The sequence below is a fragment of the Nocardia sp. NPDC049707 genome (assembly GCF_040674855.1).
Lineage (GTDB): Bacteria > Actinomycetota > Actinomycetes > Mycobacteriales > Mycobacteriaceae > Nocardia.
In genome coordinates, this window is sequence record NZ_JBFANN010000050.1 from 1 (window position 1) to 50,608 (window position 50,608).

General features: G+C 65.7%; 40 protein-coding genes and 2 tRNA genes. 15 read left to right on the forward strand and 27 right to left on the reverse strand.

The features are described from left to right. The 3 genes from AB0J29_RS31330 to AB0J29_RS31340 all read right to left on the reverse strand — a co-directional run. Positions 1–3,416 (reverse strand): amino acid adenylation domain-containing protein (locus AB0J29_RS31330; protein WP_364794039.1); only part of this gene is annotated, 3,416 nt, incomplete at its 3' end. Positions 3,417–3,894: 478 nt separating this feature from the next. After that, positions 3,895–4,599 carry a PIG-L deacetylase family protein gene (locus tag AB0J29_RS31335; protein ID WP_364794105.1) on the reverse strand — a complete coding sequence of 235 codons (705 nt, stop codon included), beginning with the start codon at positions 4,597–4,599 and terminating at the stop codon, positions 3,895–3,897. Positions 4,600–4,718: 119 nt separating this feature from the next. Continuing rightward, on the reverse strand, positions 4,719–4,892 hold the full coding sequence (locus AB0J29_RS31340) for a hypothetical protein (protein WP_169811369.1): 174 nt from the start codon (positions 4,890–4,892) through the stop codon (positions 4,719–4,721). Between the two features lie 265 nt (positions 4,893–5,157). Here AB0J29_RS31340 and AB0J29_RS31345 point away from each other — a divergent pair, with 265 nt between their 5' ends. The 5 genes from AB0J29_RS31345 (at position 5,158) to AB0J29_RS31365 (ending at position 12,915) form a co-directional block, all read left to right on the forward strand. Then, positions 5,158–6,261, forward strand: coding sequence for a hypothetical protein (locus AB0J29_RS31345; RefSeq protein WP_364794041.1), 1,104 nt, complete (start codon positions 5,158–5,160; stop codon positions 6,259–6,261). Between the two features lie 631 nt (positions 6,262–6,892). Beyond that, positions 6,893–8,380 carry an NAD(P)/FAD-dependent oxidoreductase gene (locus tag AB0J29_RS31350; RefSeq protein WP_364794043.1) on the forward strand — a complete coding sequence of 496 codons (1,488 nt, stop codon included), beginning with the start codon at positions 6,893–6,895 and terminating at the stop codon, positions 8,378–8,380. Positions 8,381–8,419: 39 nt separating this feature from the next. After that, a complete protein-coding gene (locus tag AB0J29_RS31355) occupies positions 8,420–10,150 on the forward strand; it encodes a 3-deoxy-7-phosphoheptulonate synthase (protein WP_364794045.1) in 1,731 nt (576 codons plus the stop codon). 30 nt (positions 10,151–10,180) lie between these two features. Then, entirely contained in the window at positions 10,181–11,416 is a 1,236-nt protein-coding gene (locus AB0J29_RS31360; protein ID WP_364794047.1) for a cation:proton antiporter, read from the forward strand. 203 nt (positions 11,417–11,619) lie between these two features. Then, positions 11,620–12,915 carry a cytochrome P450 gene (locus AB0J29_RS31365; protein ID WP_364794049.1) on the forward strand — a complete coding sequence of 432 codons (1,296 nt, stop codon included), beginning with the start codon at positions 11,620–11,622 and terminating at the stop codon, positions 12,913–12,915. A gap of 69 nt (positions 12,916–12,984) precedes the next feature. On the opposite strand, the gene AB0J29_RS31370 is transcribed toward AB0J29_RS31365, so the two are convergent. Beyond that, positions 12,985–14,175 (reverse strand): cytochrome P450, encoded by a 1,191-nt coding sequence (locus AB0J29_RS31370; protein ID WP_364794107.1) that lies wholly within the window; start codon positions 14,173–14,175, stop codon positions 12,985–12,987. Between the two features lie 971 nt (positions 14,176–15,146). On the opposite strand from AB0J29_RS31370, the gene AB0J29_RS31375 reads away from it, so the two are divergent. Continuing rightward, positions 15,147–16,850, forward strand: a complete 1,704-nt coding sequence (locus tag AB0J29_RS31375) for a hypothetical protein (RefSeq protein ID WP_364794051.1) — start codon at positions 15,147–15,149, stop codon at positions 16,848–16,850. Between the two features lie 330 nt (positions 16,851–17,180). Here the strand turns inward: AB0J29_RS31375 and AB0J29_RS31380 are convergent, their stop codons facing one another. The 5 genes from AB0J29_RS31380 to pgsA form a co-directional block, all read right to left on the reverse strand. Further along, the gene (locus tag AB0J29_RS31380; RefSeq protein ID WP_364794053.1) at positions 17,181–18,071 is read right to left on the reverse strand and encodes a hypothetical protein; all 891 of its coding nucleotides are present in this window, start codon (positions 18,069–18,071) and stop codon (positions 17,181–17,183) included. A 148-nt stretch (positions 18,072–18,219) separates the two neighbouring features. Next, on the reverse strand, positions 18,220–19,056 hold the full coding sequence (pspA, locus tag AB0J29_RS31385; protein WP_364794055.1) for a phage shock protein PspA: 837 nt from the start codon (positions 19,054–19,056) through the stop codon (positions 18,220–18,222). Between the two features lie 202 nt (positions 19,057–19,258). Further along, complete coding sequence (locus tag AB0J29_RS31390; RefSeq protein ID WP_364794057.1) at positions 19,259–19,696, reverse strand: helix-turn-helix transcriptional regulator; 438 nt, start codon at positions 19,694–19,696, stop codon at positions 19,259–19,261. 167 nt (positions 19,697–19,863) lie between these two features. Further along, positions 19,864–20,358 (reverse strand): CinA family protein, encoded by a 495-nt coding sequence (locus tag AB0J29_RS31395; protein ID WP_364499072.1) that lies wholly within the window; start codon positions 20,356–20,358, stop codon positions 19,864–19,866. Next, positions 20,355–21,011, reverse strand: coding sequence for a CDP-diacylglycerol--glycerol-3-phosphate 3-phosphatidyltransferase (gene pgsA, locus AB0J29_RS31400; protein WP_364794059.1), 657 nt, complete (start codon positions 21,009–21,011; stop codon positions 20,355–20,357). Before pgsA ends, AB0J29_RS31395 begins: the two co-directional genes overlap by 4 nt. 239 nt (positions 21,012–21,250) lie before the next feature. On the opposite strand from pgsA, the gene AB0J29_RS31405 reads away from it, so the two are divergent. The 3 genes from AB0J29_RS31405 (at position 21,251) to AB0J29_RS31415 (ending at position 22,719) form a co-directional block, all read left to right on the forward strand. Then, complete coding sequence (locus tag AB0J29_RS31405; protein ID WP_364499065.1) at positions 21,251–21,733, forward strand: amino-acid N-acetyltransferase; 483 nt, start codon at positions 21,251–21,253, stop codon at positions 21,731–21,733. A 16-nt stretch (positions 21,734–21,749) separates the two neighbouring features. Further along, a complete protein-coding gene (locus AB0J29_RS31410) occupies positions 21,750–22,034 on the forward strand; it encodes a YciI family protein (RefSeq protein ID WP_364794061.1) in 285 nt (94 codons plus the stop codon). A gap of 133 nt (positions 22,035–22,167) precedes the next feature. Beyond that, positions 22,168–22,719, forward strand: coding sequence for a hypothetical protein (locus tag AB0J29_RS31415; protein WP_364794063.1), 552 nt, complete (start codon positions 22,168–22,170; stop codon positions 22,717–22,719). Here AB0J29_RS31415 and AB0J29_RS31420 read toward each other — a convergent pair. Further along, the gene (locus tag AB0J29_RS31420) at positions 22,716–23,717 is read right to left on the reverse strand and encodes a TerC family protein (RefSeq protein WP_364794065.1); all 1,002 of its coding nucleotides are present in this window, start codon (positions 23,715–23,717) and stop codon (positions 22,716–22,718) included. The two genes, AB0J29_RS31415 and AB0J29_RS31420, sit on opposite strands and share 4 nt — an antisense overlap. Before the next feature lie 132 nt (positions 23,718–23,849). Between AB0J29_RS31420 and AB0J29_RS31425 the strand changes: the two genes are divergently transcribed. The 3 genes from AB0J29_RS31425 to AB0J29_RS31435 all read left to right on the forward strand — a co-directional run bounded on the left by AB0J29_RS31425 (position 23,850) and on the right by AB0J29_RS31435 (position 25,342). After that, positions 23,850–24,689 carry a class I SAM-dependent methyltransferase gene (locus tag AB0J29_RS31425; RefSeq protein WP_364794068.1) on the forward strand — a complete coding sequence of 280 codons (840 nt, stop codon included), beginning with the start codon at positions 23,850–23,852 and terminating at the stop codon, positions 24,687–24,689. Positions 24,690–24,994: 305 nt separating this feature from the next. After that, a tRNA-Trp gene (locus tag AB0J29_RS31430) sits at positions 24,995–25,068 on the forward strand. A gap of 197 nt (positions 25,069–25,265) precedes the next feature. Beyond that, positions 25,266–25,342, forward strand: a tRNA-Leu gene (locus AB0J29_RS31435). A gap of 207 nt (positions 25,343–25,549) precedes the next feature. Here AB0J29_RS31435 and AB0J29_RS31440 read toward each other — a convergent pair. The 4 genes from AB0J29_RS31440 to dapA all read right to left on the reverse strand — a co-directional run bounded on the left by AB0J29_RS31440 (position 25,550) and on the right by dapA (position 32,210). After that, entirely contained in the window at positions 25,550–28,135 is a 2,586-nt protein-coding gene (locus AB0J29_RS31440; protein WP_364794070.1) for a DNA translocase FtsK, read from the reverse strand. Between the two features lie 226 nt (positions 28,136–28,361). Further along, positions 28,362–28,988 carry a TIGR03085 family metal-binding protein gene (locus AB0J29_RS31445; RefSeq protein ID WP_364794072.1) on the reverse strand — a complete coding sequence of 209 codons (627 nt, stop codon included), beginning with the start codon at positions 28,986–28,988 and terminating at the stop codon, positions 28,362–28,364. Positions 28,989–29,230: 242 nt separating this feature from the next. Beyond that, positions 29,231–31,219 carry a ribonuclease J gene (locus tag AB0J29_RS31450; RefSeq protein WP_364794074.1) on the reverse strand — a complete coding sequence of 663 codons (1,989 nt, stop codon included), beginning with the start codon at positions 31,217–31,219 and terminating at the stop codon, positions 29,231–29,233. A gap of 67 nt (positions 31,220–31,286) precedes the next feature. Next, positions 31,287–32,210, reverse strand: a complete 924-nt coding sequence (gene dapA, locus AB0J29_RS31455; RefSeq protein WP_364794076.1) for a 4-hydroxy-tetrahydrodipicolinate synthase — start codon at positions 32,208–32,210, stop codon at positions 31,287–31,289. 208 nt (positions 32,211–32,418) lie between these two features. Between dapA and AB0J29_RS31460 the strand changes: the two genes are divergently transcribed. Then, positions 32,419–32,868, forward strand: a complete 450-nt coding sequence (locus AB0J29_RS31460; RefSeq protein ID WP_364794078.1) for a toxin-antitoxin system HicB family antitoxin — start codon at positions 32,419–32,421, stop codon at positions 32,866–32,868. A gap of 53 nt (positions 32,869–32,921) precedes the next feature. Here the strand turns inward: AB0J29_RS31460 and AB0J29_RS31465 are convergent, their stop codons facing one another. The 8 genes from AB0J29_RS31465 to AB0J29_RS31500 all read right to left on the reverse strand — a co-directional run bounded on the left by AB0J29_RS31465 (position 32,922) and on the right by AB0J29_RS31500 (position 41,067). Continuing rightward, positions 32,922–34,121 carry a crosslink repair DNA glycosylase YcaQ family protein gene (locus tag AB0J29_RS31465; RefSeq protein WP_364794080.1) on the reverse strand — a complete coding sequence of 400 codons (1,200 nt, stop codon included), beginning with the start codon at positions 34,119–34,121 and terminating at the stop codon, positions 32,922–32,924. 346 nt (positions 34,122–34,467) lie between these two features. After that, positions 34,468–35,481 carry a hypothetical protein gene (locus tag AB0J29_RS31470; RefSeq protein ID WP_364794083.1) on the reverse strand — a complete coding sequence of 338 codons (1,014 nt, stop codon included), beginning with the start codon at positions 35,479–35,481 and terminating at the stop codon, positions 34,468–34,470. Further along, a complete protein-coding gene (locus AB0J29_RS31475) occupies positions 35,474–36,766 on the reverse strand; it encodes an ATP-binding protein (protein ID WP_364794085.1) in 1,293 nt (430 codons plus the stop codon). The genes AB0J29_RS31470 and AB0J29_RS31475 overlap by 8 nt, the downstream gene beginning before the upstream one ends. 132 nt (positions 36,767–36,898) lie before the next feature. Further along, positions 36,899–37,582: a response regulator transcription factor gene (locus tag AB0J29_RS31480; protein ID WP_364794109.1), complete on the reverse strand. Its 684-nt coding sequence runs from the start codon at positions 37,580–37,582 to the stop codon at positions 36,899–36,901. Between the two features lie 118 nt (positions 37,583–37,700). Beyond that, positions 37,701–38,153 carry an NAD(P)H-dependent oxidoreductase gene (locus AB0J29_RS31485; RefSeq protein ID WP_364794087.1) on the reverse strand — a complete coding sequence of 151 codons (453 nt, stop codon included), beginning with the start codon at positions 38,151–38,153 and terminating at the stop codon, positions 37,701–37,703. Between the two features lie 313 nt (positions 38,154–38,466). Next, complete coding sequence (locus tag AB0J29_RS31490; RefSeq protein ID WP_364794111.1) at positions 38,467–38,910, reverse strand: hypothetical protein; 444 nt, start codon at positions 38,908–38,910, stop codon at positions 38,467–38,469. A gap of 80 nt (positions 38,911–38,990) precedes the next feature. After that, positions 38,991–39,737, reverse strand: a complete 747-nt coding sequence (gene dapB / locus AB0J29_RS31495) for a 4-hydroxy-tetrahydrodipicolinate reductase (RefSeq protein WP_364794089.1) — start codon at positions 39,735–39,737, stop codon at positions 38,991–38,993. 223 nt (positions 39,738–39,960) lie between these two features. Next, entirely contained in the window at positions 39,961–41,067 is a 1,107-nt protein-coding gene (locus tag AB0J29_RS31500; RefSeq protein WP_364794092.1) for a zinc-binding dehydrogenase, read from the reverse strand. A gap of 170 nt (positions 41,068–41,237) precedes the next feature. Between AB0J29_RS31500 and AB0J29_RS31505 the strand changes: the two genes are divergently transcribed. Then, positions 41,238–41,633: a VOC family protein gene (locus AB0J29_RS31505; RefSeq protein ID WP_364794094.1), complete on the forward strand. Its 396-nt coding sequence runs from the start codon at positions 41,238–41,240 to the stop codon at positions 41,631–41,633. Positions 41,634–41,647: 14 nt separating this feature from the next. Here the strand turns inward: AB0J29_RS31505 and AB0J29_RS31510 are convergent, their stop codons facing one another. Further along, positions 41,648–43,126 carry a pentapeptide repeat-containing protein gene (locus AB0J29_RS31510; RefSeq protein WP_364794096.1) on the reverse strand — a complete coding sequence of 493 codons (1,479 nt, stop codon included), beginning with the start codon at positions 43,124–43,126 and terminating at the stop codon, positions 41,648–41,650. A 49-nt stretch (positions 43,127–43,175) separates the two neighbouring features. Then, a complete protein-coding gene (locus tag AB0J29_RS31515; protein WP_364794113.1) occupies positions 43,176–44,405 on the reverse strand; it encodes an MFS transporter in 1,230 nt (409 codons plus the stop codon). Between the two features lie 79 nt (positions 44,406–44,484). Here AB0J29_RS31515 and AB0J29_RS31520 point away from each other — a divergent pair, with 79 nt between their 5' ends. Beyond that, positions 44,485–44,814, forward strand: coding sequence for a helix-turn-helix domain-containing protein (locus AB0J29_RS31520; protein WP_364499023.1), 330 nt, complete (start codon positions 44,485–44,487; stop codon positions 44,812–44,814). 1 nt (position 44,815) lies between these two features. Here the strand turns inward: AB0J29_RS31520 and AB0J29_RS31525 are convergent, their stop codons facing one another. The 3 genes from AB0J29_RS31525 to AB0J29_RS31535 all read right to left on the reverse strand — a co-directional run bounded on the left by AB0J29_RS31525 (position 44,816) and on the right by AB0J29_RS31535 (position 50,011). Beyond that, entirely contained in the window at positions 44,816–46,285 is a 1,470-nt protein-coding gene (locus AB0J29_RS31525; protein ID WP_364794099.1) for a hypothetical protein, read from the reverse strand. 61 nt (positions 46,286–46,346) lie between these two features. Next, positions 46,347–47,657, reverse strand: a complete 1,311-nt coding sequence (locus AB0J29_RS31530) for a pitrilysin family protein (protein ID WP_364794101.1) — start codon at positions 47,655–47,657, stop codon at positions 46,347–46,349. Between the two features lie 80 nt (positions 47,658–47,737). Then, positions 47,738–50,011 (reverse strand): polyribonucleotide nucleotidyltransferase, encoded by a 2,274-nt coding sequence (locus AB0J29_RS31535; protein WP_364794103.1) that lies wholly within the window; start codon positions 50,009–50,011, stop codon positions 47,738–47,740. Positions 50,012–50,608 lie beyond the last annotated feature (597 nt).

Sequence of the window (50,608 nt, forward strand, 5' to 3'; positions counted from 1 at the left end):
AACTCGGCATAGGAAAGACTTGTCCCCTGGTAGCTGACCGCGACCGTGTCCGGCGTGCGCACCGCCTGCGCCTCGAACAGCGAAACCAGCGTCGCCGCAGGCACCGGAGACACGGTGCTATTCCACTGCTCGATCACCAGCGACCGCTCATGCTCGTCGAGCAGGTCGATATCACCGATAGCCCGATCCGGTTCGGCCACGACGGCTCGCAGCAACCGGTCGAATCGCCGCACGAACGCCGCCATCGTGTCGGCGTCGAAAAGATCAGTGGCGTAGACCAATTCGGCGGCAATGCCCGATGGTGCGACCGCATGGGCACCGTTGGTGGTGCTGATCGGGGTCACGGTGCTCTGCTCCGAAAGCACTAACTGCAGATCGAATTTGGCCATATCGATCGGCATCTCGACCGCGCTGACCGTGAGTCCGGGCAGTTCCAGGCTGTTCTGGCCGGTGTTCTGGAACGACAGCATCACCTGGAACAGCGGATGCCGCGCCGCGGACCGCACCGGATCCAGCAGCTCCACGAGCCGCTCGAAGGGCACGTCGGCATGGCCGAATGCCGCGATGTCGGCCGGTCGCACCACGCGCAGCAGGTCGTCGAAGGTGACGCCCGGATCAACCTCGGTGCGCAACACCAGGGTGTTGACGAACATACCGATCACGTTGTCCAGCGCGGCTTCACCGCGACCGGCGATCGGGGTGCCGATGGCGATATCGCGGGTGCCCGACAGCCGCGCCAGCAGGGTCGCCAGCGCGGCGTGCACCACCATGAACACCGTCGAATTGTGGCTGCGCGCCAAGCGGCTCAGCGCCATGTGCACCTGCGCGCCGATCTCGAACTCGACGGCGGCACCCCGGTTCGAGGCTACCGCGGGCCGCGGCCGGTCGGCTGGCAGATCCAATTGCTCAGGCAGCCCAGCCAATTCGCTGCGCCAGTACGCGATTTGTTGGGACAGCACGGATTCCGGATCGTCCTCGGCGCCCAGGCTTTCTCGCTGCCACAGCGCATAGTCCGCGTACTGCACCTCGAGCGGCGCCCATTCCGGCCGGGCTCCACGCAGGCGGTCCAGATAGGCGGCCATCACATCGCGGGTCAGCGGGCCCATCGAGAAACCGTCGCCGGCGATGTGATGGACCACGCACACCAGCACGTGATCGGTCTCGGCCAACCGCAGCAGTCGCACCCGGATCGGGGGTGCCGCGAGCACGTCGAATCCGGTGATGACCGCTTCCGCGACGAGTCCGAGAAGTTCCGCCTCGGTGGTCGCGATCACCGGAAGTTCTGGCACCGCACGGGGATCCGAGACGGGCAGCACCTGCTGGTAGCCCTCGCCGTCGAACTCTGGGTACACGGTGCGCAACACCTCGTGGCGCTCCACCAGATCCCGCACCGCGGCACGTAGCGCGTCCACGTCGAGCGGGCCGGTCAGCTGTACCGCGACCGGAATGTTGTTGACACCGCTGGCCTTGTCGAACTGGTTGAGGAACCACATCCGCTGCTGCGCATACGACAGCGGGATCCGCGCGGGCCGCGGCATCGGGCGCAGGGTCTGCCCGATGGCCGAACCGGCATGCTGCTCAACACGTTCCGCGAGCGCCGCGACCGTGGTTGCCTCGAACAGGAACTGTACCGGCACCCGGACTTCGAGCGCGGAGCCGATGCGGGCGGCCGCCCGCGCCGCGAGCAGCGAGTTACCACCCAGCTCGAAGAAGTCGTCGTCGGCACCGACGCGGCCCAAGTTGTCGCCGTCAACAGGCACCAGCAATGCCGCGAACGCGTCGGCGACGATCTGTTCGACCGGAGTCGCCGGCGCGCGGAATTCCTTAGCCGCGAACACCGGCTCGGGCAGTGCCGCGCGGTCGAGCTTGCCGACCGGGGTCAGCGGGATCTCGTCCAGCACCACGAAAGCGGCCGGAATCATGTACGCGGGCAGCGACTCGCCGAGGAATTCGGCGAGTGCCTCGGTATCCACCTCGGCCCCTGCCCTGGGCAGCACATAGGCCACCAGCGCGGTCGCGCCCGACGGCAGCGTCTTGCCGAGGGTCGCCGCGAAGTCGATATCCGAGTGGCCGGTGAGCGCGTTGTCGATCTCGCCGAGTTCGATGCGGAAACCGCGGATCTTCACCTGGAAGTCCGAACGACCCAGATACTCGATGACGCCGCCGTCCGTGCCGCCGGATTCGGTGCGCCGCACCAGATCCCCGGTTCGGTACAGCCGCGCGCCCGGACTGCCGATATCGGCGCCGAACGGGCTGGCCACGAACCGGTCCGCGGTCAGCCCCGGCCGCCCGAGATAGCCCTGTGCCAGCGCGGGACCCGACAGGTACAGTTCGCCGGTCACCCCGGCAGGCACCGGACGCAATCGCGAATCCAGAACGAACGCACCGATACCCGCGATGGCCGTGCCGATCGTGACGGGCTCGCCCGGCACCAGCGGCGGGGTACCGGTGGCGAGAATCGTCGCCTCGGTGGGTCCGTAACCGTTGTGGAACGCACGCTCGTCCGCCCAGCGGCCGACCAACTCCGGACCGAACTTGTCACCGGCCACCACGATAACCCGCAGCTCGTCCAGACCGTCCGGATCCACCGATTCCAGGGCGGCCGGGGTGATGAGCATGTGGGTGACGTGCTCGCGACGCAGCAGATCCGCGAGCTCGGTCCCGCCGAACACCGTAGGCGGCGCGATCACCAAGGTGGCGCCGGACGAAAAGGCCAGCAGGAGCTCGAGCACCGAAACATCGAAGTTGGGCGAGCACACATGCAGGACCCGCGACTCCGCCGTCACCGCGTACTGCTCGCGCTGCGCGGCAACCAATCCGGCCAGGCCACCGTGGGTGACCACGACGCCCTTGGGCTTCCCGGTAGATCCCGAGGTGTAGATGACGTATGCGGGGTGCTGTTCGTCCAGCCGGCGGACCCGGTCGGCATAGGAGATCGGATGGGCTGGGCGTTCGGCGATGCGCCCGGCGTGCGCCGGGTCGTCGAGTTCGATCCAGTCCACGGTCGTGCCGAGCACCGACCGGTGCGCCGTGGTGGTCAACCCGAGGACGGCACCGGAATCGGCGAGGATGTGCGCGATCCGGTCGGACGGGTATGCGGGATCGACGGGCACATACGCGGCACCGGTCTTCGCGATCGCCCATACCGCCAGCACGGATTCGATGCTGCGCGCGATACCTATCGCCACCACATCACCCGCGCCAACCCCGTGCGCGATGAGTTCGCGCGCCCACCGCGACGACATCTCGTCGAGTTCGCGATAGGTCAGCTGACGGTCATCGGACGGATCGCCCGACGGGTTGAACCGGATGGCGACGGCGTCAGCGGCGGACTCCACAGCGGCCGCGAGCAAATTTCCGAAGAGCAGACCGACTCGGCGACGACTACCCCGGGCGGAACGACGATCCCTTGCCATTTCCGGTACTACACCTCTCACCCATTACGCGCGTAAAGTCCGCTCCCTCATAATGGAACGCGCATACTTCACTACGGACGGCTGTGATCGCAAGCCAAGCGTTCGAGCTTACAGGAGCGAACCTGTCCCCTCCCCCCAAGAGCGGGAAAGTGACGGCATCCGCTCGAAGAAGCGCGACAGACTTCACTACGTGGCCTGTGACAGCCTAAGTGAAGGTCGACCACGACATCCCCACCCTCGGCCGCAACCCTCGAATTGGTATGCGCTCGCTATCAGAGCAATGGCACGCACGTGTCGAATCTCCGCGCTCCGAACGGCATCTCCGCGGTTCATCAGCACCCGCTGACGACTGCATTCGCACCATCAGTGCAGATAACCAGCTGATCACCAGCTACGCAATTCGATGGTTGGTTCGACACGCAACCCGGGCCGGTCGCCGCAGCCGAACATGATTTCCGCGACATTCCTGTAACGGCGATCAGCCGAAGTAGTACAGCTCGAAGCCGACGGCACGCGCGGCGGGGAATCCGGGCTTCGGGGCGGTCGCCATGTCGATGACCGCGCGCACCTGATCCGCAACCGGCTCGGGGTTGAGCACCTCGAGGTAGCGGCGATGCTCGGCCAGCGAGGCGGCAGCCTGCTCGATGGTGGCGGTGACGTCCACGGCATGGGTGGCACTCGGGCCGACCACCGCGGCCAGCCGGGGAGACCACGGAGTCTCGGTGAGTTCCGGAAATATCCACTCGTTGCCTGCATCGGAAATCGCGTCGAGGGCGGCCCGGCCGACCGCGCGATGGTCCGCGCTATTGGCGTAGCCGGGAGCCCAGGTGTCGCCGAAATTGCTCAGCACCACGAATTCCGGACGATGACGGCGAATCGCGGCGGCCAGGTCACGCCGCAGCGCCAGGGTTTCTTCGACGCGGCCATCCGGGTAGCCGAGGAATTCCACCTCGCGCACTCCGACCACCTTGGCGGCGGCGATCTCCTCGGCCTCGCGCAGCGGCCCCGCCTCGGCGGGCGGCAGGCCCGCGATCCCGGCCTCACCGGAGGTCACCAGGACGTAGCGAATGTCCTTGCCCTGCCCCGTCCAGCGCGCCACCGCGGCGGCCGCACCGTATTCGATATCGTCCGGATGCGCCACGATGACAAGCCCGCGCTGCCAATCCTCGGGAACCTGCTCCACCCGAGTCATTCAAGCAGACTCCGAACGCGGATGCGCCGTGCGCTGCCCGCGGCGGACGGCACACGGCCCACCTCTCGAAACCGCGGCGCCCGAAGTCCCGGCGGGCCCGCGGGTGGACGCTACAGCTTGCTCACGGTGGAGTTGTCCGAGCCCGCGACTGCCTTGTACAGCAGGTACAGCCCGAAGACAACCGCGCTGATCACCAGAATCGGGAACAGCCCCTTGATCAACGCACCGATGATGGCGAGCGCGATCCAGACGACCGCTACGACACCGATGATTTTCCACAACATGCCAGCCTCCAGAAGTTCTCGGGCGAACCGCCATCCGACGATCCGACTCCTCCATGCTGGCAGCCGGATGACGATAAAGCAGCAGCTCAGCACCGATATCCGGGGAAAATCAGGGTTCACCCTGACGTCTGGTCAGCCCCGGCTCCGCAGCCGCATTCCCGAATTCGCCAGCGCGACAACGGAAAACATCGAACGTGATCGATCACACTCCTGCCACACTGATGGCTGTCCGATTGTTTGTTTTCCGAACCTTAAGGGGCCACCCATGACTAGGTACGCACACTACGTCGGCAGTCTTCCAGCGGATCTGATGATGGGCGATGGCGCTGTCCTGCAATGGTTCAGCGACCGCACAGCGGGGTGGCCGGTCACCGCGCTCCCCTGCGATCTGGACCCCGACTGGATCATGGACTATCTGCGGGCTCGTAAGCAGCATTCGGATGTCTTCGAGGTCGTCCGGGCGGGCGGGTACGCCGATTACAGCGACTTCCCCAGCTATGGTCTGCGGTCCGGCGGCAAGCTCGAAGTGCGGCACGTGTCGATGGACCGCGCCGAGCGCATCGGTGCCGTGGTGGGCGCATTCGAGTCCTTGCAACGCGAACGGCCGCAGTTGGCCGAGACGAAAGTGCAGATAAGCCTGCCGAATCCGCTGGATCTGGCAATGTTCGTCTTCGCGGGCGGAGCCGTATCCGGCGGGCTGCCGGTCGGAAAGGCGCTGCGGCACTTCGATCTTGCGGTCGCCGCGCTGCGGCAGCTGCCGGTGTTCACCGAAGCGATGTTGCAGGAGGTATCGGAAGTAATCGATCGGTACGGCGACCGCATCGTCTGGCAGTTGGAGTCCCCCTTCGCTCTGTTGAGCATGGTCAAAGCGGCACAACTCGGTTCGCGGTGGGCGTTGGCCCCGCTGGTGGCTCGACAGCTCGCCGGCGTCCTCGGGCAGCTGCACGAGATCGGGGCGGAAACCATCGTGCACCTGTGCTACGGCGACTATCAGCACGAGAGCCTGTTGGCCCCACGTGGTCTGGCGCCTGCGGTGACGCTGCTCAATCGCACTGCGCGCCTGCTGGATCGGCAAGGGGCGCCACTGCCCCCGGTGCATATTCCGTGTGCGTACGGCTCCGACCCCGCACCACTGGAACCGCGCTTCTACGCTCCCCTGCGATCACTCGCCACCGACTGGCCGGTGATCGCGGGTGTGGTTTCCACCGATTCCGTCGAGAACAGCAACCGAGCGCGTGCGCTGTTCGAGGAGGCGTTGGGTCGCAATGCCTTCGGCATCGCGACCGCATGCGGGCTCGGCCGCTGCACCCCCGAGGTCGCCCGGCACGCCGCCGAGGCCACGGTTGCGGTCGCTCGGGCCGAAGAGTAGGCGCTCGATCGGCATAGCGATCAGATAACGCGGGTGCGCACTCGAAGAGTTCGCACCCGCGTTGCTGTTTCCCGGCTGGGCAAATCGACTCCACCGCAGTGGGATCCGCGCGCGCTGATCGCCACGTGGAGCTCGCCAACCGCAGAAGTCAACTTTGCGAACGCCTCACATGGACCTGATTCGGGCTTTACCCTGAATTTGCCGGAAAAGCGAGGTGATGCCGAACGACATCGACAGCCTTGCCTGTCACGCCCCAGGCGATTCCCACTGATCGCGGCGCCAGATCTCGACGAAAAGCCCTGCGCTGAAATCCATTCGTAGACACCGCGCCGCCGCATCCGACACCTGTCCCGGCGTGCTGTGCAGGGGCGGTTCGGTGAGCAGGTCCGATTCGGGGTATCAGCTACCCTCCGGCCACCGGTTGCCGAGTATTGGCAATCATCACGAAATCGCATATGGCGGTTGATAATTCGATAGTTGCCGCTACACTTTGACGAAGGCATCGCCACGGATGGCTAACTGATGGCGACGCTCGGTCCGGGTTGATCCACCACCGTGGAACCGGAGTTTGTTCGGTTGCTGATGTGGGCGCACAGTCCGCATTGGTATCCGCTGTTCCAAGGAGTGTGCTATGGCGAACGATCCGCATGTCCTCGTTGTCGGTGGCGGCCCAGCGGGGTCGACAACCGCGGCCCTGCTTGCCAGATCAGGAATACGCGTGACGCTTCTGGAACGAGATACGTTCCCGCGGTACCACATCGGTGAGTCGATGCTCGCATCGTGCCTGTCGACGCTGCGTCTTTCCGGCGCGTTCGACAAGGTCGCGGCGCACGGCTTCCAGATCAAGCGGGGCGGCTATTTCCAGTGGCAGGACGATAACTGGATATTGGACTGGTCCCAGCTGGTGGATGCGGAAGCCTGGTCCTACCAGGTCGAGCGAGACGCGTTCGATGACATTCTGCTGCGCAATGCCGCCGACCAGGGCGCGCAGGTGGTCGAGAACGCCAATGTCGAGAACGTCATCTTCGACGGTGACCGTCCGGTAGCCGTCGAATGGACCGGCCCTGGCGACACCGCCACTCGGACCACCGAATTCGATTTTCTCGTCGACGCCTCGGGACGACACGGCCTGTTGGCCAAGCGGCGCTTCAATATGCGTCGGCAGCATCCGGCCTTCCGCAATGTCGCGGTCTGGTCGTATTGGCAAGGCGCACATCTACACCCGGACAGCCCGGAAGGCGCGATCAATGTCGTGTCCACCCCCGAGGGTGGCTGGTTCTGGCATATCCCCCTGTCCAACGGCCGATTCAGCGTCGGCTATGTGGTTTCCGCACGCAAGGCCGGCGAGCGGTTACGCGAGCAGGGGCGAGACGCGTACTACCTCAATACGATTCGCGACAGCAAGGCCATGAGCGAATTGCTCGCGGGCGCGGAGCAGGTCGCCGAGGTCAAGGCCGAGCAGGACTACTCCTATGTGTCGGATCGGTTCTGCGGTCCGGGCTATGCCCTCGTCGGTGACTCGGCGGCGTTCCTCGATCCGCTGCTGTCCACCGGCGTGCATCTGGCGACGTACGGCGGTCTCGTCGCCGCGGCCGCGATCGCGACCACCCTGCGTGGTGAAATGAGCGAGACCGACGCACTGGCCTTCTACGAGCAAACTGCCCGGCGGGCCTACTCACGGTTCCTCGTGTTGGTCTCGCGTATGTACGAACAGTACATCGGTTCCGACGAATACTTCTCGCACGCGGACAAACTCACCGAGGCGCACGACGGCGATACCCCAGAGGTGTCGTTCACCCGGATCATGGCGGGGCTCACCGACGTGGACGAATCCTCGGGAGAGCAAGGGCGGACCCCGACCGACACCATCGCCGCCGAACTCACCGAGACCGAAAAACTGCACGCGGACTCGGCCAACCTCGAGTACATGGGTCATCTGGATATGTCGGTCGTTTGGGACCACTGGCGTGATCCGCTGGCGGATACGGTGCTGGACAATGTGCGGATCACCACCGAACCGGTACTCGGCCTGACCACGCGGCCCCGTGATGCCGCCGAAATCGAGGCCATAGCGCGTCCCGTGCTACCCCCGAGGGCGACCGACGTCACCGCGCTCTAGTCCAGCCTTCGTGAAATCCACAGCGCGGAACCGGTCGATATGACGATCACGCGCTCCGACCCCGAACCGCCGGGCGATTCCCCGCTCGGTGGTTCGGGCTACCGGACCGCCACCCAGCAGATCGCGCGATTCGGCCATCCGGTTACCCGGATGCTGCTGGCCAGCCATGGCTTCACCCAGCCGAGACTCGAGGCCATACTCGGCACCGATCTCCAGGTGCGGGTGCTGCGCCAGGACGAACTCGCGGCCGAACAACTCCCCGCCACCGTCGCCGACGCATTGCGGTTGGCCGGTCCCGACCGCGTCATCGTTCGTCGCTCATGTCTGATCAATGCCGACATGGTGACCGCATCGGTCAACTATGTCGTCGCCGTGAGCGGCCCGGCCGCTGCGACCGGCGCCGACGACGTGCACATGCCGATCGGGCGCGGCTTGATTTCGCGGGGTGTATCCCAGCGGCGACATGTGCTTCGGGCGGGCGTCACACGATGGCTCGATGGTCGCCTCTGCGCGGCCAAGGCGTACGTCATCATGCTCGGAGATCATCGGCCGCTGTGCTATATCCGCGAGATCTTCAATCCCAGTGTCGTTCCACCGGAGCATGCCCCCATCTCGGATGAGGAGCTGAGCTGGGCCGATGAGCCGGATTACACCCGATCGCAACCCGCGCACCCCGCGACAGCACGCCGGGGCACCCGCGATACCGAATCGCCGCGCACCGGCGGACAGTGTGCGCGAACGCTGCCGGTGCTGGTCCAGCCGCCCGAATGCGAAGCGCTCACCGCCGATCTGGCCGCCGCAGCGCGCGGGCAGACATTCGTGGTGCATTTCGGCGCCCACAGCTCCCCTGCCCTCGAAGTCGCGACCCTGCAGGACCGCCGTGCGCTGGCAATCTGTGCCGCCGCCGTCCTGAACCACGGATTCGACATGCCGATCGTGACCATCGGCCAGTTGGGTTATGACGGAGAAACATGCAGGGCCCCAGCTGATTGCGACACTTCTATTGGAGAGCGGCGGCCGCCGGAAAACCGCAGAGTCGCGGCACAGCTCGAAAATTGGCGCGTCTCGAACCCAGCCATCGCACTCTGCGCGGACATGCTGCGCGACGCCGCGGACCACTACCCGGCGTCAGTGGCACGCGAGCTGCTGGTCGAGGTCGCCGCGATGCTCCCCATCGCGGCAAACGCACCGACAGCCTCCCGTGAACTGTACAGTTCCATTGCGCCCCTTTATATCTCGTCCGCCGTCAGGTCCTGCGAGCCGGATCCGACTCGACGCTGGACCACGACACCGCAGGAGTGGGACCGTTCGACCCAGCTGCTGTGGATCGGCGGCCGAAACCATGAATTCACTTCCCGGCACCTGTCTTTCGCTGCCACGGTCCGCAACCCGCTGGCGGTAACCCTCGGCCCTACCGCAACGCCGGATTATGTCGAGTTCCTGTGCCGATATTTGAATCCTCAACGTCGACCCGGTCGGCTCACCCTGGTCCCGGCGCTATCCGGGACCCGTACCGCCGCCGCACTTCCCGCGTTGTTCGAGGCAGCAGCCCGATGCGGTACCCCGGTGTGCTGGGTGTGTGATCCGATGCATGCCGATGATCCCGCCGCCGCGATCCGCGGCTTCGTCAGTGCCTGCCGAACCACCGGCACCGCGCCGGCCGGCCTGCACCTCGACTGCGAACCCCGCAGCCGCCTCGACACCCGACTCGATACCCGACGGGCACTGCACTGTGTCATCACGACACTGAGCGCGATGTGGGCCAGCTGATCACGCTCGTCGATCGCGAGGGAGAAGTAAGTGCACAGTAGTCAAATCGTCGTGTTCCTCATGGATCTCGTCCTCATCATCGCAGCGGCTCGGATCCTGGGGTGGCTGGCCGAGCGCCTCGGCCAGCCCGCGGTCATCGGCGAGATCACCGCCGGGATACTCGCGGGCCCGACCGTACTGGGGCCACACCTGTCGGCCATGCTGTTTCCGCATGAGATCCGCTCGTACCTGAGCTTGCTCGCCAATGTGGGTGTCGCCGTATTCATGTTCGTCGCCGGGCTCGAACTCGACCGCAGCGTGTTCGCGGGCAGCCGACGGTCGATACCGGCGGTATCGGTCGCCGCCTACGCCGTGCCGTTCGTCCTGGGCTGCGGCATAGCCGCGACCGCGCTCACGCGCCACCGTACCGGTGACCTACCGAGCTTCACGCTGTTCATCGGCTGCGCGCTTGCGGTAACCGCCTTTCCGGTATTGGCCCGGATCCTGCACGATCGCGGGCTGACGCGCACCGGAATCGGTCAGCTCAGCCTCGCCTGTGCGGCACTGGTCGACATCTTTGCCTGGACGGCACTCGCCGTCGTGCTGGCCGTCGCGCACCCAGGAACGGGCAGCCAGTGGCGACTGGCGCTGCTGGTGCCCGTGGTGGCGGTGACGTGGTGGATCGTGCGTCCGGCATTGGCGCGGATAGCCGCAGCGGGCACCGAGCAGACGATGATCGTGGTCGGCGTCGGCGGCGCGCTGCTGCTCGGCGCGATAACCGAATGGATCGGACTGCATCTGATATTCGGTGCGTTCGCCTTCGGTGTGGTGTTCCCGCGCGCACGACGCGAGGCGGTCGAATCCGGCGCCCGGATTCTGAGCTTGGTACTGCTGCCCGGATTCTTCGTCGTGGCGGGACTCGCAGTCGATCTCGGGGCAATCGACCGGGCCGCCGTCGGCGAGTTGCTGGTGATCATGGTGGTCGCCATCGCTGGGAAGCTCGCAAGCGTCTATGTGGCCGGGCGCCTGACCGGTCTGCCATCGCGATCGGCGGTGGCATTGGCGGCATTGCTGAACACCCGCGGCTTGACCGAACTCGTCATACTCAACGTCGGGCTCAGCACGGGTCTGATTGGGCCACAACTGTATTCGGTGCTCGTGGTGATGGCCTTGGTGACAACGGCGATGACGGCACCGATGTTGCGACTGATCGGTGTCGACGCGACGCCACGGGTCGATCCGGCCGCCCCCGACACCCGCGTGCCCATCGGCGGTCCGGTTGAATAGTTGTGGACACGCTCGAACCAACCGGTTTCCCAGGCATAACCGTCGGCCCATTGATATGTTGCTTGCTTAGGCGATTCGCCAGGTGGGTCCTAGGAAGGATGTGTCGTTTCGATCGCTCGACGACGCACCTCTGACCATGCTCGAGGAACCTGTCCGCGCCCACTGATCCAGTCTTTGTCGAATTCTGTTCCACCGTTTGGAGTATGTCTTTGACCACACCACATCCCCCAGCATCCGCCCCGCACACCAGCACGACCGGAGTTTGCCCCGTTCAGCACGGATCATCGAGCGCTACCGCCGACCGGATTCCGCTGTATACACCGGAGTTCGTCGCCGACCCGCACCACGCCTATGACGAAATGCGGCGCAAGTACGGCACGCTGGTTCCGATCGAGCTCGCCCCCGGAGTGCCCGCCACCCTCGTGCTCGGCTACGCGACCGCGGTGCGAATCCTCAACGACCCCAAGCACTTTCCCGCCGACCCGCGCACCTGGCAGAAGACCATCCCAGAGAACTGCCCGGTGCTACCGATGATGGCCTGGTTTCCGGCCGCACGGTACAACGATGGACCTGTCCACACCCGATATCGGGATGCCTCCGTTGCGAGTATCGACGGAATCGATGTGCACGGACTGCCGTCGATCATCGAGCAGATCGCCATCCCACTGATCAACACCTTCTGCAAGGCCGGGACCGCGAATCTGGTTACCCAGTACGCATTTCCGCTCGTCCTCGGCGTCCTCAACCACATCGTGGGCTGCCCGCCCGAAATCGGGCAGCGCGTCGCGAACGGCATGGCCGCGCGCTTCGACACGATCCGCAGCGCCCAGGGCATGGCGATGCTCAAAGAGGCGCTGCTCGAGCTGATCCAGCTCAAACGCGACCATCCCGGCGATGACGTCACCTCACGGCTGGCACACCACCCGGCCGCCCTCGACGATATAGAAATCTTCGCCCAGCTGATGAGCTTCTATGGCGCCGGATTCGAAGCACAGCGCAACCTGATCACGAATGCACTGCTGATGATGATCACCGACGACCGGTTCAAGTACGCGGATGTGCTCGGCCGAAACCTGTCGACGATCACCGCGATCGACGAGGTTCTGTTCAACGACCCGCCCATGGCGAACTTCTGCACAACCTACCCGCGCCAGCCGATCATGGTCGACGATATCTGGTTGCCCGCGGACCAACCGGTCGTCATCAGCCTCACCGGCTGCAATAACGACCCGGAGATCCGCGGCACCGAGAACGCCGGCGGAACACGTCTGGGCAATCGCTCACACCTGGCGTGGAGCGCCGGGCCGCACGCCTGCCCGGCCAAAGGCGTTGCGTACCTGACTGTTCAGTACGCCATAGATGAGCTGTTCGACGCACTTCCCGATATCCAGCTCGGGATACCCGAGGATCAGCTGCTCTGGCGGCCGGGGCCTTTCCACCGTGCGATGACGGCCTTCCCGGTCGTCTTCACCCCGGCCGCGCCGATGAACATCATGTAGGTGTCGGCCGCCGCCACGGCGAGGGCCGAGATCGTCGATCTCGGCCCTCGCCGTGGCAGGACGCACATCTCAGGGCGGCGGAAACTCCGGGAACGGAGCGGACTTCGGGAAGACGACCGGCAGCGCGGTCAACGCGCGGTGGAACGGACCAGTGCGCCAACCGAGTTCGGCGGCCGAACCGGCCAACTCGATCTCGGGCAAGGCATCGAGAAGTTGGTCGATCGCGTCTTGGGCGATCAGATAGGCGGCGTCTTGAGCCGGGCACATGTGCGGTCCGGCACCGAAGGCCAGGTGTGAACGATTGCCATCGCGCTCGACGCCGTCGACGGCATTGACAGTGGGATCGCTGTTGCACGCCGCCATGCTGATGACGACCGGCTGGTGGGCGGGCAACCACACGCCACTGAGCAGGATCGGTTGGCGCGGGTAGGAAATGCAGTAGTTCGCCAACGGCGGGTCGGTGAACAGCACCTCATCGAGCGCATCGCGGATCGACAGACTACCGCTGTGCATGCCTGCGGCGAACCGGTCGTCGGTCAACATCAGCCGCAAGGCGTTGCCGATGAGGTGGACCAGCGGCTCGACACCGACCGCGTAATACGTCATCAACTGCTGGATCACCTCCTCATCGGTCAGACCGCTCGGGTGACGCATCAATCGAGTCGTGATGTCGTCACCGGGCTCCTCCCGCTTGCGATCGATGTGCAACCGCAGTGCCTCGTGCAGCATGTGGTCGCCCGCACCGATCTCGGCCCCGGCATCGAACATGGCGGCCATCGCCGCCGCGACCCGCGCGCCGATATCGGAGTCGACGCCCAGCATGGTGTTCACCGCGGTGAACACCAGGGGAAAGACGTAGCGTTGCAACACATCAGCGTGCCCGTCTGCACAAAACTTGTTGATCAGCGGGATCGCGATCTGCTCGATCACCTCGTGCATGCCGAGCAAATCGACGTTATTGATTGCCGCGCTGGTCGGCTCGCGATAGCGCTTGTGTTCCTGCCCATCGGTGCGCAGGGCATTTTCCCGACGCTTCATCATGCCGGACACCGGGCAGTCGGCCGGGATGTCTTGCTCCCAGGTCCGGGGATCCGCCGGGAAGTGGTCCGGATCGGTCAGAATGCGGACCGCGGTGTAATAGCCGATTACCAATGTGGCCGGTACACCCGGGGCGAGATCCACCGGCACCAGTGAACCGAACTGCTTGCGCATCCGCTCGTAGACCCGGTGCGGGTCGGCGGCGAATTCCGTGGTGTACATCGCGATGCGCGGCCCGGCCCCGAAGCCCGGTAAGCCGCCAACCGAGGCCCGTGATTCGGGCGGGTGATGTGTGTGCGTTGCCACAGATGAACTCCGAACTTCTGAAAACCAAAGAACCTTGACAATCGAGACCCAGCACTGGCCTCAGTTACGTCACGGCAGCAAGCTTCGGCAGGTTGATGACGACGGATTACCAACAAACTGCTCGCACGACTCCAGTCGCGTCGATCTGCCCCACGCGGGCAGCGCATGTGGTGCGGGTCATAAGCTTCCTGCTGGTCCGCTCACGATCCAAATCCGTTGCCCCAGACCAGTTCTTGCGTGCCCGCCGTCATGATAGCCATTCATTGGACGCGAAGACCCAACGGGCCATTCGAGCAAGCATTCGCCCGGTTCCCCAGCTCAGGAATCCCCTGCCCGCGTCATCCGGCTCGCCTATTGCGACTCAGCACAACCAAACCCGAAACCTCGAACTCGAGTACCTTCACCACACCTCCGAGCACCACCGAACCACGACCCGGCAGCTCCCGAACGCCGACCCGACAAACCGGTCTCGCCCGAGCCGCAGAAAACGACACGACCGCACGGCGAGAAGACCGCGCCCGCCGGTGACCCAGTTGCTCATGCAGACCCTTACCGCCGGATGCTGGCAACTGGCGCGGAATAGAGTATGCTCTCGCTCCTACCAATGCCACTCTCTTGATCGAAGGGACCGAAATTCACGGTGTCATGGGCTATCCCAGCCCGCTTTTCGGTGACGAGTTCGATCTGTTGCGCAATTCTGATGGGCAGCCGATACTGCAACTGATCACGCTCTTGCCTATAATGCGGCGGGAGCCGTGTTCGCGGGTAAGAACAGCCCGGATGGAACAGGGGAGAGCTAGTAGTAGACAAGGACAGATCTACTGGATATCAACCTGGAATCCGCGCTCCAGTGACATGTATGAGTCCGCAACATTCGGGTGATGTAGATGCCTATCGAAATGCCGCACGAGGTTGCGCTCTTCCTGAATTTCTGCGGTATTCAGTACCCGGATATCAATGAAGATGATGTACGCAAACTAGGTGCACATGTTCGTGAATTCGCCGAGAATGTCCAGCAGACGCATGAATCCGCCACCGGTGCGATCAAGGATATGGGATCGGTCTATTCGGGGTATTCGTACGAGCAGTTGATCTCGGTCTGGGCGCATATGAGTGCGACTCACATGGCGGATCTCGACATGGCCTGCAAGGTGGTGGGCACGGCATTGGATATCGCCGCCGAGGTGATCACCGTTGTGAAGATCGCGGTACTCGCGGAGCTGGGGGCTTTGGCAGTGAGTTACGCCGCCATCATCGCGACACCAGCAGGTCCGACAACCGCTCCCCTGCTGACCACCGCGGCGCGCCGGATATGCGATCAGATGCAGCAGAACTTGATCGCATATCTGGTCGCCGAGGTCGTCATGAAGGCCATCGAACCGCTCGAGCACACCATCGACAACATGATCAAGGGTGTCGTCTACGACGCGGCTAGCAAAGCCCTTGGCGTAACGCCACCGAGCAGCTCGACCGCACTGCCATTGCATATCGAACCCGACGAAGTGTTGCGCTACTCCAAGCTGCTCGACGAGCACGCCGACGACATCATGCGCCATGCCGAGAAATTCCGTGACCAGGTCGCAAGGCTCGACTTCACCACCGACGGTCCAGACGCGCCCTACGACTCGGACGTGCCTCAGCGCCGGGCAAGCGATTTTCCGCGGACTCGAACCGATTTCGACCTACCGTCGACGACGAGTCGTGTCGACTCGCCGCAAGCTTCGCGGGACGGGTCGACCGCTAACCAGCCGGCTCCAGCCGATGTTCGAGCAACCGATCCGGGTCACGAGGTCACCGATAAGCCCGTCACCGACAAGCCCGGCACCGACAAGCCCGCCCCCGGCACCGAGAACTCCACCCGAATTGCGGATGGTCAGCACCCCAGTGCGGCGGGGACCACAGCATCGGCTCCCCGAGCAGGTCTCCCGAACCCGATGAGTTCGCCAACCGGTGACATAGCGGGCACAACCGCACCCCGCGGCACCGAGGGTTCGCCGCTGGCCGAGGGTTCCGCAGTGAAGCAAATATCGCCTCGCGGCGATATGACCACTGTCTCGGCGGCCGAATCCCCCGCAGCCGCATCCCAGTCGGTCGGGCAACCCGAAGGCGGTATCCATACCCGCGAATCCAGCCCGATCGCACTCGGCAGCCGGACAGACAGCGATTCCGGCGCGTCAATGGTCAACGGTCCGACACCCGCCGTGCCACAGGCTGCCGGATGGACGGACCAGTCGGCACCGGCGACCCCATGGACGGCCGCCCCGAGGACACCGGCTCCCCACCCAACCCCCGGAAAATCCGCACCGCCCAAGACATCTCGCCCTGCAGCCAACCGCCCCGCCGATGTCGGGCCGGACGACCGCAAGCCGGTCACCTCACCATGGTCGGCCACCCGCCCACCCAAGGTGTCGGCACCAAGCACCACCCGCCCCACCCCCTGGGTACGGACCAACCGGAAATCGGAATCGGACCGAGACACGAATGAACGGGAAACCCGTTCCGTCGAAACAGAATCGAACGTACCCACCACCCCAGAGCCCCGCGTCGTCAGCGCACCTGAGCGCGAGGATCGCCCGCGGCCAGCCACCTAGCCACCTGGGCAGCGAGCCGAAATCAATGGCCCGTTCAGCCCACCCCTCACCCCTGATGCCGCCGGCATGCATTGGTGGAGTTCCTCCCTCGACCTAGCCTCCACCACTACACGGGAATCATCCGTCTAGAACTCAGGGGTGCACGCGACAGGACGGATGCCACAGCCGAGATACTGTAGGACACAACACATCGAGCTAACGAGAATGCATTGGCGGCGGGCCCTTCTCAGGGGGTTTGCCTCCACCAGCTCGCAGAGTGACCAGCGGCCCTGCGGCTGACGCATATCCCGCCGCACCTCGCCCCGACGCCGTCCAGCACTCGCTCGCTGGTTAAATCCCCTGCGGCGGACGCGAAGTGGACGCGTGCTGATCGGCTACCTCGGCGAGGGCCTGCGCCCACCCGTCCAGGCGATCGGCCGCATCGCGCAGATCGGCGACGATGGTGTCGAAATTGTGCCGCAGCAGCGCACTTTCGGGAACCGCAAGAATCCGTCCCGCCGCGGCGACCACCTGTTCGTACTCGACGACCCCACTGTCGAGGCGATCGAGCGCGAACTGCATATTCTCGGTAAGACCCACGGCAGCAACGGATCTCGAGCGCTCCATGACGCCGAGTGCCTGTTCCATCGCGGCGATATCGGCGGCCAGCGCATGCAGCGCTGCCGCACCCGAACCCGCGGTTTCGATCATGTCGGCGAGTTCGTCTTCGGGCAGCCGATTCGATCGGGCGATCTGCGTGCCGAGGCCGTGTAATGCCTTTTCCGCACGAACCAGGCGCGAAATCGGGCCGCGCGCCGACGACCACAGCGGTGGCTGCTTACGCGGCAGGAAGGCGGCCTGCGGTAACGGCGCGCTGCGCAATTGGAGGTATCGGCGGGCGCTCAATGCGGTGCCGGTGACCAGCGCCACCGCTCCCCCGCCGACCACGACCAGGGCCCACACCGGAGCCGATATCATCATCAGCCCAACGGTTCCCGCGGTGGTGAGACCGCCGACGGTACCCAGTTGGAAGCTCCGGCGGCGAGCCCGGCGGCGCTTACGCAGTTCCCGCTCGCGCGGGTCCGCCCAGCGCCGCACCGCCACCAGCGCATGCTCGCCCACCTCGCGCAGACTGTCGGGCAGACTCCCCGGCGGTGGCGCGAGCACCGCCTGTGCGCGCACCAGCGTCGCACCGCGACGACGACCGCCCTTACCTTGTTCGCGAGGTCCCTGCGGGCTCATCGCTGTCCTCCAGGGCTCGCGTTCGGCGTGACCCGCGGTGGCCGGACAGGCAGGGCCCGAGCATGACCGACGGCCGACCCGCCAGGTACCCGTGCCATGTCTTCCACCGAACCAGTCCTCGCCGAATGTATTTACTTCGAACGACGCGCTACTGCTGCGCGGTCTGCCCCTTGTTGATCTGCGGCTGGGGCTGCGCCGGATTCGCCTGCGCCGCAGCCGGATTGATCGCCGGCGCGGGCGCACCGCCGGCGGGCAGCGCATCGCCGCGCATCGAAGCGCGGATCTGTTCCAGCTTGCTGTGTCCGGCCATCTGGATGCTGGCCTGCTGAACCTCGAGCATCCGGCCCTGCACCGAATTGCCCGCGAGTTCGGCGGCACCCAGCGCATTCGCGTAGCGGCGCTCGATCTTCTCGCGCACGGCGTCCAGGCTCGGCGTAGCACCGGGCGCGGACAGCGTTGAATCCATCTGCTGGAGCGAGGCCGAGACCTGCTCCTGCATCTTGGCCTGCTCCAGCTGGCTGAGCAGCTTGGTACGCTCGGCGACCTTCTGCTGCAACAGCATCGCGTTCTGCTCGACCGCCTTCTTGGCCTGCGCGGCCGCCTGCAGCGACTGGTCGTGCAGCACCTTGAGGTCCTCGACGGCCTGCTCGGCGGTGACCAACTGCGCGGCGAACGCCTCGGCGGCGTTGGTGTACTGGATCGCCTTCTCGGTATCACCGGCCGCGGCGGCCTGATCGGCCAGTATGACGGCCTGGCGCGCGTTGGCATTGAGCTTCTCGACATCGTCGAGCTGACGGTTGAGCTTCATCTCCAGCTGACGCTGGTTGCCGATGACCGATGCGGCCTGCTGCGAGAGGGCTTGGTGCTGACGCTGAGCTTCCTCGATAGCCTGCTGAATCTGGACCTTCGGATCCGCATGCTCCTCGATCTTCGAATCGAAGAGGGCCATCAGATATTTCCAGGCCTTGACGAACGGATTAGCCATCGATTGATTCCGCCTCCATAAGATGCGCCGCGCTTTACCGCGACTCTAGTGCGCGACCGTCACGCACCTGCTATGTGCCTATCCTCCACCATGTGGCACCCGGACCGGGCGAACCCGGCCCAACCGACGCCTAGTACAGAATCTATCCGCATTGGGCACCGGTTCGCAGCGTCGGCCGCGGACGCCACCTATCGTCGGTCGATCAGTTGCTTTTCACCAGGACCAGCATGTCGGCGTTGGGCGCCGGAATGACGATCCGGGTGTCCTCGGCGATCTGCGGGCGGGCGCCGGCCACCGACATCGTCGCGGTCGCGGGCTCCGGCGCGGCCTCGGCGGGCTCGGCCGCGGCGGTCCGCTCCGCCTCGGGCGCATCAGCGGTCCGGGCGGGCGTGTCGGCAGGCAGGCCGTCGGCGCCGTCCATGATCGTGCTCACGTCCCACAGCACCCGCGACAGCGGCACATCCAGGGCCGCGCAGATGGCGGCGAGCAGTTCGCTGGAGGCCTCTTTACGGCCCCGCTCGACCTCCGACAGATATCCCAGGCTCACACGCGCCGAGGTGGAGACCTCACGCAAGGTCCGGCTCTGGGCGAGACGAGCACGCCGCAGACTGTCCCCGATCGCCTCTCGCAGCAGCGTCATGTCGTTCTCCTTAGCTCCCAGTAACCGGTCCGCGGGCGCCTACCAGCGCTGCGCACGCCGTCCTTTCTGGCACAACGTCGAACCGGGGCCGGTTGGTTCCCACGGTGGCAAACTCGGCGCCGAAGCACCCAGCTAGCTGACCCTTTCGAGCGACCTACAGGCACTCCCTAACGGTCGCCTCCCACGATACGACGCAACTCCCGTACCGCGCTGTGCGTAGCGCCGATTCTGATCGCCCACCGGTCACCGTCCAGTTTCAGCCGCATGACCTCGGTATGCCGGGGCCCGGCCAGTCCGAGGAAGACGGTGCCGACGGCATGTCCGCCCTGGGATTCGGGCCCGGCGACGCCGGTCAATCCGATTCCCCAATCCGCACCGCAGCGCAGCCGTGCACCGACGGCCAACTCCTCGGCGGTGCTCGCGGCGACCGGCCCCTCGGTCTCGAGCACTTCGACACTGACACCGGCCAGGCTGTGCTTGAGTTCCGTCGCGTAGACGACCAGCCCGCCGCGCAGCACCGCACTGGCACCCGGCACCCCGGCGATGGTCGCGGCGAGCAGTCCGGCGGTCAGTGATTCCGCGGTCGCCACGGTCTGCCGTGCGGCACCGAGCTCGCGCACCAATTCGACGACGGGCGCTCCGGTGGTCAAAGGATCGGTCATGCGCCGCGCGCCCGACCCGGACCTCCCGCGAGCCACACCCGCGCCGCCTGCCCCAGATAGTCGAGGCCGGTGATTACCGTCAGCACGACGGCCACGTACATCAATGTCATGCCCGCGGTGGCGAATCCGCCGTGCAGCGGCAAGAGCAGGACGGCGATCGCGACGGACTGCACCAGCGTCTTCACTTTGCCGCCGCGTCCGGCCGGAATCACCCCGCGCCGCACCACCACCAACCGCACCAATGTGATCCCGATCTCGCGACCACAGATCACCAGGGTGATCCACCAGGCCAGATCGCCCAGCATCGAAAGTCCGATCACCGCCGCACCGATCAGCGCCTTATCCGCGATCGGATCGGCGAGTTTGCCGAAATCGGTGACCAGGCCGTATTTGCGCGCCAATTGCCCGTCGAAGCGATCGGTAATCGCGGCAATGCCGAACAGTGCGGCGGCCGCGATCCGCCATCCGGTCTGCTGACCGCCGCCCTCGAACAGTGCGAGCACGAACAGCGGCACCAACGCGATGCGCAGCATGGTCAGCACATTCGCGATATTCATCAGCGGGACGACGGGATCGGCCTGGGCGGGCGCGAATCCGGTGCGGACCACCGGCTCGACCCAACGTCGATCGATCTCTTCGGGCTGCACGTTCACGCCTCCGCCTCGCTGGCGCCAGACCCGACCGCGCGGGCCGGACCATCCACCGCCACGAGGCTCGGACGCACGCCGATGCGATGCGATGAGCGGAGCGGGTGGATGTGCGACACACGTTCAGAGTATCGGTAGCCGAGCCGACTACTGTGCACCCCATGACCTCTCGGGGACCACTTGGTGGTTCGACTAGCGACGCGTATCCAGACGCGGCTGCAGCCGCGCACAAATCCGTACCCCTCATGCGACGCGCCCGAACCTCCGATGTGCCCCAGATCAAGGCCCTGGTCGATGTGTATGCCGGTCGGATCCTGCTGGAGAAGAACCTGGTCACGCTGTACGAGGCGGTGCAGGAATTCTGGGTGGCCGAACTCGATGGCCGGGTGGTCGGCTGCGGGGCGCTACATGTGCTGTGGGCCGATCTCGGCGAGGTGCGCACGGTCGCGGTGCATCCCGATGTCAAGGGGCATGGTGTCGGGCGGCTGATCGTGGAGCGGCTGGTCGCGGTGGCCAGGGAGCTCGAACTGGGGCGGCTGTTCGTGCTCACCTTCGAGGTGGACTTCTTCGGCAGGCACGGATTCGTGGAGATCGACGGCACACCGGTAACCGCCGAGGTGTACGCGGAGATGTGCCGGACTTTCGATCCGGGCGTCGCCGAATTCCTCGATCTCAGCTATGTGAAACCGAACACTCTGGGCAATACTCGAATGCTGCTGAACCTCTGACCGGAACGGATCGATCATGCCAATCTTCGCCGTGCACTACACCTATTCCGACGCCACGGTCGAGGGGCGCGACAGCTTCCGCCCCGAACATCGGGCCTGGCTCAACGGCCTGATCGATGCGGGTTCGCTGCTGACCAGCGGCCCTTATCCGGACGGTTCCGGTGCACTGCTGCTGTTCCAGGTCGCGGACGAGGCGACCGTCGAGCAACTGCTGGTGCAGGATCCGTTCGCGCGCGAGCACCTCATCGACGATGTGCGCGCGGTGGAGTGGCTACCCGTGATGGGCGCATTCGCTTCCTGATCGATCCGACGCTTCCTGACCGATCCGACAGAAGCCCGCCCGTCACCGCTCGACACCCGGGATCAGCGAATTTTCGGCGACACACCGGTTCGGGTGTCGTCGAACCACAGCGTCGAGCCGCAGACTCCCCCGTATGCGCATACCCGCCGCGATCTTCGCGTCGATGTCGGCTGCGGTTCTGACGCTGGCCGTTTGTTCCTGGCCCGGGTGGGATAACAAGTCGGGCGATCCGGCAACTCCCATGGTGGCGGGTCGCCCACTGCTGCATCCGGGTGGGGCCGACGACGAACTGAAGTACCGCGCCGATGGCGGCTACTACTTCCAGACCGCGGACCGCAGCATCGCCTGCGGCTTCCTCGACGAGCCGTTCGGGCAGCCGATGCGACCGGTGGGCTGTCAGGGTGCGACCAGCCCCGTGCCACCGGAGATGCAGGCCTGTTGGGGTAGCGACCCGAGCGCGGCCGCACTCGCGGTGGGCGAGAGCGCCGGATATCTCTGTGTGAACCGGGGCTTCTTCGTCGGCCCCACCTCCGGAGCGGATGCTGACCAGCCGGTACTGCCGGCTGGGTCGAGCCTGAGCGTGTCCGGCTTCACCTGTCAGGCCCAGCCCATCGGGGTGAGTTGCCGCAATGACGCGACCGGGCGCGGCTTCGAGATCGCGCCCGAATACAACCGCGTGTTCTAATCGCCGATCCGGCTCTCGGCGGACGGGGGCGCGCCGCGGGTTTCGATCAGGCTCGCCACGGTCGCGATGAGCAGGATCCCGACAATCACGCTCAGTGAGATCGGCGTGGAAATCTCGGGGACCTCGACATGGCGACCACCGTTGACGAAAGGCAGGGTGTTCTCGTGCAATGCGTGCAGCACCAGTTTGACGCCGATGAACGCGAGAATCGCCGACAGGCCATAGGACAGGTAGACCAGTCGATCCAGCAGGCCGCCGATGAGGAAGTACAGCTGTCGTAGACCCATGAGCGCGAAGGCATTCGCGGTGAACACGAGGTAGGGCTGCTCGGTCAGACCGTAGATCGCGGGGATGGAGTCCAGCGCGAACAGCAGATCCGCGAAGCCGATTGCCAATAGCGCCAACAACAATGGGGTGACCACGCGCCGACCGTCGATCCGGGTGAGCAGTCTGTCGCCGTCGTATCGGTCGGTGGTCGGGAGCACCCGTTTGGCCAGCGCCACGATCCGGCTGTCGCGCTTGTGCTCCTGCTCGACCTCGTGTCCGCTCTCGCGCAACAGTTTTACGGCCGTACCGACCAGGAACAGGCCGAACAGATAGAACACCCAGCTGAACGTGCTGATCGCGGCCGCGCCGAGGGCAATGAACACACCGCGCATGCCCAGCGCCAGCACAATGCCGATCAGCAGCACTTTCTGCTGGTAGATCCGCGGCACCGCGAAGCTCGACATGATGATGACGAAGATGAACAGGTTGTCCACCGAGAGCGCCTTCTCGGTGACAAAGCCCGCGTAATACTCGCCGGCAAAGGTCGAGCCCCACTTCCAGGCGACGAATCCGCCGAATACCAGGGCCAGGCCGATATAGATCGCCGACCAGATGCCGGATTCGGTGACGGTCGGATCGTGTGGCGTGCGGACGTGGGCGAAGAAGTCGAAGACGAACAGACCCAGGATCAGCGCGATCGTCAGAGTCCACTCGAGTGCGGTTACGTGCATGCGGGTTCCGGGGCGGCAATACGTTCCATGACAGCAATAATGCCCGATTTGTCCGTTCTGTCGAGCTAGCGGAATAGTTGCTGGCTATAATTTCACATGCGAGTCGGCGGCCGCTGTGTCACCCTCACGAGCATGACCGACGACTACCGCATCCTGAACAAGGCGAACTGGGACGAGCGCGCCCCAGCGCATGCCGCCTCGCCCGACTACGCTGTGTCACGGTTCGTCGCCGATCCAGAATTCCTCAGCGAGGTGGTCCGATTCGACCTACCGCTACTCGGCGATGTCCGCGGGCTGCGCGGGGTGCATCTGCAATGCCATATCGGCACCGACACCATCTCCCTGGCCCGACTCGGCGCACGGATGACCGGACTGGACTTCTCCCCCGCCGCGCTGACCCAGGCCCGTCAGTTGGCCGAAATGGCGAGCACGCCAGTGGATTTCATCGAGTCGGAGGTATACGACGCGGTATCGGTGCTGGGCGCTGGGCAATTCGATCTCGTCTTCACCGGCATCGGCGCGCTGTGCTGGATTCCGAGCATGGATCGGTGGGCCCGAACCGTCGCGGGTTTGCTGCGGCCGGGCGGGCGGCTGTTCCTGCGCGAAGGACATCCGATGCTGTGGGCCATGGACGAAACCCACACCGACCGACCGACTATCGGCTATCCCTACTTCGAAATGCCTGCACCCACTGTGTTTTCGTCCGCAACGACTTATGTCGAGACCGAGACGGAATTCACACAGACCGTGACGCACGAGTGGAACCACGGACTCGGCGATGTGGTGACCGCACTACTCGAGCACGGCATGACGATCACCGGACTGGTGGAACACCGCAGCGTTCCCTGGGAGGCATTGCCGGGACAGATGACGTGCGAGTCGAATGGCGAGTGGCGACTCAGTGAGCATCCGGAACGCCTTCCGCTGACTTACACACTGCAGGCGCAGCGACAACTCGCCGGTAGCGAATAAATGGGTTCCTCATCGCGTCTTTCGGTGTTAGCGTTATCTACAACGTAATCGAGCGGTAATCGGAACCACGAAAGGCAAAGGCAATGACCAGCACCCGAGACCTGGGACTAGGCTCCCGCGTCGGTGCCGGGCAATTGCCTTCCGGCACCAGACGGTTGATGTCGAAGTCGCGCCTGACCTGGCGATTGATGTTCCAGCTATGCCAGGTGAGTATCCGGAGCCGCCCCTGAGGTCTTGATTCGAGAAGGCCTGAAGGGGCCGCTCCAGGCGAAATATTCGCCAGGGAGCGGCCCTTTTCTTGTCCAGCGGATGTAGCTCAACTGGAAGAGCAACGATCTCCAAAGTCGTGAGGCTGGGGGTTCGAGTCCCTCCATCCGTGCGAATAACTTCACAGTGAATATACGGCTGCAGACATTTCGTATTACCGGATTTGAACAGTCCTGCTGCATCGCGGTTTTGAGCCGGGTAGCTCAGCGGAGAGAGCTGATTCTTTCGAGCGACCTGCCAGCAGTCGCCAGCGGTGTCCTCCGACGGCGCAGGTCGGTGGTTCGATCCGACCCACGGGCACCAAAACACTCCCTCGTAGCCCAATTGGCAGAGGCACCGGACTTAGAATCCGGTTGATGCGAGTTCGAATCTCGCCGAGGGAACCAGTCCGCGCGACTCGCGTGGATCTGCGCTCGTAGCTCAATGGATGGAGCACCTGTTGACGAACCAGGCGGATGCAGGTTCGAATCCTTCCGGCAGCATTATGGGCCCTGATCCCATCGATTCGACAGTCTGATTCCGCGGATCACCACGCCGGACCACGGTAGCGACGCCGCCCACCGACAGTGAGAATATTTGCCGCCGAAACGTTTTCACGCCTCCGAGTCCTCCGGTTCCGCACCCCCGCCACCGCGGATCGTCCACAGCAGCCCCTCGAGCTCATCGGGCTTGATGAGCACATCGCGCGCCTTCGACCCCTCACTGGGGCCGACGACGCCGCGGGTTTCCATCAGATCCATCAGCCGACCGGCCTTGGCGAAGCCGACACGCAATTTGCGCTGCAGCATGGAGGTGGAGCCGAATTGTGAAGTGACGACCAGTTCCACAGCCTGGACGAAGACATCCAGATCGTCGCCGATATCGGGGTCGACATCCTTCTTCTCACCGGCCTTGGCGGCGGTGACACCCTCCTGGTATTCGGGTTCGGCCTGGTTCTTGGCGAAGTCGACGACCGCGTGGATCTCCTCATCGGAGATGAAGGCGCCCTGCAGCCGGGTCGGCTTATTCGCGCCCATCGGCAGGAACAGTCCGTCACCCATACCGATCAGCTTCTCCGCGCCGGGCTGATCCAGAATGACCCGCGAATCCGTCAGTGACGACGTGGCGAAGGCCAATCGGGACGGCACATTGGTCTTGATCAGACCGGTAACCACATCCACCGAGGGCCGCTGCGTCGCGAGCACCAGGTGAATGCCCGCGGCGCGGGCCTTTTGGGTGATGCGCACGATCGCGTCCTCGACATCGCGCGGCGCGGTCATCATGAGGTCGGCGAGCTCGTCGACGATGGCGAGAATGTACGGATAGGGCCGGTAGACCCGTTCGCTGCCCAGCGGCGCGGTAATGGCACCCGACTTGACCTTCTTGTTGAAATCGTCGATGTGGCGCACCTTATTGGCCTGCATGTCCTGGTAACGCTGTTCCATCTCCTCCACCAGCCAGGCCAGCGCGGCGGCGGCCTTCTTCGGCTGAGTGATGATGGGCGCAATGAGGTGCGGAATGCCCTCGTACGGAGTGAGTTCCACCATCTTGGGATCGATGAGGATCATCCGAACCTCGTCCGGCGTCGAGCGCGCCAGCAGCGATACCAGCATCGAGTTCACGAAGCTCGACTTACCGGAACCCGTCGAACCGGCGACCAGCAGATGCGGCATTTTCGCGAGATTCGCCGAGACGAAATCACCCTCGATATTCTTGCCGAGGCCGATCACCAACGGATGGTGGTCATTTCGGGTCGCCGGCGCCTTGAGCACATCGGCCAGGCGCACCAGTTCGCGATCGGCGTTGGGCACCTCGATACCGACCGCGGACTTGCCCGGAATCGGAGCCAGCAGCCGAACGTTCTCGGTGGCAACGGCATAAGCGATATTGCGGGCCAGCGCGGTGATCTTCTCGACCTTCACCCCCGGACCGAGCTCCACCTCATAGCGGGTGACTGTCGGGCCACGTACGAAACCGGTGACCGCCGCGTCGATCTTGAACTGCACCAGCACCTCGGTGATCGCCTCGATCATCGATTCATTGGCGGCACTGCGCTTCTTGGGCGGATCGCCGTCGGTGAGCAGCGTCAGCGGCGGAAGAGTGTAATCACCCTCGACCTCGCGGTCGGCGATGAACTCCAGTTGCTTCGGCGGCGGTGGGGTCTGATCTTCGACCTTGATCGGGGCGCGCTTCTTCGGCTTGGGCTTTTCCTCGGGCGCCGCCGCCGCAATCGGTTTCGCATCGCGCAGTGGCGGTTGGCCGATGATCTCAGTGGCCGCGTCGGAGCCGCCGAATTCGTCGGGTGGATAGTTCTCCTCGGGCGTACGACCGCGCCGCTTGGACTTGGTATTGCGATGCAGCGGAAATCCGTCAGCATCATAGTCGGCCGGATCGAATCCGGATTCGCCGTCGAAGTCACCATATTCGTCGCCAGCGCTGCCGGTGCCGAAGTATTCGCGCAACCGCTGCGGCACCTCACGCACGGTGGTCCCGGTGACAAGCAGCACACCGAAAATGCTGGCCAGCAACAGAATCGGCACCGAAAGCCAGGCCGTAAGCCCATTGGTGAGCGGTCCGCCGACCACCAATCCGACGAAACCCGCCGCGCGCGAACGCCCGTGCGCATCGGTCGGCGATTCGGCCGCGATATGCCACAGCCCCAGAATCGGCAATCCGATCAGCAATCCGCCGAGTACCAACCGCGGCCGGATCTCTGGACGCGCCTCGGTCCGCATCAGGACAACGGCGATTCCGGTGGCCACGAACGGCAATCCAGCCGAAGCCGACCCGGAGACCGCCCGAATCGCCTCCTCGACCCAGTGCCCGATCGGTCCGCCCGCCGACAGCCATACCGCGGCCGCGATCACCGCACTGACGGCGATGAGGGCAAGTGCGATGCCGTCGCGACGATGACCGTGTTCGATTTCCCCGGCCCGACTCACCGCACGGGTGGTGGCTCCGAGCCCGCGGGCGAGCATATTCCAGCCGCTGCTGATGCCGCGGTTGATCACCTCGAGCGGTGCGGTATTCGACGTGCGCCGGACCGGGCGGCGCGCCGGTGTGGTGCGGCCACGCGGTGCGGGCGAGCGGCGTTGCCCGGTGGTGCGAGCCTGGGCCGAACGAGATGCCGCCGTGGTCCGCCCCCGGGTCGATCCCGCCCGCGCACGAGTGGTCGTGGAGCTGCGGGACTTACCTGCCATGGACCTAGGCTAGCGGCAAACGCCCCATCAAGACCATCAACCACACACGTATCGCAGGTCGCTCCCCCGCCTCCCCGCGTATTTTGCCGGGCGCACGTGCCACTGACGACCCGCACCGGACCGGAAGTAAGAGCTAGGCAGCTTTGGGCGCACCCGATGGGCTACCCATGTACGAACGGCATCAGTCGTCACGAAAATTGCGCACTCTTGGCGTGTCGGGCCCCGACTACACGGAGCGATCCGCGTCGAGAACAGCCCGCACGTCGGCCGGATCACCCGCGGTTTCGATTCGGACCTCATCGCGGCCGAAGGCATGCAGCAGCAGTTCCGAGGGCTTGCCGGTCAACGTCACCTGCGCCGTTCCGGACTTCGTATGCACCACGGCGCGGCGGCCGTCGGGCGTGGCGAGTTCGACGGTGACCGGCGCTTTGCGATAGGCCATCCGACCCACGCGCCGCAGCGTCGACCACAGCTTGTCCTCATCGGCGGCGGGCAGCTCACGCGGCTCCCAGCCGGGTGCGCCGCGCCGCACATCCTCATGATGGACGAACATTTCGGTCAGATTGACGACGGCATCGACCGGTTTGAGCGGGGACCACCACGGCGGGCCGGAGCGCACCTGCGCCAGCAGTTCCGGAAAGGGCCGCCGCGCCGCCTTGGCTTGCACCGACTCCAGATATCCGGCAAGCGGTTTCAGCATGATGCCAGGGGACGCGTCCGGGCGGCGTTCGCGAACTACCAAGTGCGCGGCCAGATCTCGCACAGTCCAGCCGCCGCACAGTGTGGGCGCGTCCGGCCCCACCGCGGACATCGTCTCCACCAGTGCCCGACGTTCCCGTTGCGCCATGGTCATCTGCAGAACATATCGGATGCGGTGTCGGCGCGGCAGTCCGAATCCGACAGACGCACCGGGCGACCTCCGGACAGGACGGAATCCCCCGAAACTCGTGGTGGCGATCAGTGGCAGATCGCGCACCGACTCGCGTGCAAGCATGGCGAAATCCGCGGAGCTGGACTCGGCGGCCGGTCAGCAATAGTGCCGTAACATGCAGAAACCGCCGGATAGCAACGGCTTCCGGCGGTTTCCGGTAGGTGTCAGACGCCGATGACCGTCGGCACGATCATCGGGCGGCGGCGGTAGGTCTCGGCCACCCAGCGGCCGACCACGCGCCGCACACTCTGTGCGATGCGATGGGTGTCGTTCACACCCTCGCCCGCCAGTCGCAACAGTTCGATCTCGACGAGTTCCGCGGCATCGACGAGCGCGGTCGGATCATCGGAGAATCCGCGCCCACTCACCTCGGGTGTGCTGACCGCCTTACCCGTGGTCGAGTCGACCGCGAGGGTGATCGAGATGAATCCGCCCTCACCGAGGACCAGCCGATCCGAGAGCGTCGACTCACCGACATCACCGACCGAAAGTCCGTCGACGTACACATGCCCGACCGGCACGCGACCCACGATCGAGGCGATCCCGTCGACCAGGTCGACCACCACGCCGTCCTCGGCGAGCACCACCCGATCCTCCGGCACACCGGTCGCCACGGCCAGCGCGGCATTGGCGCGCAGATGCCGCCATTCACCGTGTACCGGCATGGCATTGGTGGGACGCACCGCGTTGTACAGGTACAGCAATTCACCCGCGGACGCGTGTCCGGAGACGTGCACCTTCGCATTCTGCTGGGTGATCACCGTAGCGCCGAGCCGCGCCAGACCGTTCACCACCGCGAATACCGAATTCTCATTGCCGGGAATCAGTGAGGAGGCCAGCACCACGAGATCGTCGGCGCGGATATTGATCTGGCGGTGTTCACCGCGCGCCATCCGCGACAGCGCAGAAAGCGGTTCCCCCTGCGAGCCGGTCGAGATGAGCACCAGCCGATCGCCCGGCAGGGTCGCGGCGACATCGAGATCGACGACCACACCATCGGGCACCGTCAGATAACCCAGTTCCTGCGCGATCTCCATATTGCGCACCATCGAGCGACCGACGAAACACACGCGCCGCCCGTACTTCTGGGCGACATCGACCACCTGCTGGATGCGATGCACATGGCTGGCGAACGAGGCGACGATCACCCGGTTCCCGGCCTTGCCGATCACCGTATCGAGTACGCCGCCGATTTCGCGTTCCGGCGTGACAAATCCCGGTACCTCGGCATTGGTGGAGTCCACCAGGAACAGATCGACACCCTCGTCACCGAGGCGGGAGAAGCCGGCCAGGTCGGTGAGGCGACCGTCCAGGGGCAACTGATCGAGTTTGATATCGCCGGTGTGCAGCGCGACGCCGGCGGGCGTGCGGATGGCGACGGCAATGGCGTCGGGAATCGAGTGGTTGACCGCGAAGTACTCGCAGCCGAACGGGCCGTGCGTGGTGTGTTGGCCCTCGACCACCTCGACGAGCTTGGGGCGCTGCCGGTGTTCGCGGCATTTCGCGGCCACCAGCGCAAGGGTGAATTTCGAACCCACGACCGGGATATCCTGACGCAGCCGCAGCAGGAACGGCACCGCGCCGATGTGATCCTCGTGGCCGTGGGTGAGCACGATGGCTTCGACATCGTCCATCCGGCCCTCAATGGGCCGAAAGTCGGGCAGGATCAGATCGACGCCGGGCTGCTGGTCCTCCGGAAACAGCACGCCGCAGTCGACGATGAGCAGTTTGCCGCCGTATTCGAAAACGGTCATATTGCGGCCGATTTCGCCGATACCGCCAAGCGCGAAGACCCGCAGACCGTTCTTGGGCAGCTTCGGCGGGGCACCGAGCCGGTCGGCCGCTGCCCGCTCGACCGGGGCCGACACGGGTTGCTCGCCGCGTCCGCGACCGCCCTGCTGACGACCGCGCCCCTGTCTGCGGGGCTGCTCGGCCGGGGCCTGCAGCGCGGCCTTCTTGGCGGCCTTTTTCGCCGGGGCCTGCTCCGGCGCGGTCTGCCTGGATGCGCTATCGGACTGCACTAGGTCACCGACGTCGGATTGCGCTGCCTGATCGGACTTTTCGGTGCCGGCCGGACGCTGCGCGGCGGGTTCGGGTGCGCCCGCGGCCCTGGTCGCGGTCCGGCGGGGGCGACGGCCTGTTGCTTCGGTCATGACTGCACCTCGCTACTGGTCGGTTCGATCATGTCTGACTGTGCCGTGACTCTGATTCGCTTGCTCCTCATGAAAGCACCCCTGTCAGCCGGAGGTCGGCGGCGAGGGCATCGAGTTGTTCGGTGGTCGGCATCAATTGCGGCAGCCGCGGTTCGCCGACTTCCACACCGAGCAGACGCAGCCCGCCCTTGCTCATCGCGACACCACCCAGTCGCGACATCGCGGCGTTCAACGGCAGCAGGCTCGCATTGATCTGGCGGGCGCGCAGCACGTCACCGGCGGTATAGGCATCGAGCAGGGCGCGCAGCCGCTCGGGCACGAGATGTCCTATGACACTGATGAATCCGGTCGCGCCGACCGACAGCCACGGCAGGTTCAGCGCATCGTCACCGGAGTAGAAGGCCAGATCGGTATTCGCGATGAGATCCGCACCCGCGTTCAGATCGCCCTTGGCATCCTTGACCGCGACGATGCGCGGATGTTCGGCGAGTTTGCGGATGGTGTCGCTGGCAATGGGAACCACCGAGCGCGGCGGAATGTCGTACAGGGTAACCGGCAGATCGGTCGCGTCGGCGACGGCGGTGAAATGCGCGATCAGACCGTCCTGGGTGGGCCGGGAGTAATACGGGGTCACCACGAGCAGGCCGTGCGCGCCTGCCCGCTGGGCATTGCGGGCGAGTTCGACCGAATGCGCGGTGTCATAGGTACCCGCGCCCGCGATCACGGTGGCGCGCGCGCCGACGGCATCGACGACGGCACGCAGCAGGTCCGCCTTCTCCGATTCGGTGGTGGTGGGCGATTCCCCGGTGGTACCGGAAATCGCCAGCAAATCGACGCCGCGGTCGACCAGCCGGGCTGCGAGCGCGACCCCGGCATCGACATTGAGCTTGCCGTCGACACCGAAGGGGGTCACCATCGCGACTCCTACCGTGCCGGACGCGCGCAGCTGTGTCGGATTCGCGGCGCTCGCCGACCCTCCGTCGTTACGCATGCTGCCGCCTCCAGGCCTGAGGCTCACACCGCGGTGTAGGTGTCGATTCACCGTTCGTCATGGTCAGAAAGGCTACCCGCTCCCGGGAACAGCCTCGACACCATCATCGCCGAACGGCCTGCCACGGCGAGTGATTCACCTCCTAGCCCCCGGCCTTGATGTCAAATCCATCCTTGAATGACACCACAATTGGCGTCACACTGATGTCATGGATTTGAACAAATACACCGCCCGGCTGCGCGAGGACCTGATCGCGGCCGCCGCTCTCGGTGATGAAAAGACCCAGGCCACCGCCGCTGCCCTGGCCGCAGCGACGGAGAGTTCGGCGCGCTTGGCGCTGCTCGCGGCGCTATCGGACCTCGCCGCCGAGGTCAGCGCGGAGCTCAGCGACCGCACAGTTCACGTCTCGGTGGACGGCACCGACGCGACCGTTGACGTCCGCAAGAACCCGGCGACAGACAGCGAGCATCCGACGATCGAAGAGATGACCGGCGATATCAGCCGGGTCACTCTGCGGATGGTCGAGCAGTTGAAGGCCAAGGCCGAGGAAGCCGCTGCCGCCAGCGGAGTCTCCTTGAACTCCTGGCTCTCGAGTGCCGTCAGCGGCGCAGTGCGCGACCAGATGCGTGGGTACGGCGGCCCCAAGCGCGACGTTTGAAGAGATCCGACCCAGCGCCCCGACGAGGACACCGCCGGAAGTTAGCGAGAAGTTCACAGCAGCGGCGCGAGATCACCGCGTGCGCCGATGACCACCTCGTCCAACTCCAGCCAATCCGCCATCTCCCGGAGGGCATCGGACAGTGCCGCAGCGGTTTCTGGTGTGCGGTGGCCCGGCTCGGCGAACGCACCGGGTACCAGCAGCCTGCCCGATGCGCGCTCGGCACGCAGGTCGACGCGTCCCACCAATGCTCCGTTCAGGAGAAACGGAAACACGTAATACCCGTGCACCCGTTTGGGTTCCGGCGTATAGATCTCGATCCGATAGCGGAAGTCGAAGATCCGCTCGGTGCGAGTCCGGAAGAAGATGAGCGGATCGAAGGGGCACAGCAAGGCCGCACCCTCGATCCGGCGTGGCGTCGCGGCACCGGAGCGCAGATAGGCGGGTTTACCCCAGCCCGCCACTTCGGCCGGTTCCAACTCCCCGGCATCGACCAGCTCCGCGATGGCAGGTTCGGTTTGGGAGCGGTGCAGACGGTAGTAGTCGCGCAGGTCGGTCTCGGTCGCGACGCCGAGCGCGGTGCCCGCGCGCAGCACCAATTCCCGCACCGCGTCGGCCTCGGATACGTTGCGCGCCAAGATCTCCGGCGGAAGTATGCGCTCGGCGAGGTCGTAGTGGCGAGTGAACCCGACCCGCTTGTCGACCGAGAGCGCACCGGCGGCGAAGAGCGCCTCGCAAACCATTTTGGTATCGCTGAGATTCCACCACGAGCCTTTAGGGCGCGGCTTGTCCAGTTCGAGGTGGCGTTCGACCTCACCGGCGGTGGTGGCGCCGACCTCGGTGATGACGTCGAGAATGTCCTTGCCGAGGGTGGGATTGCGTTCGGTCATCCGGCGCATGGCGTTCCACCGTCCGTGTTCGTATTTCCGCATCCGCCAGCGCATGAGCGGCCAGTCCTCGACCGGGATCAGCGCGGCCTCGTGCGCCCAGTACTCGACCAGCCGCCGCGGACGGCGCACACCATTGCTCCAGACGGCCTCATCCAGCAGCGCCCGATCGTAACCGCCGATCCGACTGAAGACCGGCGCGTAGTGCGCCCGCACCACCGCCGATACCGAATCCAGTTGCAGCAGTTGGGTTCTGCCGAGCACATCGAGGACCGTCCGCCGGGTCGGCGTGGCCGGTTTACGCCGCCCGAAGCCCTGCGCGGCCAGCGCCGTCCGACGCGCCGCGGCCGCACTCATCGTCTGCATGATCACGACAATGCCATGGAGGTACGACAGCTTCGGAGCGAGCAGCAAGAGCCGGCAAGCGCGGGCATGAGGGCTACTCTGCATCCGGCCCGGCGGCCGAAAACCAAGTCCGCGGGGAATGCACCTCCTGCGGCGGTAGACGAAACACGCGACAAGGTAATACGCCGCCCGGAGTCGCAGGGAGACGCTGAACGGACGTGGAGCCGACCAGAAGTCTGGGCAATACCGGGCAGGTGGCTGTGCAGCGTCTACCCCGCAGTCGATCAGGTGTATGGCGTGGATCGTCGGCTGGCAACGGCTGCCCGCTGGCGCGTATTTGCCGACTCGCCCGCATCGGTACGACTGATTATGTCGAGACCGAGACCTCACCCGCAGTGTCGATCTCGGTCCGCCGATCCCGATCGGGTGCGTTCGCGAGAACTGTCGCCAGCACCCGTCGGCCCATCGGCAATACCCGCACCGTCACCGAACCGGCATTGGCCGCATCCAATTCCCGGGTCGCCGATTCGATCACCTGCTGGCGCACCCATTTCGGCACCCCGGCGAATCCGCCGTCGTCGAGCAGCACCACCTCGACCCCACGCGAACGCGCGCCGCGGGCGGCGCTGCTCAACTCGTCGGTCACCAATTGCGGTGCGCGCAGGCCGTCCCGAAGTTCGGCCTCCAGCAGCCGGCACTCTTCGCGTTCGACCGCGGTGAGTTCGGCGCCTTCGGCAATACGTTCCAGAATCGGCCGGGCCACCTTGTCGAGCCGGGCCAGCTGTCGATCCCGCTCGCCGTTCTGAGCGGCCATGGTCGCCTCGGCGGCGGCGCGCATGGTCGCCTCCTCGCGCAGCAGCCGCAACGAGCGCTGCATGGGCCGCATGACCGCCGCACCGATCGAGACTCCGGCCACCGTGGCGATCGGCACGATGGATCCGACCACCACCCGCAGTCCGTTCGTCGCGCTGACCACCGCGATCACCACCGCAATGCCCGCGACACCGCACCACGCCGCGCCCAGACGGCCGCGCACCACCAGTACCGCGAGCACATAGGATGAGGCGAATGCGGTCCACACCTGCTTGGACATGCCGTGGTCGATATCCACGGCGGTCAAGGCCGCCGCGATCGGGCCGGCCGCGGCCACCGCGATAGCGGCGGGCAATGGCAGCGGATCGACCGGAATCACCAGGACCAGCACGCCGGCACCGGCCACCAGCGCCAGCGCGATCACGGCCAGGATCATCGGCGATTCGGCGAAATTGCGCACCATGTACAGCAGGATTGTGGCCTCGAAGATGACCAGGAAAAGCCAGGCCGATCGGTCCCGAAGGCCGAGCAGATCGCGCAGGCCGAATTCGTTCTCGGTATCAGCCATCGCCGCCCCAGACCAGGGTCACCGTGGTCCCCTCCCCCGGTTGGGATTCCACGAATCCGGCGCCACCGGCCAACTGACGCATCCGGCCGAGGATGCTCACCGAAACGCCGAGCCGGTCGGCGGGCACCCGGTCCAGATCGAATCCCGTGCCGTCATCACGGAATACGACGCGGATACCGCCAGCACTGATGGTCACCGTGACGGTGCGCTGCACGGTACGACCCACAACGGTGGCGTGGCGCAGACTGTTTCGCGCCGCCTCGGCCAGCGCGGCGGCGATGGTGCCCGCCGCGTGCACCGGCAGGCGCAGGTCATCGAGTCCGGCCCAGCGGCTCGCGGTGAACCGGATGCCCGGATTCACCTCGTACACCGCCGAGCGCAGGAAGCCGATCGCCGATTGCGCGTCCAGCAGGTCGGGTTCGGTATTGGTGCCGCGACATTCGTCCAGTTGTTCCAGCGTGCGTTCGGCCTGACCGCGCAGCACCGGCGATTCGGCACCCGCGCGCGACGCGTCGAGCAGGGTCGACAGCACCCCGTCATGGATCAATGCGGCGAAGCGGGCGCGCTCGCGATCCCGTGCCGCGGCACCGGCCACGGAGGCCGCGCGGCGGCTCGCGATCACCGATTCCCGGTCCACCCGCGCGGCCGCCGCGAGCGCGAAGATGCAGCACCACAGGAACAGTGCGCACAGCCCGGCGGCCCGGGCGAAGTCGCCGATCAGGGACAAGACCGTCGCATCGGGCACCACATACCGGTTCGCCAGGGCCGCGGTTGCCGCGGCGACCAGGAGATAGCCGGTGGCCAGCGCCGGACGCCAGGCCAATACCGCCGCCAGCACGCCGAGCGCGAGCACCCGATACATCCACACCGAGGTGATGTCGATCAACGGCACGGCGTAGATGAACGGAATCGTCACAAGCGCCGCGAGATAACTCACCGCGGCCACACCGGCCACCACGCGAATCGCCCTGCGGCCCATGGTGAACGAGACGACCGCGAGCACCGGGAACCAGCCGAGCGCCATGCCGACCACCAGGCTCGCCCCCGGGCCGGAGACGAATTCGGACTGGTCGGCAATGTCGGGAAGCTCGACGATCGCGACGATCATCCCGGCGATACCGACGGCCAGACCCATGCGGCGCAGAATGCGATCCGAGGCCGCCTCGACAATCTTCTCCCTGGACACCGTGGTCCGCCCACGGCGCCACCGACTCGCCCGGAACGGGTCGAGCGCGGCGGAGCCCGCGGTGGGTGTAGAGGTGTCCAGCGCGCCGGACGCGGTCATACCTGCGCCTCGCTGGCGCTCGGATCCTGTGGGGCAGACCCCCATACCCCGCGCACTGCGGGGCTTCGCCCCTTGGACCTCCGATCGGGCTCCGGTATGCCCGCGAATGCGGCTGTGTTCATGGTCGCTCGCTCATGCTCGCGGATGCCGCTCGGGAACCGGTAGCCATCCGTCCTCTACCGCCCGCTTGTAGAGGTCGGTTTTGGTGGGAGCCGGACGACCCGCATCGGCGTACTTCTGCCGGATGCGCCCGAGATAGTCGTTGACGGTCTGTTCGGACAGACCGGTCAGCCGCGCGACGCGGGAGGCCTTCTCACCGGAGGCGTAAAGGGTGAGCACCTCTTCCTGGCGCGGACTCAGACCCACGTTGGACAGTTGCGGATCGCCATCGATGGCGGCTGCCCAGTCGGTGGTCACCACCTGCTCACCGGAGGCGGCGCGGCGCACCGCCGCGACCACCGTCGGCACATCCTCGGATTTGCGCACGACCCCGAGCACACCGGCCTTGGCCGCGGCGCGCACCAGGAATGCGTTATCCGCGCCGGTGAATACGAGCACTTCGACGCCGCGGTTGCGCAGCGCGCGCACATTATCTTCGGGCGAGGATCCATCGGCCAGTCGCAGATCGAGAACGACCAAATCCAGCGGGGCGCTATTCGCCGCCGCCCCGAGCAGTTCCGGTACGGTCCCCGCCGTCAGCACCAGATCGAGATCGGATTCCGGCGCCAGCATCGCGGCAAGCCCGATCGCCACCGATTCGTGATCTTCGACCAGCCCGATCCGGCGCGGCACTGTTTCGCCCCCTTCGGCCCACATCACCTCGACACTCCGTTCCCGAGCAAACTCGTCCAGTTCCCCACCGCTACAACGTCACCTCGCAGTATGCCCGGATTCGCCGGATACCGGTCAGACACCAAAATTCGGGGGACGTGCGTTACCCCATGAGCTGCGCGGCGACGGTCGCACCGAGTTCCCAGCACTGCTGGATCTCTTCTTTACCCGGCGCTCCCATCACGATGACCGGCGCGGCGACCTGCTCCCAGCCGAGTCCGGTGGTCACACTGCGCACGCCGCGCTCGGCTCCCTCGGTGCCCTCATTGCCGTGCAGATAGAAGCCGAACGGCCGACCGCGCGTCGAGTCGAGGCACGGGTAGTAGAACGTGTCGAACGCATGCTTGAGCGCGCCGGACATATAGCCGAGATTCGCCGGGCTACCGAGCAGATAACCGTCGGCGGCCAGCACATCGCTCGCGGTGACCGCGAGGGCGGCTCTGCGCTCGACCTCCACTCCTTCGATGTCCGGATCCGTCGCCCCCGAGACAACCGCCTCGAACATCGCCTGCATATGCGGTGACGGAGTGTGATGAATGATCAGCAGCCGAGGCACATGCAGCAGCGTACTGCCGCCCTCGAACTCGAAGTGAGATCCAAGGGCGCCCGGCTCTTGACTGGCGACAAAATAGGAGGAAAATAGATGTTCACACCAGAAGACCGGAAAGTGCCGAAAGGTCAGAGGAGACGTCCAAAGACATAGGACACACTTTCAAGGATCTGGCCAGGCCCCCGGCAAGCCAGTCGAATATCGGAGCTGTCAGCGACGACTGAAACTCATGAATTCGATGGAGACTACCGGGGACTGATCTGTATTGGGGGTCTTTTCCTCGGGGGCCGGATTCCGCGTTGCCCCTCAGCGGGCCAGGTCAGGGTTCGTGGGGAGTGCGGTCCAGTTTTTCCAGGGCTACTGCGCGGCGCATGGTTTCGCGGGCGCGGGTGCGGTCTCCGGCGTAGTCGTAGGCGCGGGCGAGCCGGTAGGAGACGCGCCAGTTGTCGGGGTCGGCCTCCCATTCCTGTTTGACCTGGTTGAACAGTTCGTCAGCGGCGGTGCGTTCGATGCGGCCGGAGGGGCGGCGCGGGAGGTTCGAGGTGTCGAGTTCGAGGCCCTCGTCGTGGATGCGGCGGGCCAGGTGCTGATGGGCCAGAGCGGCGCGGACGGTCGCGACGACGATCCAGACGCCGAGCAGCGGCAGGATCAGCACGCCGATGCCGATGACGACGGCAGCGAGGTCGCCGGAACCGATGAGGCTGAACGCGATGCGGCCGAGCAGCACGAAGTAGAAGCCGAGCACGACGACCAGGGCCGCGATGAACGCGACGACCTTGCGGACGTCGCTGCCGCGCGCGTCCGTATCCGAACCCTGGTCGTCCGGCTGGACCGGTTCTCGAGTCACAGATCGAGGAACGGGTCGAGCCCGACGGTCAGGCCGGGGCGATGCACGATCTCGCGGACGCCGAGCAGTACGCCGGGGGCGAAGGAGGAGCGGTCGATGGAATCGTGCCGGATGGTGAGGGTTTCGCCTTGGGTGCCGAAGAGCACCTCTTGATGCGCGACGAGCCCGGCCAGGCGCACCGAATGCACCCGCACGCCATCGACATCGGCGCCGCGGGCACCATCGAGTTCCTGAGTAGTGGCATCCGGGCTGCGGCCGACTCCGGCCTTGTCCCGCGCGGCGGCGATCAGGCCCGCGGTGCGATACGCGGTGCCCGAGGGCGCGTCGACCTTATTCGGGTGATGCAGTTCGATGACCTCGACCGAATCGAAGAACCGCGCCGCCAGCTCGGCGAACCGCATGGACAGCACCGCGCCGATGGCGAAGTTCGGGGCGATGAGCACACCGGTCTCCGGTCGCCCCGCCAACCAGCCGCGCACCTCGTCCAGGCGGGCTTCATCGAATCCGGTGGTCCCGACAACCGCGTGCATTCCGCGCTCCACCAGGAACTTCAGATTCCCCATCACCACATCGGGATTGGTGAAGTCGACGACCACCTGAGTGCCTGACTCGGTGAAGGATTCCAGCGAATCGTCTTTGTCGACAGTCGCGACCAACTCCAGATCGTCGGCCGCCTGCACCGCCGCACAAATCGCCTGACCGACTTTCCCCCGCGCACCGAGCACTCCGACCCGAATGGTCACCGCACCTCCTAATTCCACCACTGACCCCGCCAGCCTATCGACACTGCTCCCTCCCCGGTCCGCTGACCTCCGGTGATCGGCAACACTGCGGCGACAGGCAACTCAGGCGCCGGCCATATTCTCGGCCATCTTTTCCAGCAGGCGAACGGTCTCGACGTACTGGTTGTCGGTGACGCCCTCGACGAACACCCCCGGACCGGGCCGGGCGCAACGCACCGCGACACTACTCGAACACAATGACCTGCCGTAGCGCATGCCCGGCGGCGAGCTCATCCATGGCATGGTTGATTTCGTCCAGCCCGACGTGCGAGGACACCAGCTTTTCGACCGGCAACCGACCCTCGCGCCACATGCGGACGTACCCCGGGATATCCCGGGAGGGCACCGCCGAGCCGAGGTAGCTACCGATGATCGTGCGCCCCTGAGCTACCAGCGCCAGGGGCGAAATGCTCGCACGTGCGTCGGGGGCGGGCAGTCCGACGGTGACTGTCGTACCACCGGGTCCCGTTGCGGCGACGGCGGTTTCGAAGGCACGAACATTTCCCGCGGCCTCGACCACGACATCGGCCGAGATGCCCTGTTCCGCGAGTTCGGCCGGTGTGTACGCGGCGCTCGCGCCGAGTTCCTTTGCTAGAGCGAGCTTTTCCGGCACGGTATCGACCGCGATCACCTCGTGCTCACCGAGCGCCAGCGCGACGAGCACCGCCGCCATACCGACACCGCCCAGCCCCACCACGATGATCCGGTCGGCCACACCGGGTTTCGCGGAGTTGAGCAGCGCACCACCACCGGTGAGCACCGCGCAGCCCAGTACCGCGGCAACCTCCGGCGGCACATCGGCATCGACCGGAACCACCGATCGGCGATCGACGACGGCGTGCGTCGCGAAGGCGGACACGCCGAGGTGATGGTGCACCTCCGCGCCCTCCCGGTGCAGCCGCCGCCCGCCGTTCAATAGCTCACCCGCATTATTGGCGACACTGCCCGGACCGCACGGCGTGCGGCCGTCACTGGCACAGCCCGCGCACTCCCCGCAGCGCGGCAGGAAGGTCATCACAACGCGCTGCCCCACCGCGACATCGCTGCCACCGGGCCCGATCGCTTCGACAATGCCCGCCGCCTCGTGTCCGAGCAGCATCGGCAGCGGTCGCACCCGGTTACCGTCCACCACCGACAGGTCGGAATGACACAGCCCGGCGGCCTCGATCCGCACCAGCAGCTCACCCGGACCCGGCTCCCCCAGGTCCAGCTCACAGACGGTGATCGGCGCCGACTCGGCGAACGGCGTGGGCGCTGCGATCCGCTCGAGGACCGCCCCTCGAATCTTCATTCCACCGACGCTACCGCGCGGCGTCGCAGACAGACCACCATGGCCCACATCACCCGGGGGGGTGGCACCGTGGAGTGCGATTAGCTAACCTCGACGCCCGTGACGGTGCTCCCGTAGGCCGCCTTGTACCGAGCCCGGGGTCGGGACCGTCACGACATAAGGAGAAATCCGTGTCTGTACAGTTCAATCACACCATTGTCGGCTGCCACGACAATCGGGTGTCCGCCGAATTCTGGTCGGACATCCTGGGTTTGGAACCAGGAAAGGAATGGGGTCCGTTTATCCCGTTGCCCACGGGTAATGGAGTCACCTTCGACTTCGCGAATGTGCCAGCGCACATCACCGAAATCCAGCCCCAGCATTACGCATTCCTGATCTCCGAGGCCGAGTTCGACGCGGCCTACGCCAAGATCCAACGCTACAAACTGGAACATTGGGCCGACCCCCGCCGACAGGGCGTCAACGAGATCAATCACAACGATGGTGGTCGCGGCGTCTATTTCCTCGACCCCAGTGGGCACTTCATGGAACTGATCACCGTTCCCTACGGTGGTTGGCCGACGTAAGCGCACTCCAGCCGTCACGCCGAGGTGGCCGGCGGCCACGGATTCGGTTTGACGCTGGTCGGTTTGCGGGTGGGCACGTCATCCCAGTCGAAATGCGTGCCCACCCACGCCTTCGGCCGATCGAAGTGGATTTCCTGGGCGGCGAAACGCGTGCCGAGGAACGAGATGTCGCCGAAGAAGTCGCCCTCGGTGAAGTCGACCGTGCGCCCGCCGAGCACGGTGCGGGCAAAGGTGATGGCCCCGTGGAACTCGGCCAGGGTGAAATCGGTTTCGCGGGTTCCGCGCACGCGCAGCCGGGGGGTCACACCGATCCGCGCATCGTCGAATGCAACAGTTGTGGCGCGAAACTGGCTGCCGGTGAACATGATCCGCGCACTGGAGAATTCGGCGCGGTCGAATGCGATGTGATCGCCGTCGAAGATCACGCGTTCGAACGAGGTGAATTCGGCACGGAATGCCACATCTGTAAACAACGTCTCGGGGCCGACGAATCGCGCACCGACAAAGCTGGTGAGCTGTCCCTCGAACCGGACGCCCATGAACGAGGCCCGGGTACCTTCCATCAGTGCCCCTTCGAAGGTGGTCCGCGCACCGCGAAATATCGCACGCTCGAACGAGATCGAACATCGGAAGGTCGCGTCGACGAACGCGGTACCAAATCCGCCGAGTTCAGATCGACCGGCGCCACCGGGACTGAACTCCGCATCGTCGAATATTGCTGCGCCGCCGCAGAACAATGCACCGCGAAATGTCACATGGGTGCCGACGAATTTCGCGCGATCGAAGCGCGTACTCGACGAGCCGGCCAACTTCGCTCGGGTGAAGTAGGTGTGCTGACCGGCGAATATCGCATGCGAGAAGTCGGCATCCTCGAGCAGTGCTCCGGTGAAGTCGAAGTCGCAAGCCGACCACGACACTTCGGCGCTGCGCCGTAGGTGATTCGCGATCAGCTGCACAATGGTGCGCCGCACATCCCGATCGTTCTGCCGGTACCGGTATGTGCGTTCCATCGTGATTCCGGCCTGCACCGTCGACTCCGTCAGCGACACAAGGTGGTTCGCGCCATCGTCGGGGCTGTACGGCATGCGCAAATAGCCGCACAACACATCGATGCACTGCTGCCTGCGACTCGGCGTCGAGAACTCATCCGCCACCCCCGCCATCGCGTACACCCCGGCCATTCGAACAGCCGGGTCCGCATCTCCCAACTGCCGCGCCGCCGCTCCGAACAACTCCGCGAACCGCCCGCGCTCCAGATCCCGCTGCCGCCGATACGCCACCACCAGCGCGACCGCCGCGCCAACCCCGGCGGCAACTGACAGCGCAATCTTGGTGAGGTCCAATTGGTTCGGTGTCTCGGCCTTCGCCCCCAGCAACCACCACAACAACCACCAGGTCAGCCCGGCAATCGCCAAACCACCGACCACCGCACCCAACACCGCGAGCAACAGTGCCGCGCGGTGTAGTCGGTTACCCAACCGCCCCCATCGCATCACCGCATGGTAGTCGGGTTGTCGCTCGCCGACTACCGGACCAGATCGGCTACCTCGCCCCTTGCGTTTTCGGTTCCTGATTACGCAACCCCACCCCCGCCGCTACCAGGCAAGCGATTGCGACCACACCGACGAACCAGGGAAATACCTCGCTCAGCCCCCATTCGGTGGCTGCCCACCCGGCGAGAATGGTCGGCAGGGCCATGGCCGAGTAGGCGAGCAGATAGTACGCCGACATGGTCTCGCCCCGCTTGTGTTGCGGCACAACCTCGGACAGATGCCGCAGGGAACCACCGAATCCGAGCCCGAAGGTCGCACCGAGCAACACTCCGGCCAGCAGCACCATGACCCAGTTGCCGGTGTGCAAGGCGGGCACCGTGAGCACCAATGCCACCGCCATACCGGTATCACCGCCGATTGCCGCGCGCCGCGCCGGAATTCCGGTCGCGAACAGTTGCGCCATGGCCCCGGCCACCGCGGTCGACGCGACCACCGCGCCGCCGAAGACCAGATTATGGATGCCGGTCTCCGCCGAGGCGAGCGACGGATACAGCGACAGCAGTACGCCGAGCACCGACCAGGCCGCCATCACACCCAGCGCCGAGAACCAGAAGTCACCGCGAATCTCCTGCGGCACCGCTGGTTTCGCGATCGTGATGCGTCCGGCGATCCGGGCGGTATGCGGTTCCCGCAAGGCGATGACACCGACGCCGATGAGCAGGCACACCACGGTGACGACGACATAGGGCATGCGCAGCGGATGCGGCGCGTACTGCGCCAGCAATGCCGAACCCAGAATCGCCACGGCCATACCCACATTGAAGGCAACGCCGCTGAGCTGACCGGACCGCGCACCGTGCTTCGGCCGTAGATCCAGCAGCGCCGCGGCCCCGGCGACCACTGTCGAACCGACCGCAAACCCATGTAGCGCCCGCGCCAGCAGCAGCATCGCGACATTGTCGGCCAACAGGAACACCACAAGCCCGATGATCATGGTGGCGAATGCGCCGAGCAGCACCGGCTTGCGACCGACCACATCGGAGATTCGCCCGGAGACCAGCACCGCGACCAGCGCCGCGAATGCGTAGACCGCGAAGACGAACGTCGTCGTCAGCGGCGTGAAATGCCATTCCTTCTGGTACATCCCGTACAGCGGCGCGGGCACACCGGAGACGCCGAGCGCCACCCCGCTCGCCGCCAGTATCAGCGCATACGCCCAGCGCTGCGTGGTCTGCTGGTCGGCCGCCACCGTCATTGTCGCTGCCATCGGAACCCCGATCAGGTAAGTTTGATGATGATCGAACGTTGATCGACGATACAGCCGGTACGATGCCCATCAAACCACTGTGAGGTAGATCATGACCGAAACCAAGGAATCGGCCAGCGAGGCGCCGCCGGTCGCCTCGTTACCCGCCGTACTCGGCGCACTCCAGGATCCGGTGCGGCTGGAGATGGTGCGACGACTGAGCAATGCGGGCACCGCCGTGCGCTGCGGTGCGCTCTATGAGGTGATCAACAAGTCGACCGCTACCCATCACTTCAAGATTCTGCGCGAAGCCGGTGTCATCGAGCGACTGATTATCGACGGCCAGACCTGCCAGCGCCTGCGCTCCGAGGACCTCGATAATGCCCTACCCGGACTGCTGCCACCGATCGTCGCGGCCGCGAACCGCGCCCGCAACGACTGATCTAACCCGCAGGTGGCGGCAGCACCGACGGGGTGAAGTGGAAGGTCGGAATGGGCGGCGGTGATTTCGGGGCGGTCGGTACCGGAGCCCGCTCATCGCTGTGGAAGGTCTGCGTCGCGGTCTGCTGCCAACCCCACCAGATGGCGAGTGCAAGCAATGCCGCGATGAACAGCACGCCCCCGGCGTACGCGTCGAACATCCGCCACCGGTACTCCAGCGCCTGCACCAGCAGAATCTCGAGCAGCAATGTCACGACCACCATGCCGACGATCGCGACGAACACTCCGAACGCCGCGGGCTGACGAGCCCAATGCCGCAGCGCGGCGAGCATTCCCACGAGCAGCAGCCCGCCACCGATCACGATGATCACGCTCAGCAGTGCGAACTCCTCCCCCGCATGCCGATCCGACTCGCCGTCGCGCCGTCCGACCCACGCCGTGAACAGCAGCAGATGCGCCAGCGCGGCACCCATCATGCCGACCAGCACCACAATGTACCCGCCGCGGACCGCCTCGGCCGACCATTCCGATCGCACAACCGCCGCACCGATTTCGACCACAGAACTCGAGACCAGCCCGATCACCAACGCCAGCAAGGCTTCCGGACGCCGCAGCAGTCGCTTGCGCAGATACCCCTGCGGCAAATGGCGATTCAGCTTTCGGAATACACCGAACCACGCACCGAGCACACCCACGAACAGCGCCGGTGTCAGCACCCGCAAGCCACCCGGGGGAATCCACATCGACAGCGCCACCACGGCCGCCGCGAAGAACCACCCCCAAGCGGCCAGCCCGATCAGCGCCCGCCACATGATTTCGGCGAGCAGCCGCTGCGCGCCGACATTGCCCGGATTCGAGCCCAGCAGTCCACGCAGCGTCGCGATGGCCTTATCCCTGGTAGCGACGTTCTCGAAGTCCAGCCGCGCCCGGGTCTGCAGCAATTCGGCATGTACCGGATCCTCGGCGAGACCGGCCTCGACGTGGCGCCGGGCGGCATCCGAATCATGCAGTCGGCGATAGGTTTCCGCCGCGTGGGCATGCGTACCCGGATGCGCGGGGGCGAGTTGGGTCGCCCGTTCCAGAGCGTCGCGGGCTTCAGCGCGCGGTTTGTCGGACGTTGCCGCATTGGCGACGACCCGAGCCAGCACCAGTAGCGCGCCGACATGGTCCGGTGCCAACCGAGTCGCCATGCGGGCGTGTCGTTGCGCTTCAGCACGCATGGTGTCCGCGTCGTAGGCCAGGGCCGCGGTCAGATACGCGTCGATGCGCGCCGGATCGGCCGCGATCGCCGCGTTCGCGTAGCGCAGCGCCGCATCGGTTTGATCGAGTCGATAGGCGATATCCGCCATGCGTTCCAGCAGCACCGGGTCATCGGGTTGGGCAATCAAGGCCTCGCCGATGATCCGACGCGCCTCGTCGAGCCGACCGAGTTCGGCCGCCACCTCGGCACGACCGAGCGCCGAACTCGTCATATCCACCCCCGATCGGATCGGTGGCCGGCGCGAACGCTACCGGCCACCCTGGTGATCTACCTCAGCCCTCGACCAATCGCCGCACCGTGGCCGGTAAGTCCCGCGTACGCCGATACGGTCCGGCCACCGAGGCCGCGAACGGCCGCGCCAGCAGGGTGCGGGCGATCGCCGAAACCTCGTCGGTGGTCACCGCATCGATGCGGGTCAGCGTCTCCGAGACACTGCGGTGGTTGCCATAACTCAATTCGCTGCGACCGATCCGGTTCATCCGCGATGCCGAATCCTCCAGGCCGAGCACCAGTCCACCACGCAACGACCCCTTCGCGCGCGCGCATTCCGCGTCGGTAATGCCATTGGCCGCGATCTCTTCCAGCACCCCGCGCGCCAGCGACGCCACCTTGCCGAGGTTTTCCGGCTGGCAGCCGATGTACACCGAGAACGCTCCGGTGTCGGCGAAGGTGTCGACGCTGGAATACACCGAGTACGCGAGTCCGCGTTCCTCCCGGATGCGTTGGAACAGCCGCGAACTCAGGCCGCCGCCGACCACAGTATTGAGCACTGACAGCGGCCAGCGCCGTTCCCCCTCGTGCCGTCCGAAGGCCCGCACACCGAAGGCCAGATGTGCCTGCTCGCTGTCGCGATGGCTCCAGTGCAGTCCCGGTGTGCAGTGCGGCCGGAAACGGCCCTCGCGACGGCGGGCCGGCTCGGCGGTCGGGTCGAGCCGGGATGCGAACGCGCGATGCACCAATTCCACGGTGTGGTCGTGCTCCACATTGCCCGCGACCGCGACGACCATCCGATCCGGCCGATACCGGCGCAGATGGAAGCTGCGCAGCTGCGTGGCATTCATCGCCTCGATGGTTTCGATGGAGCCGATCACCGGACGTCCGATCGGATGATCGCCGAAGAGCGCGGACAGAAATGCGTCTCCGACCAGATCCTCCGGATCGTCGTCGCGCATGGCGATCTCCTCGAGCACCACCTGCCGCTCGACATCCACATCCTCGGCCCGGCACAGGCCGTTGAGTACGACATCGGAGACCATATCAACGGCCAGCGGAAGATCCTCGTCGAGGACGTGGGCGTAGTAGCAGGTCTGCTCCTTCGCGGTGAACGCATTGAGCTCGCCGCCGACCGCGTCCATCGCCTGCGCGATATCCAATGCCGAACGCGTCGGAGTGGCCTTGAACAGCAGGTGTTCCAGGAAATGGGCGGCACCCGCGACGGTCGGTCCCTCGTCGCGCGAGCCGACCCCGACCCAGACTCCGATCGATGCCGAACGCACGCCGGGCACATGTTCGGTGACCACGCGCAGCCCGCCGGGTAATACGGTGCGCCGTACCCCCGAGTCGGTGCCCCGCACCTGGTCCATCCGCAGCTCCAGAGACGAACCCCCCTGCTCGCCGCGGAGCAGAGGGGTTGCCGTCTTCTTCTTCGTCACAGAGACAAGTACTACTCGGTCTCCGCCGTGCCCGCATCGACGGCTTCGGCCGCCTCGGGCTCGTCGGCGTTCTCATCGACCGGCACCAGCGAAATCTTGCCGCGGTTGTCGATATCGGCGATCTCCACGCGCAGCTTGTCGCCGACGTTCACCACGTCCTCGACCTTGGCCACGCGCTTGCCGTTGCCCAGCTTGGAGATGTGCACCAGGCCGTCGCGGCCCGGCAGCAGCGAGACGAACGCGCCGAAGGCGGTGGTCTTGACGACCGTGCCCAGGAAGCGCTCGCCGACCTTCGGCAGCTGCGGATTGGCAATGGCGTTGATCTGGTCGATCGCCGCCTGTGCCGCCGGACCGTTGGTCGCACCGACGTAGACCGTGCCATCGTCCTCGATGGAGATATTGGCGCCGGTCTCCTCGGTGATCTGGTTGATCACCTTGCCCTTCGGGCCGATGACCTCGCCGATCTTGTCGACCGGGATCTTGATCGCGGTGACGCGCGGTGCGTACGGGCTCATCTCGTCCGGCGTGGCAATGGCCTCGGCCATGACCTCGAGGATGGTGGTGCGGGCATCATGCGCCTGGCTCAGCGCACCGGCCAGCACCTGTGAGGGGATGCCGTCCAGCTTCGTGTCGAGCTGCAGCGCGGTGACGAAGTCGTGGGTACCGGCGACCTTGAAGTCCATATCACCGAAGGCATCCTCGGCGCCGAGGATATCGGTGAGGGCCACGTAGCGGACCTCGTCCTCGCCCTTATCGTTCTTGACGGTGTCCGATACCAGGCCCATGGCGATACCGGCGACCGGCGCCTTCAGCGGCACACCGGCGTTCAGCAGCGACAGGGTCGAGGCACAGACCGAACCCATCGAGGTGGAACCGTTGGAGCTCAACGCTTCCGAGACCTGACGGATGGCGTAGGGGAACTCCTCCTGACTCGGCAGCACCGGGATGAGCGCCCGCTCGGCCAGCGCGCCGTGGCCGATCTCGCGACGCTTCGGCGAACCGACGCGACCGGTCTCACCGGTGGAGAACGGCGGGAAGTTGTAGTGGTGCATGTAGCGCTTGGAGGTCTCCGGGCCGAGCGAGTCGACCTGCTGGGCCATCTTCACCATATCGAGGGTGGTGACGCCCATGATCTGGGTCTCGCCACGCTCGAACAGCGCCGAACCGTGCGCCCGCGGGATCACCGCGACCTCGGCGGATAGGGCGCGGATATCGGCCAGCCCGCGACCGTCGATGCGGAAGCCGTCGGACAGGATGCGCTGGCGCACCAGCTTCTTGGTGACCGAGCGGAATGCCGCGCCCAGTTCCTTCTCGCGACCGGCGAAGTCGTCGGCCAGCCGATCCAGCACGGCGAGCTTGATCTCATCGATCTTGGCTTCGCGCTCCTGCTTGTCGGCGATGCTCAGCGCCTCGCTCAGCTCGCGCTTGGCGGTGCCATCGACGGCCTCGTAGACATCGGCCTCGTACGGCGGGAAGAGCGGGAACTCCTCGGTCGGCTTGGACGCCAGCGAGGCCAGATCCTGCTGCGCCTTGCACAGGCGGGCAATGAACGGCTTGGCGGCCTCGAGACCCTGCGCCACCACAGCCTCGGTCGGCGCCGGCGCGCCGCCCGCGACCAGTTCGATGACCTTCTCGGTGGCCTCGGCCTCGACCATCATGATGGCCACGTCGCCGGATTCGACAACTCGACCGGCGACGACCATGTCGAAGACCGCGCCCTCGAGCTGCTCGACGGTCGGGAACGCGACCCACTGGCCATCGATCAGTGCGACGCGCACGCCGCCGACCGGACCGGAGAACGGCAGGCCTGCGATCTGGGTGGACGCGGAGGCGGCGTTGATGGCCACGACGTCGTACAGATCGTTCGGGTCCAGGCTCAGCACGGTGACCACGACCTGGATCTCGTTGCGCAGACCGTCGACGAAGGACGGACGCAGCGGACGGTCGATCAGGCGGCAGGTCAGGATCGCATCGGTGGAGGGGCGGCCCTCCCGGCGGAAGAACGAACCCGGGATGCGGCCCGCGGCGTACATGCGCTCTTCGACGTCGACGGTCAGCGGGAAGAAGTCGAACTGATCCTTGGGGTGCTTGCCCGCGGTGGTCGCGGACAGCAGCATGGTCTCGTCGTCCAGGTAGGCGACGACCGAGCCGGCGGCCTGGCGGGCCAGACGGCCGGTCTCGAAGCGGACGGTGCGGGTTCCGTAGGTGCCGTTATCGATCAACGCGACGGATTCGAACACACCGGGTTCGACCTCGATGGCCGAAGATGTAGTTGTTTCGGACATTTTTCTGCTCTCAACCTCTCGTCTTCGCTGGATCGAGCGCCGGCGGGCGCGATCCAGCTGTCGTCAGCCGTACCGGATACGGACGCGCGGCAACCCTCCTGGCCGCGACGCGCACACCCGGCCGAATCCCCTTGGAAACGGCGACGCGGAGGCGGTCATCGATCGAAGCCCGCCGGCGACTGCTCGCCTGCCGGGAGGCCACTACCGAAGACCGACGCCACGCGCGGGTGCATACGGCTGTGCAATGTTGTCATGCAAACGAGGTGTGAATACCCCTCATACACATATAGCCAACGGGGAGATTGTACTTCTCCCCGTTGGCCACCGGATCGACCGCCTCGGGTAAGGAGCGTGTCTGCCTGACGAGCGACCCGTTGACGGCCTGTCTCGCGTCCGAGTCATCGAAGCGCATCCAACGAAGTCACGAGCCTCGACGCGCGCGCACCAGATGCCGAACGCCCCGCCATCACCGACCCCACGGAGCGAGTCTTACGAGCGACCCGTTCGCGGCCCGTCTCGCGTCCGAGTCGTCGAAGCGCATGCGACGAAGTCGCGAGTCTCGACGGCTCGGACGCGAGACGGAAGGGGGGCGCGGAC

Excerpts from the sequence above, each read along its gene's own strand:
- AB0J29_RS31340 (WP_169811369.1), bottom strand. The coding sequence starts at position 4,892 with ATGTTGTGGAAAATCATCGGTGTCGTAGCGGTCGTCTGGATCGCGCTC.
- AB0J29_RS31345 (WP_364794041.1), top strand. The coding sequence starts at position 5,158 with ATGACTAGGTACGCACACTACGTCGGCAGTCTTCCAGCGGATCTGATG.
- AB0J29_RS31350 (WP_364794043.1), top strand. The coding sequence starts at position 6,893 with ATGGCGAACGATCCGCATGTCCTCGTTGTCGGTGGCGGCCCAGCGGGG.
- AB0J29_RS31355 (WP_364794045.1), top strand. The coding sequence starts at position 8,420 with ATGACGATCACGCGCTCCGACCCCGAACCGCCGGGCGATTCCCCGCTC.
- AB0J29_RS31365 (WP_364794049.1), top strand. The coding sequence starts at position 11,620 with ATGTCTTTGACCACACCACATCCCCCAGCATCCGCCCCGCACACCAGC.
- AB0J29_RS31370 (WP_364794107.1), bottom strand. The coding sequence starts at position 14,175 with ATGTACACCACGGAATTCGCCGCCGACCCGCACCGGGTCTACGAGCGG.
- AB0J29_RS31375 (WP_364794051.1), top strand. The coding sequence starts at position 15,147 with ATGCCTATCGAAATGCCGCACGAGGTTGCGCTCTTCCTGAATTTCTGC.
- AB0J29_RS31380 (WP_364794053.1), bottom strand. The coding sequence starts at position 18,071 with ATGAGCCCGCAGGGACCTCGCGAACAAGGTAAGGGCGGTCGTCGTCGC.
- pspA (WP_364794055.1), bottom strand. The coding sequence starts at position 19,056 with ATGGCTAATCCGTTCGTCAAGGCCTGGAAATATCTGATGGCCCTCTTC.
- AB0J29_RS31390 (WP_364794057.1), bottom strand. The coding sequence starts at position 19,696 with ATGACGCTGCTGCGAGAGGCGATCGGGGACAGTCTGCGGCGTGCTCGT.
- AB0J29_RS31395 (WP_364499072.1), bottom strand. The coding sequence starts at position 20,358 with ATGACCGATCCTTTGACCACCGGAGCGCCCGTCGTCGAATTGGTGCGC.
- AB0J29_RS31405 (WP_364499065.1), top strand. The coding sequence starts at position 21,251 with ATGCGACGCGCCCGAACCTCCGATGTGCCCCAGATCAAGGCCCTGGTC.
- AB0J29_RS31410 (WP_364794061.1), top strand. The coding sequence starts at position 21,750 with ATGCCAATCTTCGCCGTGCACTACACCTATTCCGACGCCACGGTCGAG.
- AB0J29_RS31415 (WP_364794063.1), top strand. The coding sequence starts at position 22,168 with ATGCGCATACCCGCCGCGATCTTCGCGTCGATGTCGGCTGCGGTTCTG.
- AB0J29_RS31420 (WP_364794065.1), bottom strand. The coding sequence starts at position 23,717 with ATGCACGTAACCGCACTCGAGTGGACTCTGACGATCGCGCTGATCCTG.
- AB0J29_RS31425 (WP_364794068.1), top strand. The coding sequence starts at position 23,850 with ATGACCGACGACTACCGCATCCTGAACAAGGCGAACTGGGACGAGCGC.
- AB0J29_RS31440 (WP_364794070.1), bottom strand. The coding sequence starts at position 28,135 with ATGGCAGGTAAGTCCCGCAGCTCCACGACCACTCGTGCGCGGGCGGGA.
- AB0J29_RS31445 (WP_364794072.1), bottom strand. The coding sequence starts at position 28,988 with ATGACCATGGCGCAACGGGAACGTCGGGCACTGGTGGAGACGATGTCC.
- AB0J29_RS31450 (WP_364794074.1), bottom strand. The coding sequence starts at position 31,219 with ATGACCGAAGCAACAGGCCGTCGCCCCCGCCGGACCGCGACCAGGGCC.
- dapA (WP_364794076.1), bottom strand. The coding sequence starts at position 32,210 with ATGCGTAACGACGGAGGGTCGGCGAGCGCCGCGAATCCGACACAGCTG.
- AB0J29_RS31460 (WP_364794078.1), top strand. The coding sequence starts at position 32,419 with ATGGATTTGAACAAATACACCGCCCGGCTGCGCGAGGACCTGATCGCG.
- AB0J29_RS31465 (WP_364794080.1), bottom strand. The coding sequence starts at position 34,121 with ATGCAGACGATGAGTGCGGCCGCGGCGCGTCGGACGGCGCTGGCCGCG.
- AB0J29_RS31470 (WP_364794083.1), bottom strand. The coding sequence starts at position 35,481 with ATGGCTGATACCGAGAACGAATTCGGCCTGCGCGATCTGCTCGGCCTT.
- AB0J29_RS31475 (WP_364794085.1), bottom strand. The coding sequence starts at position 36,766 with ATGACCGCGTCCGGCGCGCTGGACACCTCTACACCCACCGCGGGCTCC.
- AB0J29_RS31480 (WP_364794109.1), bottom strand. The coding sequence starts at position 37,582 with ATGTGGGCCGAAGGGGGCGAAACAGTGCCGCGCCGGATCGGGCTGGTC.
- AB0J29_RS31500 (WP_364794092.1), bottom strand. The coding sequence starts at position 41,067 with ATGAAGATTCGAGGGGCGGTCCTCGAGCGGATCGCAGCGCCCACGCCG.
- AB0J29_RS31510 (WP_364794096.1), bottom strand. The coding sequence starts at position 43,126 with ATGCGATGGGGGCGGTTGGGTAACCGACTACACCGCGCGGCACTGTTG.
- AB0J29_RS31520 (WP_364499023.1), top strand. The coding sequence starts at position 44,485 with ATGACCGAAACCAAGGAATCGGCCAGCGAGGCGCCGCCGGTCGCCTCG.
- AB0J29_RS31525 (WP_364794099.1), bottom strand. The coding sequence starts at position 46,285 with ATGACGAGTTCGGCGCTCGGTCGTGCCGAGGTGGCGGCCGAACTCGGT.
- AB0J29_RS31530 (WP_364794101.1), bottom strand. The coding sequence starts at position 47,657 with ATGGACCAGGTGCGGGGCACCGACTCGGGGGTACGGCGCACCGTATTA.
- AB0J29_RS31535 (WP_364794103.1), bottom strand. The coding sequence starts at position 50,011 with ATGTCCGAAACAACTACATCTTCGGCCATCGAGGTCGAACCCGGTGTG.